General features: G+C 45.3%; 56 protein-coding genes and 1 tRNA gene. 24 read left to right on the top strand and 33 right to left on the bottom strand.

Annotated features, from left to right (window positions below; translation table 11 throughout):
• Positions 1-1,098 (bottom strand): DNA-processing protein DprA (gene dprA / locus Q7V21_RS09165; RefSeq protein WP_304917005.1); only part of this gene is annotated, 1,098 nt, incomplete at its 3' end.
• 10 nt (positions 1,099-1,108) lie between these two features.
• A complete protein-coding gene (locus Q7V21_RS09160) occupies positions 1,109-2,143 on the bottom strand; it encodes a LysM peptidoglycan-binding domain-containing protein (protein WP_304917004.1) in 1,035 nt (344 codons plus the stop codon).
• 183 nt (positions 2,144-2,326) lie between these two features.
• On the opposite strand from Q7V21_RS09160, the gene Q7V21_RS09155 reads away from it, so the two are divergent.
• The 17 genes from Q7V21_RS09155 to Q7V21_RS09075 all read left to right on the top strand — a co-directional run bounded on the left by Q7V21_RS09155 (position 2,327) and on the right by Q7V21_RS09075 (position 19,797).
• A complete protein-coding gene (locus Q7V21_RS09155) occupies positions 2,327-2,644 on the top strand; it encodes a cytochrome c (RefSeq protein WP_304917003.1) in 318 nt (105 codons plus the stop codon).
• Between the two features lie 39 nt (positions 2,645-2,683).
• Entirely contained in the window at positions 2,684-3,187 is a 504-nt protein-coding gene (gene def / locus Q7V21_RS09150; RefSeq protein ID WP_304917002.1) for a peptide deformylase, read from the top strand.
• An 8-nt stretch (positions 3,188-3,195) separates the two neighbouring features.
• Entirely contained in the window at positions 3,196-4,128 is a 933-nt protein-coding gene (gene fmt / locus Q7V21_RS09145) for a methionyl-tRNA formyltransferase (RefSeq protein ID WP_304917001.1), read from the top strand.
• Entirely contained in the window at positions 4,121-5,428 is a 1,308-nt protein-coding gene (gene rsmB, locus Q7V21_RS09140) for a 16S rRNA (cytosine(967)-C(5))-methyltransferase RsmB (RefSeq protein ID WP_304917000.1), read from the top strand. The genes fmt and rsmB overlap by 8 nt, the downstream gene beginning before the upstream one ends.
• A complete protein-coding gene (locus Q7V21_RS09135; RefSeq protein ID WP_304916999.1) occupies positions 5,406-5,987 on the top strand; it encodes a DUF4390 domain-containing protein in 582 nt (193 codons plus the stop codon). The genes rsmB and Q7V21_RS09135 overlap by 23 nt, the downstream gene beginning before the upstream one ends.
• The gene (locus tag Q7V21_RS09130; protein WP_304916998.1) at positions 5,972-8,131 is read left to right on the top strand and encodes an ATP-binding protein; all 2,160 of its coding nucleotides are present in this window, start codon (positions 5,972-5,974) and stop codon (positions 8,129-8,131) included. The genes Q7V21_RS09135 and Q7V21_RS09130 overlap by 16 nt, the downstream gene beginning before the upstream one ends.
• A gap of 2 nt (positions 8,132-8,133) precedes the next feature.
• On the top strand, positions 8,134-9,408 hold the full coding sequence (locus Q7V21_RS09125) for a sigma-54 dependent transcriptional regulator (RefSeq protein WP_304916997.1): 1,275 nt from the start codon (positions 8,134-8,136) through the stop codon (positions 9,406-9,408).
• Positions 9,409-9,417: 9 nt separating this feature from the next.
• The gene (gene trkA / locus Q7V21_RS09120; RefSeq protein ID WP_304916996.1) at positions 9,418-10,791 is read left to right on the top strand and encodes a Trk system potassium transporter TrkA; all 1,374 of its coding nucleotides are present in this window, start codon (positions 9,418-9,420) and stop codon (positions 10,789-10,791) included.
• A gap of 5 nt (positions 10,792-10,796) precedes the next feature.
• Positions 10,797-11,351, top strand: a complete 555-nt coding sequence (locus Q7V21_RS09115) for a YqgE/AlgH family protein (protein WP_304916995.1) — start codon at positions 10,797-10,799, stop codon at positions 11,349-11,351.
• Positions 11,348-11,767 (top strand): Holliday junction resolvase RuvX, encoded by a 420-nt coding sequence (gene ruvX, locus Q7V21_RS09110; protein WP_304916994.1) that lies wholly within the window; start codon positions 11,348-11,350, stop codon positions 11,765-11,767. The genes Q7V21_RS09115 and ruvX overlap by 4 nt, the downstream gene beginning before the upstream one ends.
• Positions 11,764-12,294, top strand: a complete 531-nt coding sequence (pyrR, locus tag Q7V21_RS09105) for a bifunctional pyr operon transcriptional regulator/uracil phosphoribosyltransferase PyrR (RefSeq protein WP_304916993.1) — start codon at positions 11,764-11,766, stop codon at positions 12,292-12,294. The genes ruvX and pyrR overlap by 4 nt, the downstream gene beginning before the upstream one ends.
• On the top strand, positions 12,284-13,255 hold the full coding sequence (locus tag Q7V21_RS09100; RefSeq protein ID WP_304916992.1) for an aspartate carbamoyltransferase catalytic subunit: 972 nt from the start codon (positions 12,284-12,286) through the stop codon (positions 13,253-13,255). Before pyrR ends, Q7V21_RS09100 begins: the two co-directional genes overlap by 11 nt.
• Entirely contained in the window at positions 13,255-14,538 is a 1,284-nt protein-coding gene (locus Q7V21_RS09095) for a dihydroorotase (protein ID WP_304916991.1), read from the top strand. Before Q7V21_RS09100 ends, Q7V21_RS09095 begins: the two co-directional genes overlap by 1 nt.
• Before the next feature lie 17 nt (positions 14,539-14,555).
• Positions 14,556-14,720, top strand: coding sequence for a DUF3012 domain-containing protein (locus Q7V21_RS09090; RefSeq protein WP_304916990.1), 165 nt, complete (start codon positions 14,556-14,558; stop codon positions 14,718-14,720).
• Positions 14,721-14,725: 5 nt separating this feature from the next.
• Entirely contained in the window at positions 14,726-15,481 is a 756-nt protein-coding gene (locus Q7V21_RS09085; RefSeq protein WP_304916989.1) for an HAD family hydrolase, read from the top strand.
• A gap of 105 nt (positions 15,482-15,586) precedes the next feature.
• Positions 15,587-16,684 (top strand): efflux RND transporter periplasmic adaptor subunit, encoded by a 1,098-nt coding sequence (locus Q7V21_RS09080; protein ID WP_304916988.1) that lies wholly within the window; start codon positions 15,587-15,589, stop codon positions 16,682-16,684.
• Positions 16,681-19,797, top strand: coding sequence for an efflux RND transporter permease subunit (locus tag Q7V21_RS09075; protein ID WP_304916987.1), 3,117 nt, complete (start codon positions 16,681-16,683; stop codon positions 19,795-19,797). The genes Q7V21_RS09080 and Q7V21_RS09075 overlap by 4 nt, the downstream gene beginning before the upstream one ends.
• 22 nt (positions 19,798-19,819) lie before the next feature.
• Here the strand turns inward: Q7V21_RS09075 and Q7V21_RS09070 are convergent.
• Together Q7V21_RS09070 and Q7V21_RS09065 are read right to left on the bottom strand one after the other, a co-directional pair.
• Positions 19,820-19,896, bottom strand: a tRNA-Asp gene (locus tag Q7V21_RS09070).
• Between the two features lie 211 nt (positions 19,897-20,107).
• Positions 20,108-20,941 carry a plastocyanin/azurin family copper-binding protein gene (locus tag Q7V21_RS09065; RefSeq protein WP_304916986.1) on the bottom strand — a complete coding sequence of 278 codons (834 nt, stop codon included), beginning with the start codon at positions 20,939-20,941 and terminating at the stop codon, positions 20,108-20,110.
• A 580-nt stretch (positions 20,942-21,521) separates the two neighbouring features.
• On the opposite strand from Q7V21_RS09065, the gene Q7V21_RS09060 reads away from it, so the two are divergent.
• Positions 21,522-23,678, top strand: a complete 2,157-nt coding sequence (locus Q7V21_RS09060; RefSeq protein WP_304916985.1) for a TonB-dependent receptor domain-containing protein — start codon at positions 21,522-21,524, stop codon at positions 23,676-23,678.
• Positions 23,679-23,936: 258 nt separating this feature from the next.
• Here Q7V21_RS09060 and Q7V21_RS09055 read toward each other — a convergent pair whose 3' ends face one another.
• The 4 genes from Q7V21_RS09055 to Q7V21_RS09040 all read right to left on the bottom strand — a co-directional run bounded on the left by Q7V21_RS09055 (position 23,937) and on the right by Q7V21_RS09040 (position 26,702).
• Positions 23,937-24,320 (bottom strand): DUF6746 family protein, encoded by a 384-nt coding sequence (locus tag Q7V21_RS09055; RefSeq protein ID WP_304916984.1) that lies wholly within the window; start codon positions 24,318-24,320, stop codon positions 23,937-23,939.
• A 153-nt stretch (positions 24,321-24,473) separates the two neighbouring features.
• The gene (locus Q7V21_RS09050; RefSeq protein ID WP_304916983.1) at positions 24,474-24,896 is read right to left on the bottom strand and encodes a plastocyanin/azurin family copper-binding protein; all 423 of its coding nucleotides are present in this window, start codon (positions 24,894-24,896) and stop codon (positions 24,474-24,476) included.
• Positions 24,897-25,143: 247 nt separating this feature from the next.
• A complete protein-coding gene (locus tag Q7V21_RS09045; RefSeq protein WP_304916982.1) occupies positions 25,144-25,569 on the bottom strand; it encodes an MgtC/SapB family protein in 426 nt (141 codons plus the stop codon).
• 56 nt (positions 25,570-25,625) lie between these two features.
• Positions 25,626-26,702: an AI-2E family transporter gene (locus tag Q7V21_RS09040; protein ID WP_304916981.1), complete on the bottom strand. Its 1,077-nt coding sequence runs from the start codon at positions 26,700-26,702 to the stop codon at positions 25,626-25,628.
• Positions 26,703-26,851: 149 nt separating this feature from the next.
• Here Q7V21_RS09040 and Q7V21_RS09035 point away from each other — a divergent pair, with 149 nt between their 5' ends.
• Together Q7V21_RS09035 and Q7V21_RS09030 are read left to right on the top strand one after the other, a co-directional pair.
• Complete coding sequence (locus Q7V21_RS09035) at positions 26,852-27,925, top strand: efflux RND transporter periplasmic adaptor subunit (RefSeq protein ID WP_304916980.1); 1,074 nt, start codon at positions 26,852-26,854, stop codon at positions 27,923-27,925.
• Between the two features lie 15 nt (positions 27,926-27,940).
• The gene (locus tag Q7V21_RS09030) at positions 27,941-31,099 is read left to right on the top strand and encodes an efflux RND transporter permease subunit (protein ID WP_304916979.1); all 3,159 of its coding nucleotides are present in this window, start codon (positions 27,941-27,943) and stop codon (positions 31,097-31,099) included.
• On the opposite strand, the gene Q7V21_RS09025 is transcribed toward Q7V21_RS09030, so the two are convergent.
• A complete protein-coding gene (locus tag Q7V21_RS09025; RefSeq protein ID WP_304916978.1) occupies positions 31,081-31,611 on the bottom strand; it encodes a lipocalin family protein in 531 nt (176 codons plus the stop codon). The genes Q7V21_RS09030 and Q7V21_RS09025 overlap by 19 nt on opposite strands.
• Positions 31,612-31,660: 49 nt before the next feature.
• Here Q7V21_RS09025 and Q7V21_RS09020 point away from each other — a divergent pair, with 49 nt between their 5' ends.
• Positions 31,661-31,918, top strand: coding sequence for a TIGR03643 family protein (locus Q7V21_RS09020; RefSeq protein WP_304916977.1), 258 nt, complete (start codon positions 31,661-31,663; stop codon positions 31,916-31,918).
• A 19-nt stretch (positions 31,919-31,937) separates the two neighbouring features.
• Here the strand turns inward: Q7V21_RS09020 and Q7V21_RS09015 are convergent, their stop codons facing one another.
• The 12 genes from Q7V21_RS09015 to Q7V21_RS08960 form a co-directional block, all read right to left on the bottom strand.
• A complete protein-coding gene (locus Q7V21_RS09015) occupies positions 31,938-32,333 on the bottom strand; it encodes an MAPEG family protein (RefSeq protein ID WP_304916976.1) in 396 nt (131 codons plus the stop codon).
• A gap of 183 nt (positions 32,334-32,516) precedes the next feature.
• Positions 32,517-33,257 (bottom strand): dienelactone hydrolase family protein, encoded by a 741-nt coding sequence (locus Q7V21_RS09010; RefSeq protein WP_304916975.1) that lies wholly within the window; start codon positions 33,255-33,257, stop codon positions 32,517-32,519.
• Between the two features lie 89 nt (positions 33,258-33,346).
• On the bottom strand, positions 33,347-33,646 hold the full coding sequence (locus Q7V21_RS09005) for a hypothetical protein (RefSeq protein WP_304916974.1): 300 nt from the start codon (positions 33,644-33,646) through the stop codon (positions 33,347-33,349).
• A gap of 30 nt (positions 33,647-33,676) precedes the next feature.
• The gene (locus Q7V21_RS09000; protein ID WP_304916973.1) at positions 33,677-34,687 is read right to left on the bottom strand and encodes a class 1 fructose-bisphosphatase; all 1,011 of its coding nucleotides are present in this window, start codon (positions 34,685-34,687) and stop codon (positions 33,677-33,679) included.
• A 153-nt stretch (positions 34,688-34,840) separates the two neighbouring features.
• A complete protein-coding gene (locus Q7V21_RS08995) occupies positions 34,841-35,656 on the bottom strand; it encodes a formylmethanofuran dehydrogenase subunit C (protein ID WP_304916972.1) in 816 nt (271 codons plus the stop codon).
• Positions 35,653-36,555, bottom strand: coding sequence for a formylmethanofuran--tetrahydromethanopterin N-formyltransferase (fhcD, locus tag Q7V21_RS08990; protein WP_226075807.1), 903 nt, complete (start codon positions 36,553-36,555; stop codon positions 35,653-35,655). Before fhcD ends, Q7V21_RS08995 begins: the two co-directional genes overlap by 4 nt.
• Positions 36,552-38,219 carry a formylmethanofuran dehydrogenase subunit A gene (locus tag Q7V21_RS08985; protein ID WP_304916971.1) on the bottom strand — a complete coding sequence of 556 codons (1,668 nt, stop codon included), beginning with the start codon at positions 38,217-38,219 and terminating at the stop codon, positions 36,552-36,554. Before Q7V21_RS08985 ends, fhcD begins: the two co-directional genes overlap by 4 nt.
• A 12-nt stretch (positions 38,220-38,231) precedes the next feature.
• Positions 38,232-39,506, bottom strand: a complete 1,275-nt coding sequence (locus Q7V21_RS08980) for a formylmethanofuran dehydrogenase subunit B (RefSeq protein ID WP_304916970.1) — start codon at positions 39,504-39,506, stop codon at positions 38,232-38,234.
• A 91-nt stretch (positions 39,507-39,597) separates the two neighbouring features.
• Positions 39,598-40,215 carry an SPOR domain-containing protein gene (locus Q7V21_RS08975; protein ID WP_304916969.1) on the bottom strand — a complete coding sequence of 206 codons (618 nt, stop codon included), beginning with the start codon at positions 40,213-40,215 and terminating at the stop codon, positions 39,598-39,600.
• A gap of 9 nt (positions 40,216-40,224) precedes the next feature.
• Positions 40,225-41,988 (bottom strand): arginine--tRNA ligase, encoded by a 1,764-nt coding sequence (gene argS / locus Q7V21_RS08970; RefSeq protein WP_304916968.1) that lies wholly within the window; start codon positions 41,986-41,988, stop codon positions 40,225-40,227.
• A 77-nt stretch (positions 41,989-42,065) separates the two neighbouring features.
• Complete coding sequence (locus Q7V21_RS08965) at positions 42,066-44,240, bottom strand: primosomal protein N' (protein WP_304916967.1); 2,175 nt, start codon at positions 44,238-44,240, stop codon at positions 42,066-42,068.
• Between the two features lie 235 nt (positions 44,241-44,475).
• Positions 44,476-46,101, bottom strand: coding sequence for a Na/Pi cotransporter family protein (locus Q7V21_RS08960; protein ID WP_304916966.1), 1,626 nt, complete (start codon positions 46,099-46,101; stop codon positions 44,476-44,478).
• A 95-nt stretch (positions 46,102-46,196) separates the two neighbouring features.
• Here Q7V21_RS08960 and folA point away from each other — a divergent pair, with 95 nt between their 5' ends.
• Positions 46,197-46,682: a type 3 dihydrofolate reductase gene (folA, locus tag Q7V21_RS08955; RefSeq protein WP_304916965.1), complete on the top strand. Its 486-nt coding sequence runs from the start codon at positions 46,197-46,199 to the stop codon at positions 46,680-46,682.
• Here folA and Q7V21_RS08950 read toward each other — a convergent pair.
• From Q7V21_RS08950 to Q7V21_RS08940, 3 genes are read right to left on the bottom strand one after another with little or no spacing between them, the layout of a single operon-like run.
• Entirely contained in the window at positions 46,679-46,915 is a 237-nt protein-coding gene (locus Q7V21_RS08950) for a TIGR02647 family protein (protein WP_304916964.1), read from the bottom strand. The two genes, folA and Q7V21_RS08950, sit on opposite strands and share 4 nt — an antisense overlap.
• 25 nt (positions 46,916-46,940) lie before the next feature.
• Positions 46,941-50,915 (bottom strand): PAS domain S-box protein, encoded by a 3,975-nt coding sequence (locus Q7V21_RS08945; protein WP_304916963.1) that lies wholly within the window; start codon positions 50,913-50,915, stop codon positions 46,941-46,943.
• Positions 50,916-50,918: 3 nt separating this feature from the next.
• Positions 50,919-51,857 (bottom strand): ABC transporter substrate-binding protein, encoded by a 939-nt coding sequence (locus Q7V21_RS08940; RefSeq protein WP_304916962.1) that lies wholly within the window; start codon positions 51,855-51,857, stop codon positions 50,919-50,921.
• Positions 51,858-52,037: 180 nt separating this feature from the next.
• Here Q7V21_RS08940 and Q7V21_RS08935 point away from each other — a divergent pair, with 180 nt between their 5' ends.
• Both Q7V21_RS08935 and Q7V21_RS08930 read left to right on the top strand, forming a co-directional pair.
• Positions 52,038-52,286 (top strand): hypothetical protein, encoded by a 249-nt coding sequence (locus Q7V21_RS08935; protein ID WP_304916961.1) that lies wholly within the window; start codon positions 52,038-52,040, stop codon positions 52,284-52,286.
• An 8-nt stretch (positions 52,287-52,294) separates the two neighbouring features.
• Complete coding sequence (locus tag Q7V21_RS08930) at positions 52,295-52,639, top strand: pentapeptide repeat-containing protein (protein WP_304916960.1); 345 nt, start codon at positions 52,295-52,297, stop codon at positions 52,637-52,639.
• Here the strand turns inward: Q7V21_RS08930 and tatC are convergent.
• From tatC to hisH, 9 genes are all read right to left on the bottom strand, one after another.
• The gene (tatC, locus tag Q7V21_RS08925; RefSeq protein WP_304917006.1) at positions 52,636-53,379 is read right to left on the bottom strand and encodes a twin-arginine translocase subunit TatC; all 744 of its coding nucleotides are present in this window, start codon (positions 53,377-53,379) and stop codon (positions 52,636-52,638) included. The two genes, Q7V21_RS08930 and tatC, sit on opposite strands and share 4 nt — an antisense overlap.
• Positions 53,369-53,686, bottom strand: coding sequence for a Sec-independent protein translocase protein TatB (tatB, locus tag Q7V21_RS08920; protein WP_304916959.1), 318 nt, complete (start codon positions 53,684-53,686; stop codon positions 53,369-53,371). Before tatB ends, tatC begins: the two co-directional genes overlap by 11 nt.
• Before the next feature lie 5 nt (positions 53,687-53,691).
• Complete coding sequence (gene tatA, locus Q7V21_RS08915; RefSeq protein ID WP_304916958.1) at positions 53,692-53,934, bottom strand: twin-arginine translocase TatA/TatE family subunit; 243 nt, start codon at positions 53,932-53,934, stop codon at positions 53,692-53,694.
• A gap of 9 nt (positions 53,935-53,943) precedes the next feature.
• The gene (locus tag Q7V21_RS08910) at positions 53,944-54,282 is read right to left on the bottom strand and encodes a histidine triad nucleotide-binding protein (RefSeq protein WP_304916957.1); all 339 of its coding nucleotides are present in this window, start codon (positions 54,280-54,282) and stop codon (positions 53,944-53,946) included.
• Positions 54,279-54,599, bottom strand: a complete 321-nt coding sequence (locus Q7V21_RS08905) for a phosphoribosyl-ATP diphosphatase (protein WP_304916956.1) — start codon at positions 54,597-54,599, stop codon at positions 54,279-54,281. The genes Q7V21_RS08910 and Q7V21_RS08905 overlap by 4 nt, the downstream gene beginning before the upstream one ends.
• The gene (hisI, locus tag Q7V21_RS08900) at positions 54,596-54,979 is read right to left on the bottom strand and encodes a phosphoribosyl-AMP cyclohydrolase (protein WP_304916955.1); all 384 of its coding nucleotides are present in this window, start codon (positions 54,977-54,979) and stop codon (positions 54,596-54,598) included. The genes Q7V21_RS08905 and hisI overlap by 4 nt, the downstream gene beginning before the upstream one ends.
• The gene (gene hisF, locus Q7V21_RS08895; protein ID WP_304916954.1) at positions 54,976-55,749 is read right to left on the bottom strand and encodes an imidazole glycerol phosphate synthase subunit HisF; all 774 of its coding nucleotides are present in this window, start codon (positions 55,747-55,749) and stop codon (positions 54,976-54,978) included. The genes hisI and hisF overlap by 4 nt, the downstream gene beginning before the upstream one ends.
• 1 nt (position 55,750) lies before the next feature.
• On the bottom strand, positions 55,751-56,500 hold the full coding sequence (gene hisA / locus Q7V21_RS08890) for a 1-(5-phosphoribosyl)-5-[(5-phosphoribosylamino)methylideneamino]imidazole-4-carboxamide isomerase (RefSeq protein WP_304916953.1): 750 nt from the start codon (positions 56,498-56,500) through the stop codon (positions 55,751-55,753).
• Positions 56,501-56,525: 25 nt separating this feature from the next.
• A partial coding sequence (hisH, locus tag Q7V21_RS08885) for an imidazole glycerol phosphate synthase subunit HisH (protein WP_304916952.1) occupies positions 56,526-56,921 on the bottom strand: 396 nt, incomplete at its 5' end.

Raw genomic sequence — 56,921 nt, 5'->3', positions numbered from 1 at the left:
TCCTCCGGGCAATGATGCAACCTGACCTTGCAGCTCCAGTAATAACAGCATGGATGAAACGGCATCAACCGTCAATCCGCTTTTGTCAATAAGTATATCGATGTGGATAGGGTCATAACCCAAAAACTCAAACAGTTGCTGGTAATCTTTATCTAATTCCGCTGCACCATTATCCTCTTCTGTTTGATCAAACTTTTGATCAGATTGCGGCACCACGCCAGCCATGGCTCCAAGCTCTTCAATAATGTCATTAGCCGTTTCAACCAGCTTGGCTCCTTCTCGGATCAACTGATGACAACCTCTAGATAACGGGTTATGGATAGACCCAGGGATAGCAAACACTTCTCTGCCCTGCTCCATCGCCATTCTTGCCGTTATCAAAGAACCGCTTTTTACGGCGGCCTCCACCACCAGCGTACCTAGACTCAGGCCACTGATAATACGATTACGGCGGGGAAAGTTCTCCGCTTTGGGAGAAGTGCCTAAAGGAAACTCTGAAACAATGGCGCCGTTCTCAGCAATATGATGTGCCAAGTCACGATGAGCTGCCGGATACACTCGATCCAATCCAGTCCCAATCACTGCAATGGTTTTGCCGGCTGCCGCTAAAGCACCTTTATGCGCTGCGGCATCAATTCCTGTCGCTAACCCACTGGTGATCACGATATCGCCCTGCACCAAATAACGGGCGAATTCAAAAGCACTATCACGTCCTGAAGCCGAGGGATTTCGACTGCCGACAATCGCCAGCTGCCATTTACTCAGTAACGTGACATCACCTTGCACAAACAATAATGCTGGAGGATCGGTTATTTGTTTTAACAGCTCTGGATAAAACTGATGTTGCTGATCAATGACGTGGCGACTATCTGCCGATAACCATTCCAGATCGCGCTCTACCTGATCCCAGTCAGGCGACTGCAATAACTGCAAAACTGTCGGATCTATGCCCTTTAATAGTCGGGTTTCGCGGAAAATATCTGCTGGCTGATGAACCTGGTTTACCAGCTTATTAAAGGTAACCGGCCCGACACCGGGGATTCGCTGTAAGGCCAGCAGACATGCTAAGGACAGTTGCGAACTGGAGAATCTATGCAATCTGTTTCCTTTATTCTGCGGAACGCACCTTATCAAACAGATGCATGGAAGTGGTTGCTTTCATTACGATGGCGTAGCTCACTTTTTCATAGAGCTTAAATACCATTGCTTCACCAGCATGCTCATCCGGCAAGGTTACCGTTGCTTTTCGATCGGCACTGACCGTGTCTCGAATAGTTTTTCCGGCTTTATAAACAGACAAGACATGACCGCTCTCCAGTCCATCACGAGTGCCAAGGTTTAACACCACGATTTGATATTGTCCGACCTGTGAGACACCATCAAAAACCGAAATAATCATGCCATCCATCGGCTGGGAGGGAGCTCTTGGAAAGAAGTTGAGTTCAAAATCCTCATCTTCTACAGCTAACAATCGATCTCCGACCATAACCTCGCGTTCGGTATAGGTAAGATTCAACGTGGATATTTCGCCTGGCTGTTTTATTACCCCATCGCCGGAATAGATGGCTTCCACACCCAGCTCTTCTCCAGTATTGGGATCAAAATAAATCTTCCCGCCACGAAACACACTGAATTCAGTATCATCTGGATCGATGATACCGCGTACATAAACGTGATCTCCGGCTCCAGATAACAATCTTTCATCTGCTGTGGAGACCACGTAAGGGGCCGCATCCAGTACTTCGGTTCCCACCACCCGTGGTTTGGTTAAAAATGGACGGATAATTGATAACGGAATAGTGTGGATTGCTTCATCCATTCTGATTTCGCGCATTTCAGGTGAAAGCTTGAAAGTCTGCTGGCCACGATTTAACTCAAGTACGGGCCGTCCATCACGATAAACTAACGTTAATTCATCGCCGGGAAAGATTAAGTGGGGATTTTCGACCTGTGGATTGACCTGCCATATCTCAGGCCAATGCCAAGGGTATTGAAGAAACTTTGCTGATATATCCCAAAGCGTATCGCCTTTGACCACCACATAACGTTCGGGATGGTTTGGGTTAAGGGCTACCTGGTTTGCCAACAACGTAGAACTCATCAACAGGGCCATTAAACCCAAACAGATGTGACGCATCATCATAAAATCCTCATGGACGCTACAGGGCAGCCATATCCCTGGACAGACAGCAACGGCTCATAGTGTCTAATAAGCGTTTACACTAATCAAGTAATCCGGCAACAAACTTGGTTTATAATGTGTCGATATCTCGACTGGTTAAACTTTTTATGCCATACCCGGCAGCCTTATTTGACGGAGTACACGATGAAATTAACAGCCTGTTTTATTGTTGGCATTGCAGTGAGCAGTATGAGTTCACTGGTGAATGCTGCAGGTGATGTCGCTGCCGGCAAAGCAAAATCAGCCGTATGTGCAACCTGTCATGGCGCAGATGGTATCGCGATTATGCCGGTTTATCCCAACCTTGCCGGACAGAATGCTGAATATTTAGAGTCAGCACTCAAAGCCTATCGTGATAAACAACGTCAGGGTGGCATGGCGGCTATTATGCAAATGCAGGCGACGAATTTATCCGACGAGGATATCGCCAATCTCGCCGCTTATTACGCAAGTTTGAACTAACTGAAGCTGCTGAGTAATTGATTCATTGCAGGTATTAACATGGCTTTATTAAACATATTGCATTTCCCCGATCCGCGGTTGCGCCTGAAAGCCCTTCCAATCAAGAAGGTCAATGACGACATTCGCCAGTTGGCTCACGACATGCTGGAAACCATGTACGATGCACCAGGTATCGGTCTGGCGGCAACTCAAGTAAACGAACAAAAACGTTTAATCGTCATTGATGTTTCAGAAGAAAAAGACAGCCCGTTGTTTCTAATCAACCCGGAATTGCTGGTCACAGAAGGTGAACGTGATTTCGAAGAAGGCTGCCTGTCTGTTCCAGAAGCTTATGAGATGGTTACCCGTGCCGACAGAATTCGCGTTCGTGCCTTAAATCTGCAAGGCGAAACGTTTGAAATGGAGGCCGATGGAATTCTGGCTACCTGCATTCAGCATGAAATCGATCATCTGGAAGGCAAACTATTTGTTGATTATCTAAGCAACCTTAAACGTCAACGCATCAAAAAACGGCTGGAGAAACACCAGAAACAAAAACTATAAGGATATCCATGCGCATCATTTTTGCCGGCACCCCTGACTTCGCTGCAACCACGCTGGCCGCTTTACTGACGACAGATCATGAAATCTGCGCAGTTTACTCACAACCGGATCGACCAGCAGGCCGAGGCCGTAAACTGACTGCCAGCCCGGTAAAACAACTCGCTTTACAACATCAAATACCTGTTGAACAACCTCTCAATTTCAAAGCAGAAACAGATCGGGCAACGCTTGCCAGTTATCAGGCCGATTTGATGATTGTCGTGGCCTATGGCTTGTTACTGCCACAAAGTGTTTTAGATACTCCTCGATTAGGCTGTATCAATGTTCACGCCTCATTATTACCTCGCTGGCGCGGTGCCGCACCGATCCAACGTGCCATTCTGGCCGGCGATGTTAAAACTGGTGTTTGTATTATGCAAATGGATGCCGGGCTGGATACTGGACCCGTTCTGCAGCGTGCAGAAATCCCCATTGAAGCCTCAGATACCGGCGAGCAATTACACGATAAACTCGCCACACTGGGTGCTGATACATTACTGAAAACGCTGGAAAACTTTGAGCATTTACAGGCCCTGGCTAGTCCGCAAAATGATGCCGAAAGCTGTTATGCGGCAAAATTACACAAAGCGGAAGCCAACATCGACTGGTCACAACCCGCTGAGCAAATTGATCGGCAAATCCGCGCGTTCAACTCCTGGCCGGTGGCTCAGACGCCCTGGCAAGACAAGATGCTAAGGATCTGGAATGCTGCCGTCATAGCCCCCCCCCATCAGAATGCTGCACCGGGTACCATTATTCAGGTAGATCGACACGGAATTGATATTGCCACTGGAAACGGTGCTATCCGCGTATTGACGCTCCAGGCTCCCGGAAAAAAAGCCATGCCAGTTACGGATTTCCTCAATGCTCACCCGTTAAAAGCCGGTGATCATTTTGGCTAAAAACAAAACCTTATGCGCGCGCAGTGCAGCCGCCTTGGTCATTCAGCGGGTAACTCAGGGACAATCGTTAAACACGGCTTTTGTAGATATCGCCAAACGACTGGATGAAACGCAACGCAGCTTGTTTCAGCAGCTTAGTTATGGTGTGATTCGCTGGTATCCCACACTTGAATTCATTGGCCGGCAATTACTTTCCAAACCTTTAAAATCCAAAGACGGTGATGTATTTGCCTTATTACTGATGGGTATCTACCAGCTGCGTTCATTGCGAATTCCGGATCATGCTGCACTCTCGGAGACCGTCAACGCCTGCAAACTACTCAACAAACAATGGGCCAGCGGCTTAATCAATGCCTGTCTGCGCAATTATCAGCGCCAACAGGATGCCCTGGAAAAATCCTTAACTGAACACCTCGTCAGCAACTTTGCTCATCCAGCATGGTTGATTGAAAAATACCAAACCGATTGGCCCGATCACTGGCAGCAGATACTGACTGCCAATAATCAACAACCACCGATGATGCTGCGAGTCAATCGACGCGAATATTCTCAGGCAGAATATCTGCAATTATTATCAAAAGCCAATATTGCTGCGACGGCTATCGAAAATTGTCCTGAAGGCATTCTGCTGGAGCAGGCCTGTGATGTTTTTGCTTTGCCCGGCTTTATTGATGGCACCGTTTCAGTACAAGATGGCGCTGCACAACAAGTTGTTGATTTACTTGATTTACAGCCAGGGCAGCGCATTCTTGATGCCTGTGCTGCACCCGGCGGTAAAACCTGTCATATTCTGGAAAGATTCCCGAGCAACCAGATGACCGCGCTGGACATCAGTGATGAAAGGCTTAAGCAGGTAGATGAAAACCTTTCTCGACTACATTTGAGTGCAAATTGCCTGGCAGCAGATGCCAGTGATATACAAAACTGGTGGAATGGTGAGCAATTTGACCGTATATTGATTGATGCGCCGTGCAGTGGCAGCGGAGTCATTCGTCGGCATCCGGATATCAAGCTGCTCAGAAAACCTGAGGATATCCCGCAATTAGCACGACAACAACAAGATTTACTGGATAAATTGTGGCCATTACTGAAACCCGATGGCTTGCTAGTTTATACCACCTGCTCTGCATTTAAGCAGGAAAATGAATTACAGATAGAAGCATTTTTGTTACGTCAGCCTGATGCGATGGAGCACATCCCAGCAATGGCTCCAGCACGAAGAGCAGGCTTCGGCTATCAATTGCTACCGGGAGATAACGATCTGGATGGTTTCTATTATGCCTGCTTACGTCACCGTTAAACGTCTACTGACGTCTATTGTTTTTGTGTTTGTATCGGTCCAAACCGTTCAGGCAGAGCAATTTTACATTGCTGACGCCAATACTTCTCCCGCCGGTAATGGCTATTTACTCAATGCCAATATTCATTACCCGCTGAATCCTCGGGTGAAAGAGGCGCTTTATAACGGCGTACCCATTACCTTTGTTCAGGAAATTCAACTCATTCGGGTTTATCCCATTCTGGGTGAATGGTGGCAGTGGCGCAACACTATCTGGTCCACCGAATTACGTTATGTTTTGCGTTACCACGATCTGTCACAACAATATTTATTACATTCGATGGAAACCAAAACCCATCGTAATTACCCAACGATGGAAGGTGCTTTAACGGGTATGGGGGTGATAAAAGATTTAAGTTTGCCGCCACAGCACACGCTTGAAACAAATAATCTTATTCTCAGATTACGCAGTCAAATTGATTTGAACGCCTTACCGTCACCCATGCGTCCGGGGGCATTTTTATCCAGTAAGTGGGATTTAGCCAGTGATTGGTTCGAGGTGGCATGGCCTTCCAATTGATCAGGGGACTTAGTACCGGAACCGCACCGTATTTTTCACTGGCCTTCTTATTATTAGTTCTGGCCTATTTACTCAGTGCGGCGACTCAGGATACTTCCCGACTCAGTGATTTATTTCTCTACATTTTTGGCTTAGGGCTGGTATGTCTATTACTGCTGGCCATTATTCTCGGCCGGGGTTTATATCGGCTTTATCGTGATTTTAAACGTAAAGCGCCAGGTTCCCGCCTCACATTGAAGCTGGTCAGCTTATTTGTTTTGTTGATTGTCGGCTCCACCAGCATTGTTTATGGGTTCTCTGTGCATTTCCTGCAACGAGGCATCAATAGTTGGTTTGATGTAAAAGTGGAGCAGGCTTTAGAGGATTCGCTGGAATTGAGCCGCAGTGCCTTTGGAATCCGTATGCGCACATTGTTAAGGCAGACACGGATGATGGCTGGTGTATTGTCAGAGTTACCGGATGCCCGACTTAGCCATAGTCTGCGGGAACTGATGCAGTTAAGTGGTGCGCTGGAAATCACGATTTGGAATATCAGTGGGCAGCTGGTGGTTTCCAGTATTGAAAATCCGGCTATTTTTATTCCCGAAGCCCCCGATGACTCTATTGTTCGCCGCCTGCAAAAAGGTGAAGATTATATCGGCCTGGATCCGGCAGCAAATGACGAACTGGAATTAAGTGCAGCAGTCATGTTGCCGCGTAAATCCGTGCTGGCAGAAGAGCGGTATTTACATGTGTCTTTTCCGGTCAATGATCATTTGAGTTCATTAGGGAAAAATGTGCAGGATGCCTATACCGACTATAAAGAACTTAGCTATTTACGCAAACCATTGGTCACCATTTTTACCTTAACCTTAAGTCTTATTGTTTTCCTGACCATGTTGGCTTCTATCTGGTTTGCCGTTTGGATCTCCAGACGCATGGTTCAGCCGTTACAAGAATTGGCTGCCGGTACACAGGCGGTTGCTTCCGGTAATTACAATATGCAACTTACCGCTTCGGGACACGATGAGATCGGTTTTCTGGTGCGATCATTCAATCAGATGACACAACGGCTGACCCAGGCCCGAAATGCCTCGGACAGAAGCCATCGCTTACTTGAACAACAAACCAGTTATCTGACGACTGTTCTGGGCAGTTTATCCAGTGGCGTTATTACCATTGATAACGATCTGTATCTTCGTACAGCGAATGTTGCCAGTAGTAAAATTCTTGGTGTTAATCTGCAGCAACGCCTGGAAAGCTCTCTGGATTCTCTGGGGAAACTCAACGACAACTTGCATAGTTTTTCCTTATTGATCCAAAACTACACCTTCAAAGCGGTCGCCTGGCAACAGCAGATTGAACTGCAACAGACCAAAGGGCGACAAACATTGATGTGTCACGGCACCCCTTTGCCAGCAGATACCGGCTGGGTTATTGTGTTTGATGACATCACCGCCTTACTTCAGGCTCAACGAAACGCTGCCTGGGGTGAAGTGGCTCGGCGCCTGGCCCATGAAATTAAAAATCCATTAACGCCAATCCAATTATCTGCCGAACGTTTACAACACAAATATGCCTCACTGGTACCACCGGATCAGACCGAAACATTACAAAAACTCACCGATACCATTGTGCAACAAGTTGAAGCCATGAAAGATATGGTCAATGAGTTTTCAGACTATGCCCGCAGTCCGGGCTTACAATTGGAAAAGGTTTCGATAGGCCAGTTACTTCGTGAAGTTTTAACCTTGTATCAAAGTCATGCCAATCATCAGTTTGCCTTGCTGAACAGCCCATCTGAAATTCATGTCAATGTTGATAAAAACCGGATGCGTCAGGTATTCCACAATTTGTTGAAAAACGCCATCGAAGCCAGTGAAGAAGCGCATAAAGCTGTAGATATCGTCATCAGTTACCATTTGATAATGCAGCAACATTTACCCTGGCTGGAAATCATCATTAACGATCACGGGCCGGGTTTTCCAAAAGATATGGTAGACAAACTGTTTGAACCCTATGCCACCACTAAAATCAAAGGCACCGGGCTGGGTCTTGCTATAGTGAAAAAAATTATCGAAGAACATGGCGGGGATGTTTGGGCAGAAAACCTTAACCCCGAAGGAGCAGGTATAATAATCCGGCTACCACTGGAGGAAGATTAGGCGTGAGTACTGAAAAACCACTTATTTTAGTTGTAGATGATGAACCGGATATCCGTGAGCTCATTAAAGACATTCTCGAAGATGAAGCCTACAGGGTTACTACCGCGAGCAATGGCGAAGAAGCCCGTCTGGTTTTTGCCCAACAACAGCCACAGCTAGTGTTGCTCGACATCTGGATGCCAGATGTTGACGGTATCAGCCTGCTCAAGGAATTCAAGCAACAAAATCCTGGTGTCACCATTGTCATGATGTCCGGACATGGCACCATCGAAACCGCCGTTGAAGCGACACGTTCAGGGGCCAGTGATTTTATTGAAAAACCGCTATCGATGGCCAAATTACTCCGCGCAGTAGAATTAGCCATAGAAAACCGTGCCAAACAAGCGGCACAGCGCCATGAATTTGCCTTGGAACCGGTTGGTAAAAGCCCAAAAATCGCACAACTTCGCGAACAAGCCGAACGGGTTGCCGGTCATGAAATGCCGATTTTGCTGATTGGTGAGGGTGGTACCGGCAAACACTGTTTTGCTTATTATCTGCATCGACTGGGCTTATACAGCAGTGGCAAGTTTATTGAAGTCAGCCCGGAAAGCTTTCCGCTAGATAGCCATAAATTAATTTCTCTGGCACAAAACAACACTATCTACATTAATGACGTTGCCTTGCTCAGTGATGAAGCTCAAGCCTTGCTGCAACATCTGTTGGAAAGTGGCCGGCTGAGAGAATGTCAGTTGATTTGCGCTACCCAACTTGGATTAGACAAAGTTATTGCCCGCGGTGATTTCAGTGAAGGTTTGTTTTATCAGCTGAACACCATCACACTGCAATTACCGGCTCTGCGTGATCATGTTGAAGATATCCCTGAACTGGTACATTTCTTTGTTGATCAGCAAACCACGCAAGCGGATCTGCCCTATCGTCGATTTACTGTGGCAGCACAGAATCGGCTACGTAATTATGCTTGGCCGGGCAATGTACTGGAGCTGAAAAATGTTATTCAGCGACTATTGGTGCTCGGCGATTCAGATGATATTGATGTCGAGGATGTTGAATCCGCTCTGCAAGCCGAGCAGCCACCACAAGCAGATGACGTAACCGGTATCAATTTTGATCAGCCATTACGTGAAGCACGCGAGCAATTTGAACGGATTTATTTACTGCAAAAACTGCAGGAAACGGATGGCAATGTGGGAAAGGCCGCTAAATTAGCAGGCATGGAGCGCACCCATCTCTACCGCAAGCTGCGAGCCCTGGGCATTGATAGTAAACAAGTTTAAGGATTTGTAATGAAGATTCTCATCCTCGGTGCCGGTCAAGTAGGCGCCTCTGTTGCTGCCACCCTGGCTCGTGAAGATGATGACATTACTTTGGTTGATACCGACGCCAATAGTCTGCATAAACTTCAGGATCACTACGATATCCGCACTATCCAGGGCCTGGCTTCGCATCCAGATGTCTTGGCACGTGCCGGTGCCGCAGATGCCGATTTGGTACTGGCAGTAACCAATAGTGACGAAACCAATATGGTAGCTTGTCAGATATGCCATACGCTGTATAACACGCCGACCAAAATTGCCCGTATCCGCGCTCAGGAATATCTCACCAAACCTGAGTTATTCAATAATGATGCCATTGCTATTGATGTCATCATCAGCCCCGAACAATTGGTCACCGATTATATTGAAAGACTGATCAGTCATCCTAACGCCTTGCAGGTACTGGATTTTGCTGACGGCCTGGTGCAACTGGTTGCGGTCAGAGCGTTTCATGGTGGCCCATTGGTAGGAAATCCACTTCGCGATTTACGTAAACACATTCCTAAAACCGAAACCCGGGTTGCCGCCATATTCCGTAATGGCAAAGCCATTCTGCCTGAGGCTGAAACGGTCATCGAAGCTGATGATGAAGTGTTTTTTATCGCTGCCAGCAAAGATATCCGCTCGGTGATGGCCGAACTACGCCGCCTGGAAAAACCCTATAAACGTATTATGTTGGCCGGTGGTGGCAATATTGGGATTCGTCTGGCACGAGCACTGGAAAACGACTATCAAATCAAGATCATCGAAGCCAATAGCGCCCGGGCTGATTATCTATCAGAAGAATTATCCAAGAGTATCGTCTTGCTTGGCGATGTTGCTAACGAAGAATTATTACTTGAAGAAGAAATCGACAATGTCGATATGTTCTGTGCACTGACCAATGACGACGAAGCAAATATTCTGTCGGCGATGCTGGCCAAACGGCTTGGTGCTCGCAAAGTATTATCGTTGATCAATCGTGCTGCTTATGTAGATTTAGTAGAAAGCGGCACCATTGATATTGCTCTTTCACCCCAACAAGCAACTATTGGCAGCCTGCTCGCTCATATCCGCCGTGGCGACATTGTCGCGGTGCATTCCCTGCGTCGCGGTGCTGCTGAGGCTTTGGAAGCCATCGCGCATGGTGATAAAGGTTCATCCATGGTGGTGGGTCGGCGGATTGAGGAAATTGATTTACCACCGGGCACCTCGATTGGTGCAATTGTCCGGCGTGACGAAGTTATCATCGCGCATCGAAACACCATGGTCGAAGCCGAAGACCATGTCATTTTGTTTTTAACCAATAAGCGCTATATCAAAGAAGTAGAACGGCTGTTCCAAGTCGGGTTCAGTTTCTTCTAACGCTTATGACCTCATTTAAACATCATTTCCTGATCGCCATGCCCACGCTGATAGACAGTTTTTTCTATCACTCGGTGGTGTATCTGTGTGAACACGATGAAGACGGTGCAATGGGGCTAATCATTAACCGCCCCACCAGGATCATGATGAGTGAGCTGCTCAATCATCTGCAAATTACCAATAATTCAGCATGGGCCAATAACACAGCCGTATTATTTGGTGGGCCAGTGCAAAAAGATCAGGGCATGGTGGTACATGATGGCGGCGACCATTGGAAAAACACCATGAAGATCACCGATGAAACTTTTTTGACCACCTCCAGCGATATTCTACAATCGCTAGGTACTGAAGATGGACCGCCGAACTCCATTGTGACACTGGGCTATGCCGCATGGGAAGCAGGTCAATTGGAACAGGAAATAGCTGAAAACAGTTGGCTGACGGTAGCAGCCACCTCTGAACTGCTCTATCAAACTCGAGCGGAAGACCGCTGGCATGCCGCTGCAAAATTACTGGGCATCGACATCAATCTGATGTCTAATACCACAGGCCATGCATGAGTTCTGACAAGAACATTATCGGCTTTGATTTTGGCATGAAATCAATCGGTGTGGCGGTTGGCCATCAGTTAACCAACTCCGCCAAAGGCATTGCCGCCTTACCTGCCCGGGATGGTATACCAGACTGGGATAGCATCGCTAAGCTAATCGCTGAATGGCAGCCCGGCTTAATCGTCGTAGGCTTGCCGCTGAATATGGATGGCACTGAACAATTAATGACCGCTGCCGCCCGTAAATTTGGCAACCGTATGAACAATCGTTTTAATATTCCAGTGGTCTGGCAGGATGAGCGTTTAACGACCTTTGAAGCACTCGATCAAATGGGAATACGCAGTAAAATGCAGACTGATAAACGCAGTGATGTCGATAAACTTTCGGCTCAAATTATTCTTCAATCATGGTTGGACCAACAATGACAATGCCCAAAACATCAGCGGAAATTCAAAACCTGCTCGAAGAGATGGCTGAAACCATACGCGAGGAACTCGCCGATAAAGATCCTCTGTTGGTGGGGATTCATACCGGTGGAGTATGGGTAGCAAAAGCCTTGCAGAATATTCTTGGAGAAGACTTTTTTGATGCGCCACTGGGCACATTGAATATTGCCTATTATCGCGATGACTTCACCCGCATCGGCATGCACCCGCAGGTTTCCCCTTCCGACCTGCCTTTTGAAGTCGATAATCGTCATCTGCTGTTGGTGGACGATATTTTTTACAGTGGCCGCACCACCAGAGCAGCTTTGAATGAGATTTTTGATTATGGCCGTCCGGCCAGCGTGACCTTGGCAGTACTGATTGAGCGGGATGGTCGTGAATTACCCATCCGTCCAGATATTGTCGGAGCCTCCGTGATTTTGCCGCGGAATCAACATTTGAAGTTACGCAATAAAGATGGTTTGCAACTGGAAGTACGCGCTGCAGGAGCGGCATATGCAGAGTAATCAACTGACAGAGAGTGGCCAGCTCCGGCATTTTCTGACAATTGAAGGTCTGAAACGCCCGCTGTTAACGGAAATCATGGATCGAGCTGAGCAGTTTTCCAGCATCAGTCACCGCCAGGTAAAAAAAGTCCCGCTGTTACGCGGTAAAACCATCATCAATCTGTTTTTTGAGAACAGCACACGCACCCGCTCTACTTTTGAACTTGCCGCTAAACGGCTGTCAGCTGATGTGATGAACTTTAATATCAGCACCTCTGCCACCTCCAAAGGCGAAAGCCTGCTCGACACATTGCATAATCTCGAAGCCATGCACACTGATATGTTTGTGGTTCGCCATAATCAAAGTGGTGCGGCTGAGTTTATCGCTCAACATGTTGCACCACATGTCAGTGTTATCAACGCCGGCGATGGCTGTCATGCACATCCCACCCAGGCAATGCTCGACATGTTTACTATCCGCCGTCATAAACAGGATTTTGCCAACTTACGGGTGGCTATCATCGGTGATCTTTTGCATTCGCGGGTAGCGCGCTCCCAAATACAGGCATTAGCGACTCTGGGCGTAGGTGAGATCCGGGTTATTGGGCCACAGACATTATTACCCCGAGATAGCCATACACTGGGCGTACACGTTTATCACGATATGACTTCGGGTCTGAAGGACGTCGATGTGATCATCACGTTGCGTTTACAACTGGAACGGATGCAAGGCGCTTTGCTGCCGAGTGCCCGTGAATATTTCCGCTATTACGGACTGACCGAAGAAAAGCTGAAATATGCCAAACCGGATGCCATTGTTATGCACCCTGGTCCAATTAATCGCGGTGTAGAAATTGCCTCTTCAGTGGCTGATGGACCTCAATCGGTTATCCTCGAACAGGTCACTCACGGAATTGCTATTCGTATGGCCGTCATGTCCATGGCACTAGCCAGTCAATCAGAACAGGCAGAGATCGAATAATGAAGATTTGTATTCAAAATGGTCGAGTCATTGATCCTGCCAGCCAGCTGGATATTGATCACAATGTCTATATTGATAACGGGCTTATTGTTGCTATCGCAGAAGATTTTCCCGGTTTTGATGCCGATATTGAGATTGATGCCTACAATAAAATCGTCTGTCCCGGCCTGGTTGATCTAAGTGCCAGATTACGTGAACCCGGTCAGGAACACACTGCAACGATTGAAAGTGAAACCCGTGCTGCCGTTGCTGGCGGCATTACTACTTTGACTGTTCCGCCCGATACCGATCCCGTTATTGATAATCCCGCTGTAGTGGAATTAATTGAAGATCGGGCCAAAAAAGCCGGTCGGACAATGGTGCTTACCGTTGGAGCTTTGACACAAAAACTGAATGGCGAATTGCTGGCTGAAATGGCCGCACTTAAAGCAGCTGGCTGTGTCGGTGTCAGCAATGGCGTGTCCGAAATCAAAAACACTGTCGTCTGGCGACGCGCCCTCGAATATGCCGCCACATTGGATTTGACCGTATTTATCAACGCTGCTGATCCCTGGCTGCAAAAACAAGGCTGTGTACATGAAGGTACGGTCAGTGCTCGCCTTGGCTTATCTGGAATTCCTGAAAGCGCCGAAACCATCGCCGTCAGCCGTGATTTGATTCTTATCGAACAAACCGGAGTACGCGCTCACTTTCATAGTCTATCCACTGGTAAAGCAGTCAAGTTGATCCGCGAAGCACAAGAACGTGGCTTACCCGTTACGGCAGATGTCAGTGCTCATCATCTGCATCTGTGCGAACATGATTTGGGTAATTACGACAGTTTCAGTCATGTTATGCCGCCGCTGCGTGGCGTTCGGGATCGCGAACAACTCAAACAAGGTTTACGCGATGGGGTTATCCAAGCCGTCTCTTCCCATCATCAACCCTTGGATGCCGATGCCAAATTAGGTCCATTTGCCGAAACCACGCCCGGCATGTCAGCCTTGGAAACACTACTACCATTAACTTTGAAGCTGGTTGAAGATGATGAAATTACCTTGCACCAAGCAATCGCCAGTTTGACCTGTCAACCCGCCGCGATTTTGGGTATTGATGCAGGGCAGCTCAAAGTCGGTGCCAGTGCAGATATCTGCATTATTGATGCGGATGTGCAATATGACTGTCAGCCTTCTTCATTTATCAGTGCCGGAAAAAATAGTCCGTTTGGCGGATGGCTGTTTCAGCATCAAGTCAGCCATACCCTATTTCAGGGCAAAGTCGTTTATCAACGCTCGGCCAAATAACTTCACGGAGTCATAAAATGAATATTCAGCGTTTGTTAGCTATTGGGTTATTCACCCTGCTGTTTTCAGCTTGTACCCCTGAAGTTGGCTCAGATGCCTGGTGTGTTCATATGAAAGAAAAACCCAAAGGCGACTGGACTGCGAATGAAGCAGGCTCCTATGCCGAGCATTGCTTGCTCTGACAGTGATGCAGCAAAGTTTATTTGCTCTCGATTTTGATGGTGTTATCTGCGATAGCGCTATTGAAACCGGACTCAGTGGCTGGCAAGTAGCAAGCCATATTTGGCCCGATATGCCCACTCAAATGCCTGAGCATATCATCAGCAACTTTCGCCTTGTCAGACCCGTTATGGAAACCGGCTTTGAGGCCATTTTAATTTGCCGGTTATTATTCGAAGGCAAACCCACAGCTCTGTTAATTGATGATTTTGCCAAGCAGATAGAGTTTATTCTGCTGCGAGATAACTTATCAGTCGCAAATTTAAAAAAACAGTTTGGTGAATACCGGGATAACTGGATTAAAACCGATCTTCCAGGCTGGATAAAGATGAATCCGCTTTATCCTGGGGTGACAGATTTTTTACAGAAAATCCCGTTGCAGCAACGCTTTGTCATTACCACCAAACAAGAGCGCTTTGTGACAGAGATCCTGTCAGCTAATCGGATAGAGATACTGCCGCAACAAATTTATGGTCTGGATCGCCAATTAAAAAAACCACAAATCCTGGAAGATCTGCAACGGTTACACCCCGCTACGACCATTTTTTTTGTTGAAGATCGACTGCCCACATTGCTGGATGTTAGCCAAACGCCATCATTATCAGCCGTTAAATTATTTTTCGCGAACTGGGGTTATAACACGGCTGCAGACAAACAACAGGCCATGCAGCATCCACGCATCACTACACTGGGAACCCCGTCTTTACATAATCTGACACATTGATCGGATAACATCGATCAGGAACTAAGGGATAGGAAAATTGCCCATAAAAAGACAAAAATACTCCTGTCCCTGGCTCTACTCCTTTATTCGAGATAACTCTTTCAGATGAAGCAACAACTATTATGGTCAGCTCTGCTGCTTACTGCTTTGAGCCTTACAGGGTGTGAGCGTGATAGACCAACGGCAACAACGCAAATTAAACCCCATCTGGTCGAAGTCATTCAGGCCGAAGTAAAAGATATTTCTGTTACCAGAGAACGCAATGGCAGTTTAAGAGCCCTTCAGGAAATTCAGATCTTTAATCAGGAAGAAGGTCAAATCGCAGAGTTACCGTTTTTTGAAGGAGATCGTGTTGAGAAAGGCCAGATTATCGCCAGACTGGATGATCGATTACTGCGCTCCCAACTTACTCGTGCTCAAGCCTTAACCCGAAAGTCTGCAACCGATCTGGCACAAATCAAGGATCTGGTTGCCCGCAAACTGACAACGCAAAACGAATTAACCCGTATCGAAACCGAGCTGGCTGTTGCTGAAGCAGAGCAGGAAGCGCTGCAGACTCGCCTCTCCTATTTCATTATCCGTTCACCAATATCTGGCGTAGTAACCCATCGTAATACTGAACCAGGCAATATTGCAGAGCGCTATTCTCATTTAATGACGATTGCCGATCAGCAAACATTGATTACTGAAGTCCAGCTTTCTGAACTGCTATTGAATAATTTACAGGTTGGCGATGAAGTCAGTATTCAGATCGATGCTCTGCGACTCGGTAAAAGTGATCACCAACCGCTGACGGGTAAAATCAGTCGAATCTATCCGGATATTAATCCATTAACACGCACAGGCACAGTTGAAATAGCCTTGTCTCCAGTTCCGGAGGGTGCCCGGGCAGGTCAATTTGTTCGGGTCACACTGACCAGTCAGCAGGCCAAAAGACTGTTAGTGCCGTTTATTGCTTTGCGTCGCTCCGTTGAAGATGAATATGTGTTTATTGTTGATGCAAACAATCAAGTGCGGGTCGCTCCTGTCACCACCGGTCTTGAAATTGGTGATCAAATAGAAATTTTAGATGGTTTGGAAGGTGGCGAGTTAGTCGTGATCCGGGGATTTACCAATCTTCGTGATAACAAAGAAGTCAAAATCGTTAACCCACCGCCAGCGAGAGAACAGCAACCATTGATGGATATTGAGAATACGCCATGAGAATTCAAGGTGGCGGCCTCGCGGCATGGTCGATAAAACACCCTATCGGCGTATCGATGATTGCCATGACCGTTATTGTGCTTGGTTTGGCTGTTCTAAGCCGCCTGGCGATAGATTTGCTGCCTCAAATCATCTATCCCGATATCCGCATTCGCATTCTGGATGAAGGGGTGCCGGCGACGGTTATGGAAGATCAGGTCACGCGGTTTGTCGAGGAACAGCTTGCGATAACCGAAGATGCGTTAAATGTTCAATCCTCCACCGATCTGGGCATTGTTGAAATCGATATTACCTTCGATTACGGCAAAGACATTGATGTAGCGCTTAGAGATGCCAGTACCCGACTGGATCGAGCCAAAACCCAGCTACCGGCCTCTATTCAACCACCAGAAATATTCAAACGTGACCCTTCGCAAATACCGGTCATTGAATTTGTCGTCAGCTCTGATTTGATGGCATTAGTCGATCTGCGAACCTGGACCGACGATGTGCTGAGTAAATGGTTTATTAATCTGCCTGGCGTTGCGGCGGCAGAGATTGGCGGTGGTGTTGAACGTGAAATTCAAATCATTCCCGACCAGCAACGTTTGGCTGCAATGGGATTAAGCTACCGGAATATCGTTGATAGCATTCAGAAAGCCAACGATGATATTGCAATTGGTCGATTGCAGATGCCGGGCAGCGAAATCACCGGGCGGATTGGAGGTCGATTAAATTCTGTCGAAGCGATCCGTCAACTGCCAATAGGCCGCTCTGAAAACAACATCATCAAATTACATGAAGTAGCCAAGGTTGTGGACAGCAGTGAGGATGAGAGACTACGGATCCGGGCCAATGGCATCAGCGGCATCAAATTAGCCATTCAAAAACAACCAAATGCTAATACCAATAATGTCGTTGATGTGGTGAAACGCCAACTTATCTGGCTTGAAGAACAGAATGTCATCCCCCCCGGTATTAATGTGACTGCAGTGACCGATCAATCGGTGTACATCAAGCAGTCGCTGAAAAATGCTGCAACGGCGGCGATTAGTGGCGGTGTCCTGGCCATGCTGGTGGTATATCTGTTCCTGGGTAACTTACGGCGTACTTTAATCATTGGCAGTGCCATCCCAATTGCCATTCTATTCACCTTTATATTAATGGGCCTGGGCGGGCTGACACTTAATATCATGACGCTTGGTGGTTTGGCATTAGGAGTGGGCATGCTGGTGGATAACACCATTGTTATGCTGGAAAACATCTATCGCCATCAATGCAAACATGAAAAGCCTTTAGAAGCCGGCACCCATGCTGCTGCAGAAGTGAATGGGCCCATTGTCGCTTCAACCTCTACCAATCTTGCAGCCATCCTGCCATTTCTGTTTATCGGTGGATTAACCGGACTGTTGTTCAGTGAATTAATCTTTACCATTTCTGCAGCTATTTTTGCCTCCATGGTGATTGCCCTCACCTTAGTGCCCGCCTATGCCGCCAAGGTCACTCAAATCAGCAACAACCCTGTTCGTAAAATGATGGATGGCTTGATCGGATTTTTACAGCTCGGCTATGGCAAAGTCATTCGCTTTTTCCTCAAAATCAAACTGCTTATCATTGCGTTATTTATTGGTGGATTTGCCGTTAGTCTGCCCATCTTTACCAGTGGTAATCAGATTTTGCTGCCGAATATCGATGATGGTCGTATTGAGGTGCGGATGGTTTCTGACCCCGGTATCTCTGTTGATGAAATGGATAGTAATGTCCAGCGTATCGAACAGATTATGGATGCCAAAGCTGAAACTAAAACTATTTTTACCCTGGTCGGAGGCAGTGTCTTTGGCCGTTCTCAACGTGAGGAACCAAGCCGCGCAGAAATGACCATCGAACTGGTTCCTGCCGATCAACGGGATATTTCCAGTCAGGAATGGATAAAAGATATTCGTAAACAAATTGATGAATTGCAGATTGCCGGTTTACGGGTCTTTCTCTTCCAGCGCGGTATTCGTGGATTACGCACTCATAGTGGTGATGAAGATATCAGTTTGCGGTTACAAGGCGAGGATTTCGCAGTAATGAAAACTGTTGCCGATGAAATCGCCGATAAAATGCGACAGATTCCACTACTGACAAATGTTGAGCATTCGGCAGAAGATGAGCGCTTTGAAATTTCCATTAAGCTGAACCGCGATAGAGCTCAGGAACTTGGCTTGGATATGCAGGATCTTGCTGATGCCGCTCAAACGGCTTTGCAGGGGCGGGTTATCAGTGATTTCCTCGAAGGTAATCGTTCTTACGATATTCGTCTGAGGCTTCCTCAGGAAGAAATGAATAACCCACAGGCATTACGTTCTATCATTCTCTTTCCTTCGGCAGATGGGAGCACACCGCTCTACCTCGGTGATGTCGCCGAAATTTCACTGCTTGATACACCTTCACGGATTCGTCGAGAAAATCAGATGCGAATTGTTGAGTTATCTGCGGCCCTGGCGGATGGTGCTACGTTGGGTGAAGCGCTCATCCAACTGGATCAAATGCGTCAGGAAATCGATTTACCAACCGGTTATACCATCTACGATGGTGGTCAAAGAGAAGCGCTTGAACAACAACAAAATCAAAACCTGATTTTGCTCGGGCTGGCGTTATTTCTGGTATTGGTAGTGATGGCCATCCAATATGAGTCGCTGCTAAACCCGGTCATTATTTTATTAAGTGTGCCATTTGCTGCTATCGGGGTGGCGATGGGAATTTATTGGATTGATCTGCCGTTATCGATGCCGATTTGGCTTGGCACTATCATGTTAATAGGCATAGTGGTGAATAATGCGATTCTGCTGGTGAATTATATTGAGTTAGAACGTCGCCATAATAATGACTTAACCGAAGCGGTTATTGAAGCAGTGAGATTACGTCTGCGACCTATTTTAATGACCACATTAAGTACCGTGATGGGTATGGTGCCACTGGCGATTGGGTTTGGTGAAGGTTCTGAAATGTTACAACCATTGGCAATAGCCGTGGTCTGGGGATTGAGTTTTTCGATGATGGTGAGTTTGTTACTGGTTCCTCTGGTGTATCACCTGTTTCATTCCATTAAAGATCGAAACAAATTTGATAACCAGACAGCACTTACTTAGATGGGAAGGTCTTCCATAAAAATGGCGGAGCGGACGGGACTCGAACCCGCGACCTCCGGCGTGACAGGCCAGCATTCTAACCAACTGAACTACCGCTCCGCGACCTGATGGTTAAAGCTTAACCGGTCAGGAAGCGTGCAAGAATACAGCAAAAATTCAAAAGGTGTTAGTGTTCCACAGAAAAAAGCTTAATGTGCTTTATAAGTCTTTGAAAATAAAAACATTACGCAAATTTAATGAATGCAAAAGCGCTAACCTGGCGATGAATTTCGGACAAAAAAATCCCCCGGCGAAAACCGGGGGAAAATTTTTACATGGCTTCAGCGGCTTGAATAGCTCGATTCACTAAGCGACGAGTTGCACCTTTAGCATCAAAGCTTTTGATTTGTTCAAGATTTACCGGGTTACCCACAATAATTGCACCGCCCATTCCAGCACCAAAATGTGGAGTGCATTTATAAATATAGATGCCTTCTTGAGTAAAAGTACGGCTGTAGTTTTCACTCATCGCCGAAATCCACATTTCAGTACCTTCCGGAATCAAACCTTCCAGTGATTCCGTATTATGTGTACTCATATTAGTCCATGAGACTGAATCACCCGGAGCAATAGTTACCACTAATGGTTCGTAAATCAGGCCTTGAGCAGTAACAGTATGATTTTTTGACTGTGCCGGTGCTGCAGCCGCAGCAGGTTCTTCAGAAATTCCTGCTTCTTTAGTAACTTCCTCCAGTCTTGCTTCGGCCTCAGCGCGACCTTCGGCAGCCGCATTTTCGGCTGCAGCAATCGCTTCATTTGCACGCTCAGTAACGCTTTGGCTGGTTTCCTGTGCGGCTTCAATGGCCGACTCTACCGCTTCGTTTGCATTATCTACGACTTCTTCCTGAGTGCGGCTTTCCAATGCTTCTGCTTCTTGCTGAGCCGCTGCAGAAAGCTGTTCGCTGGACTCTGCTGTGGCTTCAGACTCTGTTGAATCCATTGTCGACTCAACAGCTTCGGTCATTTTTTCAATCACCTCCGCTGGAGAGCTTGGACGATCATAATGATCACTGCTGCCAGATATAAAAGATGAAACAGCTGCCACAACAAAAACAGCAATGGCAATAATGATACTTGCAGTAATAATTGAACGGGAATGACGCATTTGACTCTCCATCAATGAAATTTTCACCGATCATACCATCACCCCGAAGCGATTTATAAGCAAATAGCTGCTTTTCTTGACTTAGGACAAATCACGGCTGACATTCCAAAAAAATTGGTTTTTTTACAACAGCCGCCTTTTATTGCTTATTTACTCACTAATAGTTAACTGGATTCACTAGCAAAAAAAGGGCATTACTCCTGAAAATCTGTGCGCAACTTCCCGAAAATCACTTACAAAAATTAACAATATGTTTTTTTCGTGGCATTTAAACAACAAAAAGTAGTGTTTTTTTTCATGTAAACAACAAGTTATAAAACTGACTGCCTACAACCAACAACATGGCTACTTACAACCACACCAAAATAGACCCGCCTAAACTGCCTTAGTTAACTGAATTTTGAAAAATCAACGATCAAAACAAAATGGTTGTTTACAACCACGCCAAAAATACCGCAACTAATCTCTCTAAAGTCCTCAAATTTCCTAGTGTAATTTCCCCTGTTTTAGGAATTTTTCCTATATGAAGCTTAATTAGCTAAAGCTAGATTTCATGGGCTTTTTACAACTGGAGAGAGAAATGAAGCTAAAACCAAAATTACTCAGCACAGCGATAATGTCATCGCTGATGTTGATGCCTTACGCCGTTCTGGCTGAGGAAGATACCCTCGATACTGGAAAAATGACTGTCACCGGGATTCTTCCTGATAATCTCGAAGCAGTTCCAGGTTCTTTTAGTATTATTGATGAAGAATACCTTGAGTCTCGTCGGCCGTTATCTATTAATGAACAATTAAGAACCGTGCCAGGTGTAATGGTAGTTCCTGATGGCAGCATGAGCTTTGACTTAAATATCGGTATCCGTGGTCAAAATCCTCGTCGCAGCGCTAAAACAATGGTGATGGAAGACGGTATGCCATTGGCATTAGCACCATATGTCGATCCCGTTAACCATTATGCAACACCGACTTCATTTTTGAATCGTGTTGAAGTCATTAAAGGTGCCGGACAAATTTTATACGGACCACAAACCTTAGGCGGCGCTGTTAACTTTGTTACCAAACCGGTTCCTCGTAATGATCGGATTGAGGGTAGCGTAACCTCAGCTTTTGGTAACCAAGGATATCGTTTACTGCATGGTAACGTTGGCTTTGGTAATGAAATTGGTGGTGTGATGTTTGACTACACCCAGAACAAAGGTGATGGCATCTTCAAGGGTGGTGAGTTTGATGTTAAAGAATATCGCTTTAAAGGCGAGCTGAACATTACCGAACGCCAGACTCTTGGTTTGAAACTGACCCATACTCGTGATCGCCGTAATCAAACCGAGAACTACCTGTCCATCGATGAATATGATCGTGATCCACACAGACACCCCACTGTAGATCTTGATGAGTGGGAACAAGATCGGGACTCGATTCAAGTAACACATGCTTTTGAAGTTAATGATCGACTGACTATCAGTTCGCAAGCTTATTACTCTGACGTATTCCGTAATGGACTCCGTGCATCTAACACTGGTCGCCTAGGCCCTGACGGCTTGTCTTATTCGAGACTTCGTTCTTGTCCTGCAGCAGGCGACGGAACAATTCGGGTAGACATGGTTGATGATCTGGGTATTTGTGGTGGTCGCCATGCTCCACGTCAATATTACACTTGGGGCGTTGAAACTCGTGCAGACTTTGCCCACAGCCTGTTTGGACTTGAAAATGATGCAATCATCGGCCTGCGTTATCATGAAGACACTGCGGTACGTAAACAAGTCTTTGCACAAAATGCGGCCGAACGTGAAAGTTATCGCTTAGCTCTGGCTAATAATTCCTATTCACACGAAACCCTTCAGGCGCGTGCTATCTCTTATTATGCTCAAAACACTACTCATGTTGGTGATTGGGCCTTTACTCCAGGCTTCCGGGTAGAAGATATTGATAGTAGTGATACCAACAATATCACTGGTGAACGTGGCCGTGATAGCGACTCTGAATTCTTGCCGAGCTTCGGTATTGTCTGGAATGGCTTAACAAATACAACCGTTTTTGCGAGTGTACATAAAGGCTTTTCACCAGCACGTGCCAATCGCGATGCTTCAATTCAATCAACAGCAAAACCTGAGAAAAGTACATCGTACGAACTGGGCTTCAGAAGTGCTTATTTGAATGGCGTTGTCGTTGAGTCAACCGTTTTCCATAATGATGTAAAAGACACCATTATCGATGATGGCGATGTTTTCTTTAACGCTGGGGAAAGTAAGCAAACCGGTATAGAGCTGGCTGGACGTATTAATTTTGGTGATATTTATAACACCACCAACAACTTCTATATTTCAAGCGCCTACACCCACTTGTGGCAAGCAGAATATAAAACAGCAAGTGAAGCAGAGAATAACGGTAACCGCATGATTTATGCCCCACGCAATATGTTGAACCTGGATGTGGGTTATGAACACGTCAGTGGCTGGGATGCTCGAATTGGTGTGCAACATGTCAGCAAACAATTTGTTGATGAAGCCAACTCCCGTCGTGAATCACTTGATGGCAACCGTACTGGTGTAGATGGCATTATTCCTAGCTATACCATCTGGAATGCTACCGCTAATTATCGAGTACCAAACTCTGGTGTGACGTTATTTGCCAGTGTTGAAAACTTGTTTGATAAAGAGTTTTTGGTTAGCCGTAACGAAGGTAAGTTAGCAGGTCGTGAACGTCTGTTCTTTGGCGGCATTACTTACGACTTTTAATCAGCTTCAACGTTGACGGAGAACAGTATGCAGAACATGTTTTAACAATGTAATAAAACAGCCATTTCTCCCAGATTTGCTGTTTCTGCATCACTATTGCCGACAAGCCCACCTTTTTCAGGTGGGCTTTTTTTTCACAAAAAACCCACCGAAAATGGTGGGTTTCATTGTCAGGTAACGTTAATAGTTAACTGGTTTGATTTATTGGGGCGATCCTCTAACAAGTCTCGCATCTAAAGATTAGGGCCTCACTCTACATTAAGACTCACCCATATTGCTTATGGTTTTGATAACTTCCATATACGCTTCGCCATGCTTCTGCACCGCATCGGCATCATACTTTTCAGAGGCTAAATGAACTTCTTCCAGTGTCGCGGCTAACTTATCTAATTCTTCATTAATTTTCGCCAAAGCATTTTCCAATGTGTAGGTCAGTTCATGCACTTTGGTCACATCATCCGCTGACATCGAATCTTTCTTCAGTAACGTTTCCAGCCGCTGGTTATAACGTTTGAAGTGGGTAACCGCTTCTTCTAAGGTTTCTGCTGATTCGCCTTTAAAATGCTCGACCGTTTCTGCCTTTGCCATTGTTGCCACACCAAAACTTAATGCGGCAGCAGCAAGATAATTAAATACTTTCATTTTGACCTCTAAGTGTAAATAAGAACTATTACCATATAATAGCGAACACCATTACCGCAACTATAATGTGGGCTGTAAATCTGAAAACAAGGGGCATAAAAGAACCTCCCGTCATTACAACGGAAGGTTTCGGGTAAAAATGTAGTTGTTAAATTACATGGATTCAGCTGCTGAAACTGCTTGTCGAACCACGCGACGCACCCCGCCGGTAACATCTGCAGCTTTAATAGCTTCCAGATTTGTCGGCTCGCCAACAATAACGGCTCCCCCCATACCTGCACCGATATGTGGTGTGCATTGGTAAATGTAAATACCCTCTTCCTCAAAAGTATGTTGGTAGTTTTCACCCATAGGTGAATTAATTTTTTCTGTTCCTTCAGGCACTAAACCATCAATCGTTTCTACATTATGGGTAGGCATATTCTCCCAACGGACGGTATCGCCGGGGGCAATTTTTATAACTACTGGCGCAAACTGCATGCCTTCAGCTGTGACCGTGTGTGTTTCGGCAAATACCGATTGGGTCATAAACAGTAATGCTGCAGGAATTGTAAAAGCAAGTTTAGTTTTTGGCATATAGCCTCCTGAGTCGATTTTAGATTATTTAAATTAATGCTGAGCAAAATAGATAATAAAGAAATTTTTACCTCGACGGGAAATATTCCCGGTATTAATTTGTGACCTAATCCGGGCCTTCACGTTCCATCATTGATTTAGAAAAGATTTCTGTAATTTTATAGTGGGAGTATTTCCTGGCCGGCGCATTAACCTAAGTTAATAAATTTTATGGCCTAAACACGGATTTTGCCTGAGCAAAAATTATTCAGCAGAGATCATCATGCTTGAAGAAACAGCTTATTTGAAATATCAGAAACCCCATTATGGAAAGAACAATGGCGATCTCATAGCGGGCATAAGCAACTGATAACCCGATAGCACCCGTTAACCAGATTCCGGCAGCGCTGGCCGTGCCGTTCACCCCTCCATGATTTTTCATAATGGCACCTCCACCAATAAATCCCATACCAGTGATAATCCCATACATAACTCTGGCTTCTGCTGCATCGCCCGAGTAAACCTCCCGAGCCACCAGCATAAAAGCACAACAGGCGATGCACACCAATGGGTAGGTCCGCATTCCTGCACCTCTGGCCTTGTATTCGCGATTAAGGGCTATTGGTAACGCCAATAGAAACGCTATGCCAAGCTGATAGGAGTGATACCAAATAAGGCTGATATTGATATTCATAAACAAATCCCGCTTTGCCAAAGCTTGATTTGTATCAGAAAATCAACTGGCCTTTCTTAATCTGAAGCAATTTGGGATTTTAAACTTCGCGGCCAGGCCGTCACCAACGCCTTAAGCAGCGTTGCCAGAGGAATAGCAAAGAAAATGCCCCAAAAACCCCAGATCCCACCAAAAAATAAAACAGCCAGAATGATAGATACCGGATGCAGGTTAACGGCTTCTGAAAACAGTATCGGTACCAGAACATTGCCGTCTAAAGCTTGAATAATGCCGTATGCAATCAATACATAGGCAAAGTCCTCGGTCAGCCCGAAATGAAAGCCAGCTACAGCAGCAACAGGTAATGTGGCTATAGCAGCGCCAATAAATGGAATTAACACTGAAAAACCGACGACAACCGCTAATAATGCAGAATAGGGCAAACCAAACCAGGCAAAGGTAATGAATGCCACCGTTCCCACAATAATGATCTCAACCACCTTGCCACGCACATAATTGGCGATCTGACCATCCATCTCATTCCAAATTCGGCTCATCAAGCCGCGTTTTTCCGGCATCATTGATAAAATAAAGCCCACCAGCTTTTCACGATCTTTAAGCATAAAAAAGACCAGGATCGGCACCAAAACCAAATAGACGATCAGCCCAATAACATTACCTAAAGAAGCCAAGGACAAAGTCAGTGCTCGCTGACCATAAATACTTAATTCTCTTGCCATCATTGAAATCCAGTTTTGAATTTCATCCGGCGTTATCAAGGTCGGATATTGTGCCTGAAGCTCATCCAGCCAATTTTGTCCGCTGGTCAGCATTCTTGGTGTTTCCAGTACCAGGTTGACCAGCTGATTCCATAACAGCGGCATCAGCAGAAAAGCCAACGCCAGCATCACACCAACAAAACCGAGAAAGACTATTGCCACCGCAATCATTTCCGGAACATGCCTTCTGGTCAGCATATTCACTACACCCTGTAACAAAAAGGCGATAATCAAGGCCGTAAAAAATGGTGCCAACATGCCGCCTAACCAAATAATGACGGCAAACCCTATAACCAGCACTATCAGTAAAATGACCGCTTCTTCGTCAGAAAAATATCTTTCTGCCCAATTTTTGAAAACTGCTCGCAACGTCATATCTGTTTTGGTCCTGTTCTTCGTCTTAGATAATGTCTGTTACTATTTTGGCATACCCGAATAACTCATGTGGCGTAATAAAATCCGCCTTATAAATAACTTTCAGGAACTATCCCTTAAGGTATCGTTCATTAATCATGCGAATCAACATGTTGAAATCATTATCGTCAAACCATCTTCTGGGTTGCAGTTTCGTTTTTCTGTTGCTGAGCCAAGCCAGCCTCGCAGCAACTCCCGTTAGCGTCAGTAAGCCGATAGTAGCAGAATCCACAGAAACCCTGACTCTATCCGGCTCATTAACGGCTGAACGCAGGGCTCTACTGTCTCCACGGGTTGATGGCTTAGTTAAGGAGGTATTAGTGGATGCTGGCTACCGGGTTAAACAGGGCCAGGTTCTGTTAAGACAAGATCCCGCTATTGCCAAACAACAGCTGGAGCAGGCTAAAGCCGCAACCAGCGAAGCACAAGCCAGCGCCAGTGAAGCTGAACGCCTGGTCAAGGAAGCAAAACGATTGCGTGGCGAAAATTATATCTCGGCGACAGAACTGGCCAATCGCGAATCAAATTTTGCATTAACCCAGGCTTCACTTGCAGCGGCTAAAGCTATGCAAAACACCACCGCAGAACAGCTTAGTCGACATGAACTGCCAGCCCCCTTCTCTGGCGTTATCAGCGCCAAAATGACGGAAGCCGGCGAATGGGTTAATCGAGGCGATCAAGTGCTTGAATTAGTCGCTCTGGAGCCTGTGAGACTTGATGTGAATGTGCCACAGGAACGCTTTTCAGAAATCACCACGGAAACTCGCGTGGAAATTCTGCCTGACTCACTGCCCTCACGAAAACTTTCCGGCAAAATTACTGCATTAGTTCCTGTCAGCAATGCTCAGGCCCGTTCGTTTTTAGTTCGTATCTTGGTTGATTCGGATGATGTGACACTGTTACCCGGCACTTCTGCCAGTGCAGTTATCTATATTGGTGGTGATAAGTCCAAGGGCTTTCTTGTTCCACGGGACGCGGTTTTACGTCATCCAGATGGTGGACGTAGTGTTTTTATTATTGATAACGATAACCGGGCACAACGTCGCAGTGTCAATGTTGGGAGTGATAGCTCCGACGGCATCATTATCACCGACGGTATATCAGGTGATGATTTGGTGGTGATCCGTGGCAATGAGGTACTTCGAGACAACGATGAAGTTGAAATCATCAGCGACGCAAGATAAGGGAATTCATCGCACATGTTAGAAGCACCTATTCGTAACGCAAAACTATTAACCGTCATGGTGCTGATTGTCTGTGTGCTCGGCATTACCGCGGCTCGTATGATCCCCATACAAATGATCCCGGATCTGGATGTTCGTACCATCAGCGTAGTTACACAGTGGCCGGGCGCAACACCTCAGGATATTGAAAAAGAAATCCTGATTGAGCAAGAACGTTATTTACGCAATATCCCCAATTTACGTCGTATGGAATCTTTTGCCGAAACGGGGGTTTCCTATGTTGAATTGGATTTCCCGTTTGGCGTTGAGATCAATGAAACCTTGATCGAAGTTGCCAATGCGTTGAGCCAGGTTCCCAGCTATCCGGAAAATGTCGATCAACCCAGCATTCGCAGCAACTCATTTTCAGAAAATGCCTTTATGTATTTTGCAGTTTCGCCTTTGCCCGGTAATCCGTTAAATCTGAATATCGATATGATCACTGATTTTATCGATGACAATATCCGTACCCAGATGGAACGCGTGCCAGGCGTTTCCGAGGTACAGCTGCGGGGCGGTGCTGAAAGGCAAATGCAGATCTTTATTGATCCCGCCAAACTGGCTCAACGAGGATTGAGCCTGACTCAGGTCCGCGACGCCATCCGTGCCCGCAATAGTGACACTTCTGCCGGCGATTTGGATGATGGCAAAAAACGTTATCTGATAAGAACTGTTGGCCGTTTTGATAATCAGCAAGAGTTGGAAAACCTGATTCTGGCGCACCGAAACGGTACCGATATTCTGCTGAAAGATGTGGCAACGATTAATCTGGGTCACTATGAAGTGCGGGAAGTCGCCGTGGTCAATGATGAGCGCGGATTAACAATGGCGGTTAAACGCGAACCCGGCTCAAACGTCATTAATATTAAATACGCGATGATGCAGGTTATTGAGGAAATGCGCCGCGATTTGCTGCACCCTAACGGCTTGGAATTAGTATTGATCGGCGATGACGTCCGCTATGTTGAATCCTCAATACAGAATGTCTCTCAAAATCTGCTACTCGGTGCATTGTTGGCCACCGTCATTCTGTTTTTATTCCTTCGGAGTATGCAAGGCACACTTATCGGATTGATGGGCATGCCGGTTTGTATTATTGCCGCATTTCTAGGCTTATTGCTGTTTGATCGCACCATTAATGTCATTTCACTGGCCGGTATTGCTTTTGCAATAGGCATGACGGTGGATAACACCATTGTCGTATTAGAAAGCATTGAACAGGCCCGGCGACGTGGTCTCGATAGAATTGAAGCAGCTATTACCGGTGTTCGTGAAGTATGGACCGCTGTCTTGGCTTCCAGCATGACTACCATATTGGTTTTTGCCCCTGTGTTATTTGTGCAGGAAGAAGCCGGTCAATTGTATTCCGATATCGCTATTGCAATTTCGGTCGCGATCCTGGCCTCCATGATATTTGCTGTGACAGTGGTACCGGCTGCCTGCGCCCATTTTGGACTTGGAAAAAGCCGCGGTTCGCAGGAAGATTTACATCGCCGCGGTATTATTTTACATACCGTTAACTGGATGACTGGTGGTTTTTTCAGACGCCTGAGCACCATGATTGTTACTGTATCGGTAACTTTGGTCGCCGCATGGTATTTGATGCCACCCGCTGAATATCTGCCCGAAGGTGAGGAACCCAAAGCCTTTTCCAGCATGATCCCTCCTCCCGGCTACAACCTCTCGGAAATGTTACGGATCAGTGAGGAAGTCATTCAGGTGCTCAGTGATGCCAATGGGGCTGATCCAACGTTGTTTGATCGCGGAGAAGCGCTCCTTCCATCACTCGCATATTATTTTATTCGCACCACTCCAACCGGTTTGAGACTGCTCAGTGAGCCCACCAGACCGCAAGATATTGAATTGATGATGAATGCCATAACGGATTTATTTGAAAGCTATCCGGGAATGCGGGCATTTTCTGGACGTGGTTCCATCATCTCCAGCGATCAGGGCGGTACGCGCGCCGTAAGTCTGGATATTGCAGGTCCGGATATGGATAACCTCTACAGCACGGCAGAGTTTGCCCTCAAACGGGCTGAACAGTTATTTGAAAATCCACAGATAGATTCCATTCCTGGCTCGTTATCATTGAACCAACCATTAATCGAAGTTCGTCCTCGCTGGTCTCGGTTAACCGAAGTTGGTTTTACCGCCCATGATTTTGGCTATTCGGTCGCCGCATTAAGTGATGGTGCCTATGTTGATGAGTTTTTTATCGATGATGACAAAGTGGATATGTTTCTGTTTAGTACCTCAGGCCAACAGCAGAATCTATCTGGATTAGCCGGTCTGCCCGTACTTACTCCTAATGGCGATATTCTGCCATTAAATGCACTGGCTGATTTGGTCGAAACCGTTGATAGTGCAACGCTTAGACGCGTGGATGGACGTCGAACTGTCACCTTGTTGATTATTCCACCGCGTGATGTAGCGCTGGAAACGGCCGTCAAAAAAGTGCGTAACGAAATGATTCCGGCGATGCAGGCAGAAGGTGAAGTAGCCAAAGGTATCAATCTTTCCATTTCCGGCGCTTCGGATCAGCTGGATGCCACGCGGGAATCGTTATCTGAAAACCTCGTGGTCGCAGTGATTTTAATTTATCTGGTATTAGTCGCGATCTTCTCGCACTGGGGCTACCCATTGATTATTCTGACCACCGTGCCATTAGGTATCGCCGGCGGTATTGTGGGCTTGGTCGCAGTGAATGCTTCCGGCAGTTTATTAAACGCCATCGGATTACCCGCGGTGATTCAACCGTTTGACATGATTACCATGCTGGGATTTGTCATTTTATTAGGTACGGTAGTCAATAATCCGATTCTGATCGTAGAACAAGCAAGACGCAATCTGACTGACAAAGCCATCTCTGTGCATACAGCAGTTAATCAGGCCGTGGCAACAAGGTTGCGACCCATATTAATGTCGACATTGACCACCATTTTCGGTCTGGCTCCTTTAGTGTTTATTCCTGGCGCCGGTACCGAGCTTTATCGTGGTGTGGGTATCGTCGTGTTGGTAGGTATCGCGGTTTCCACCTTGATCACGCTGACCTTTCTGCCAAGTTTATTGGTCACGATTTTATCCTGGACAGAACGCAAACGGGATCGACCAGTTCAATCGTCACTCGCCTGATCTTGATCCACAAAGATAAGCTCGTCAGTATTAAAACCGCGTTGTGATGCTTCGTTAATAAAGCGCTCAATTATTGCCTCATCAACTTGTGGAGTACGGGCCAATAACCATAAATAGCCGTGGTTAGGGCCCGCCACAAAAGCATATTGGTAATCCTGTTTGTCCAGACCAAACACAATATAACTGCCGTAAAACGGTCCGAAAAACGATACTTTGAGTTGAGCGGTGTCAGGATCATTGACGAATTTGGCTTTTCCTTCAGCCTCTTTCCACTGATTTTTTTCCTGATTGTAACCACGGTTAATCACTTTAACGTGACCATCATCCCGCAAGCTGTAATCAGCCGTTACAGAAGTTAAGCCGCGCTCAAAGGAATGATCCAGGCGCGCAATTTCGTACCACTTTCCCAGATAGCGATCCAGCTCAAACCCACTGACCGGCTCGACCCCTCTGGGTGTTCCAGTACAGGCAGTTAATACGAGTGCGAGCAGGATAATAGTAAATAGACGCATATTTCACACACCTTTGGTTAAGTTAGGATTTTATATCTGAGAAGCATGTATGACTGAAACGCTAAGTTTGGCGGATATTTCCCGAATCATTGAAATGGCGTGGGAGGATCGAACGCCGTTCGAGGCGATCTTCCAGCTATATGGTCTGGCGGAAAATCAGGTGATTAAATTAATGCAACGCGAAATGAAACCGGGATCATTTCGTTTATGGCGAGAACGGGTAGCGGGACGAAAAACCAAACATCAAGCTTTGCGTGATCCACGTATTTCGCGAGCCTACTGCCCGACCCAATACAAACCACGCTAGCTTGTTACTGAGCTCTTTATTAAACGGCGGTAAAGGCTCTTATCGCAATATAAACACAACTTAACCAGCCGACCATAAAAATCAGTGTACGGAACACCGCCATATCCAATGCGTAAAAGATGGGGTGTAACACTCGACAAGCTAAAAACAGGATAGCGGCACCGCTCAGTTCGCGTAAATTCACACTGGAATAAAATGCCAGCAAAGTGACTGCCGAATAAAAAATCAACGCTTCCCAGGCATTTTTCTGTGCTGCTAAAACTCGGGCAGCCACTCCGGTTAACTCTGCTTGTTGATCCCTTGGGTGGCGGTTATCAAAAACATCAACGTGTTTATAGCGTAAATAACCGCCGATAAATGCCAATATCATCGGAAAAAACGTGACGATAAATAACACAATAAACAACGCAGGCATGTACCACTCCAGTGAACGTAAAATTAATTGATCGGATGAAAGTTGTTATTACAACCCTTAGCTGCGGATCATGCCACAAATCTGTTTTAAACGTTGGGATCAATTCATTAAGCCGGCTTTTATATCAGAGAGTTAGACGGTTATCACGGGTTCAGCATGTACTGTATTTTCTGCCTGTACTTTTTACTCTTTCTCCAACTTATCATTTAGGAAAGCTAAAAAACGCTGCCAGGATTTCGCATCGGCCTCTGGGTGATAACGATCAATTCCAAACACGGTAAAAGCGTGATCTGCACCGCCATAGGCAATCATTTCATTGGCAACGTTATGTGTTTCAAGTTCCACGCTCAGCTGGGCAAACTCCTGCATGCTGATGGCTTTATCAGCGGCACCATGCAACACCAAGATCTCTGCTGAAGTATTGGCATAATCCTGACCTTCCGGTGTTGTTAAACCACCATGAAAACTGACAAAACCTTGTAAATCCTTGCCCGAGCGTGCCATTTCAAGCGCTGCAGCACCTCCGAAACAATACCCCATCACCACAACTTGCTGTGGATTAGCACCCAACTCAACTGCCTTATCCATAGCAGCATTAATCAGTTGTCGCATTTTCTGCCGGTCCTGATATAACTCACCGGTATGTTGTTTTTTATCTTTGTCCTCAGTGGGACGGATACCTTTCCCAAACAAATCAGCAGCAAAAACTGCATAGCCTTCTTCAACCAGCATATTGGCTCGCTTTATTTCATAATCAGTCAGACCATCCCAATCATGAATCAGTAAAACCAGCGGTGAATTTTGTGCAGGACTGGCGTAGTAACCTTCATATTTTTCACCATTAACCTGGTAATCAATATTTCCAGCTGTCGCCGAAAGCGAAAACCATGTGAGCCCCAGCAATAAGCCTTTTTTCAGCAACATGCTATCTCCTTGAAAATCATGAATGGATTATTACGACCAAAAGATCGGCGCAGAGTTGAAAATCATTACAAATCAATCGCTATAAGGCTTTATGGCCAAGAACCATAAATTTGGAACCCAAAACCAATAATAAAAAAAAGGGATGCGCACAATGTGAAGTTTCTAGCTTTTATGCGTTCTTCCGCTCTTTTTTTCGATAAAAAATTATTACGTTGTTCATTTTCAGGACTACCCAAATCATCCATTAGCATTGGTAAAGCTATTTTTTCTAAGGCGTTAGCTTTATTAATGGTTATCCAAATTCCCATAGCAATGAGTACTACGCCAAACACATCTAAAAATAAGCCAATGATTACGGCATAAGGTTTTATAAAAACCAAACATTCCATTGGTGTTCTTCCTTACAAAAAAACTAAAAATCATTTTTCTTGATGGTAGCGAACAACTTTATCGACTTCATTTTTCGACCCCATAATGACCGGGACCCGCTGATGAATATTTTCCGGTTGGATATCCAGAATACGCTCTGTTCCTGTTGAGCTCACACCGCCTGCCTGCTCGACAATAAAACTCATTGGGTTAGCCTCGTACATTAAACGTAATTTGCCACCCTGCTTGGCAATTTTGGAATCCATTGGATACATGAAAATGCCACCACGAGTCAGTACCCGATATACCTCAGCAACCATTGAGGCCACCCAACGCATATTGAAATTTTTCTCCCGCTCGCCTTCCAGACCTTTGATACATTCATCGACATATTTCTGTACCGGGGCCTCCCAAAAGCGCTGATTGGACATATTAATGGCAAATTCAGCGGTATCTTTTGGAATACGCATATTAGGATGCGTCAGAATAAATTCACCTATATCACTGTCCAGCGTGAAGCCGTTAACACCATTACCTGTAGTCAGAATCAACATGGTGGCCGGACCATATACGGTAAAGCCTGCACAAACCTGCTCTGTGCCCTTTTGCATAAAGTCTTTCAAGGTTGGGTTTTTGCAATCATTAGGGCAACGCAGAATAGAGAAAATAGTCCCTACCGACAGATTGATATCAATATTTGATGATCCATCCAGCGGGTCAAAACAGATCAAATATTTTCCTTTGGGAAACTTGCTGGGGATCTGAATGATATCTTCAATTTCTTCGGAAGCCATTGCAGCCAGATGACCGGTCCACTTCAAGTGGTCGACCATCACTTCATTGGTGATGATATCCAGTTTTTTCTGGGTTTCACCCTGCACATTTTCACTGTCGGCATAGCCGCCCAGACCAATGATATTGCTACGACTGACCAAGTGTGAGATTTTTTTGCAGGCGCTGACGATATCGTTCAATAAGCCTGTCAGATCACCTGTTGAAGCGGGGTGAGACCTTTGTTCTTCAACAATAAACTGATTAACAGATTTGCCGATATCAGACATATAGTTCTCTCTTTACAGGGGGTTTGACGATAAGGCTGATTGCTGAACAGCGGATAGTGAGAGAGTAAACCAGTAGGCGGAAAAATGCCAAGACAGAGTTATAAAATAGGGAGTATTCAGGGAATTAGAAGGCTAATTCCCTGTTTGAAGCCTTTAAATTTTAACCAGAATCTCACCCATACCGATGCCACCGACATCGCCGGCATAACGTCGCACGCGAGAAAAACCCTCAACCTTGGCAAACTGGCTATCCAGTTTTTTAAACGATGCAAACATCAATGGTAAAAATGCCAAGGTATGTGAACCACAATCATTAAAATTAGCCGTGATGCCATGCTGCGGCATTTTAGTGAGTAACAAAGTGCCGCGTTTCATTGCATACCCCAGATGTTTGCCAACATCACCCAATACGGCGATCGTGCCGGAAATCATCCGTGAGCCACAGTATTCACCAGCATTGCCTTCGATCAAAATCATGCCTCGACGCATATGATCGCCAGTACGTGCGCCGGTATTGCCAGTCACTATAATGGTTCCGCCGGTCATGCCATTTTTATAACCGCTGCGTGCCGCACCGACAAAATCACCGGCATTACCGTTAATTTTGATTTGACCGCCTTTCATTTCACAGCCGGTATAAATAAACGTGTTTCCGGTGATTTCAATGTTTCCGCCGGTCATAAATTGGCCAAGGTAGGCACCAGCATCACCTTCAATGGTAATACGCCCCTGACTCATGGCATGACCAATATGGTCCAGCTTGGCAGAACTATTTTCAAAGTGAATATCATTGACATCATCACCGCTGATCTCAAACAGCTCATCAACCCGCAATGTTAAACGACCACTGACCAGTTCCATCGCTGCAATATCTGCAACATCGTTACCGGCCAGTTTATCCGGTGTTAATGGTGAGCAATCGACACGCTGCGCCAAATCGTTTTTAAGTTTAAGAGTCAGTGCTTTCATGCCATGATCTCCTGCAAATGAAAGTGGAATGGGCCCAGTTTGCCACCATAATTACCGGCACTGATTCGGCGAATACCATTTTCAGCGCCCAGTTCACAGGCGGCCTGAATACCGACTCGCATGGCCTTATCAATATCTTCCTTACTCAAGCCATCAATAACAATTTCCATTACCGATTCTACTTCCGGAGAAAGCTCGGATTTAGTCTGGCCTTTTAAGGTCGGACAAAACGCATCATTGGTTGACGCATTCAGTGCTTTATATTTTGAACCCACTTTTGAACCACTGCGCACCACCCCGCCCGGGAACGGCATAATGATATTCGGCAGCTGTTTCATCGCTTTAACAGCCGCTTCACACGCCGCCAATGCCTGCGGTTGAGATTCAGCCAGAATCAGGAAGTTACCACCACCTACAGATGAAACAACCCCGGTATTTTCCTGGGTAAGAAATTCACCATCCATTACCGGAATACGCCAGTAACGCTTGCCATCAATCATCTTGGATATCTGATAGCCATCACCAAAGAAACGCAGGTTTTTACCTAAAGCGATTTCATTTCCATCATCGCCTTCGATACCTGAAAATAATGCTGATGTCGGAGAAGTAAGTACGCACTGACCGGCGCGGGTTTCCACTTGTTTTGCCAAACCTTTGCCACCCATGGCAAAAATCAGGCAGGCAACTCCAGGACGACCATCCGGTGTTTCTGAGGGATCCAATGTTCGTTCAATCGCCGCTTCACATCCGCAGGCAATAACCGAAGTTGCAAACCCGGTAAATGCTGTTGCTGAATGCATTGCCCATTCCAGATTCTGGGCTGTAATAATAATTCGCGTGCCTTTCATTGGAAAAGCTTCGGCAAAGGTTTTATCAATGCTGACGCCATTGATGATCATAGTCTGCCTCCCTTATGCAGCGGCTGAATCGTTAAGCTACCACGACCATCATCGATAATTTCATCGTTACTGATTTTGAAGTTGCTCATTTTCAAGGTATGGAATTTATCGAAATATTCCTGCAGCGGTTTTTCAATACTGACGTCATATTCCGGTTTAACCACATGGGTGGTACCCCAGGTGATTTTGATCACCTGACCATAACGCACTACCATCTGGCCATCTTTAAACACATAATCCGGTTTTTCGAACATTTTCTCGCGATCGCTGTTATCGGTGTAAACGGTAATATCCGCTGCTGCACCAATTCCCAGATGTCCACGATCTGCCAGGCCAACCAGTTTGGCAGCACCAGCGCGGGTCATAATGGCAATTTCATATAACGAATATTCGCGATCCAATGAGGCCAGATGTGTTGCTTTCTGAGCTTCCGGGTGCAAAGTCGACAGCATATCGTTACGGAAAGACTTATCCATCAATAATTTAATCAGATGTGGATAACTGGTAAACGGCGCACCGTTTGGATGATCGGTGGTCAGGAATATACGCCAGGGATCATCGACCATCAGAAAGGTTTCCAGACCTATCATCCATTGCAGCGCATTTACATAACTTTGATCTTTGTATTTGAATGGCACCACACCACAACCGGCTTCACATTCAATATCCATACACACCCATTTGTTTGGATGCGCATGTGGGGCTCCGGCAAACTGACGCATATTATCGCCAGAGGCGGTGACCGTCTGACCGAACAAAATCTGCCCGACATCCACAGTTATATTTTTGTGTTTGTTAATAGCTTCAGCAATTTCCGCTGCGCCGGAGGAGAATTTGAAATCACCTTCAGTGCCGTAACTGTGAAACTGGATATGTGTCAGATGCATCGGAATGCCTTCAGCACCCTGAATGGTATCCAATGTGGTTTGCATATTTCCTGGCACACCAAGGTTACAGCCATGCACATGCAATGGATGTGGTACACCGATTTCCTGCACAGCACGAGATAATCTATGCAGAATATCGCGCGGTGTTACGCCATAAAAATCGTTCTTCTCATCTAAATCCAGCTTACGCTGATTAAATTTGAAGGCGCTGATACCACCCGGGTTAACCACTTTCAGACCTACAGCCTGAGCATGATTAATGGTCCAGGCAACATAGTTGTTAATGGCTTCCTGATCAGAATTGGCCGCCATCATCCGCAGCAGAAAATCATCACTGCCAAGCATTACATAACCACCTTTATCAATAATCGGTGTGTCATGCATTTCCATATGGGCCTGGCGCGCATTAACCGGTAATACCGCAGGTTCAAACCCGGCGGTATACCCCATCTCGGCATAACGGTAACCGGTGGTTAATGTGCTGGGTGCTGCATGGCCAGTACCGGAACGTAACAGCTCGGTACGTTCGTAAACGGCTTGGGCATGATCTTCCGGCAACATGGTGCGGGCAATATTAACTTTGCCGCCGCCGATATGGGTATGCATATCAATGGCACCGGCCATAATCACTTTGCCACGGACATCAATTTCTTCATCAACACGACCATCTGCCGGTTTTTCGACAATGCGTCCGTCGCGAATATAAATATCCCTCACCACATCGTTTTGATCGTGTGCCGGGTCAAAAATACGTCCGCCTGTTAGTTTTAAAAGCATCTTTATCTCCGTTTACAGGGCCTGTTCGACCGCACTGAGTACTTCAAACACGCTAGGTAAGCCGCTGTCACGTAATTTTCTTAAAGGTACTGACACAACACTATCAGTCCTGAATGTTCGCCCTTCATGATCAATTCCCGGAACGCCTACTGGAATATACACTTCCGGTTCCGTTGCAAACTGCATCCCACTGCGTCCCAGCACAATGGTTGTCGCTGATGATTCTGGTGGTGTAACAGTGGTATTGAAACTGGAAACCCAGATAACCACATCACTCTCACCGTCAGCAAGAATACGTCGGCTGTCATTTAAAAACGGATCGTAATCGGGAAAACGTCGATTAAATGTAGTACGCATTGGATAACCACTTTGCCAGGATGCCACTGCATTTACGGTGGTATCACCCTCTTTGCCACCTAGTGGCAAACCATTACTGCGCGTTGTGGCATTGATCTCTTTAATCATTTCACAAACGTTTTGAATGGTGGCTTCCGCATGATCAAAGTCCAATTGTCCAGCAGACCAGGTCACCACTGAATATTTCGCTGCTTTTAATTTTTCGGCCAGTGCCTGTAATTCACTGACGGCTACACCGGCAACCGTTTCAGCTTGAATATGTTTACCTTTGAGTAATGCTCGTAAAACCGAAACGACTTCTGGTAAATCAGCATTGTCACAGGCGATAAGCTGTGCTTTTTTACCGTTTGGTGAAGTGGACGCATCGCCGCTAGGTGGTTTGCCCAGATAAATGACTTCGCGAGATTCAATCTCCTGGCCAAACATGCTTTCTTTATTCCACACCATACGTTCAAAAAAGCGTGGGAAAGTTAATTCAATATCAGTACCGACCACCAGCAAAACATCGACCCTGTTTCTGACTTCGGTCAAAGTGGTTGTCATATAACCAGTGTCTTGCAACACCAGAATATTGCGAAAGGCAGCAGGAGAATAAAAACTGTCGACAGTGGCACCACTTTTATCGGCTAATGCCATGGCGGCACGAGCACCATTCAGATCGGTACCTAAACCAGCAATCAGCGGTTGTTTACTGTTTATCAATAAATTCGCAATGTGTGATACCGCCTGATCCAATGTCACTTCTTTGCCATTGATGCGAGGCTGGGTATCGCCGATAGGGGTTTCAAATCCCGGTCGAGTGACAGCATCACCATTTTCCAGCACTTTAACGTGATGACCAGTAACCTCAATGGTCAGATCATCGGACGCTATCCCACAAAAAGGGCTGGCAACTTCATGCCAAACGGTTGCCGTGCTGTTTTCTGTCATATCGCTGTCCTCGATAGTTCTTAAAATAAACTGGGGCCTTTATGACCTGCTTCAAGCCCAAGCTGGCTTTTAGCAGCAATACTGATAACCGCTAACCGTGTTTTGCTCGTAATAAAAGCGAATCAATATTGTTGTCACGTAACTGTTTCTGCAAAGCGTCAGCTTTTTCACGTCCTGCTACCGGCCCAACCTGTACACGATGCCATGTATCAGTATTATCAATTGTGACGGTTTGTACTTTTGATTCAATACCTAAAAAGGCTAACCGTGCACGAAAACCATCAGCATCTTCAAGTTTTTTAAACGAACCAACCTGAATCATATACGTCACGGTATCAACCGGTTGTTCAACTGCAGCCTGTTGAGTCTGCTGTGGAGTTTCATTTAATGGCTGAGCTGGTTCAGCTACTTCTTCTGGTGGTGAAGATACTATCGGTTTTTGCGGTTGGTTGGCGATAGGTTTGGGTTTTTCCACCACTACTTCCGTTTCCGGCAGCAAGGTATAAAAATCAAAAGTCGGTTCTACGCCAGATTTTTTCTGTTGTTGCTGTGTGGTTTTTGCCTGTTGTTGATCAGCAGGAACATTGTCTTTCAGATGTAATAAAAACATTACAAAAGCACCGACCGCAAAACTGATGAGCATAGGCCCCCAAGGCATACTTCCGCCTTGTTTTGGTGTCGGTTTACGGGTATTTCTTCTCGCTGCCACAAAAACCTCTTACATCGATTGTGGCGCTGAAACGCCCATTAAGCCCAGACCATTAGCAATAACCTGTCTGACCGCGGTGATTAACGTTAAACGTGCCTGACTGACATTGATATCGTCGGTCATAAACTGATGCGCGTTGTAATAGGTGTGAAAATCACGCGCTAAATCCATCAGAAAATGTGCTAACAAATGTGGTGTATAGGTAATTGCTGCCAGTTCTACCACTTCCGGATAACGCGACAACATGGTCAATAAAGCCTGTTCGTGATCTTCAGTCAGTAAAGACAGATTCTGTAATCCAGCTTGTTGGTCCCAGTTCAATTGTCGTTCTGCCAATTGACGGAATACACTGCAAATCCGGGCATGCGCATATTGCACGTAATATACCGGATTATCATTACTCTGTGATTTAGCCAGTTCCAGATCAAAGTCCATATGCTGGTCAGCACCACGCAGCACATAAAAGAAACGGGCAGCATCTTTACCAACTTCTTCACGCAGTTCACGTAAGGTGACAAATTCACCACTACGGGTCGACATTCCGACTTTTTCTTTACCGCGATATAACACGGCAAACTGCACCAGTAACACTTTCAGTTTGCTGATATCCTGACGTAAACCTGCCATGGCTGCTTTAACACGTGGAATATAACCGTGATGATCGGCACCCCAGATATCAATTATTTCTGCAAAACCACGCTGAAATTTATTCAGATGATAAGCAACATCCGAAGCAAAATAAGTTGCCTGGCCATTATCACGTACCACAACACGGTCTTTTTCATCGCCAAATTCTGTTGATTTAAACCACCATGCGCCATCTTGCTGATAAAGCATATCGGCAGCTTTCAGCTGTTCAATTGCTTCATCCACAACGCCAGATTCAACCAGTGAACGCTCAGAAAACCATTCATCATATTCAGCGCCAAATTCCGCCAAATCGTTACGGATATCACCCAGAATGGCATTCAATCCCAAATCAAATAATTCACGGTACAACTCGGCACCGAGTAATTTTTTAGCTTGATTTGTTAGGCCATCAATGTGTAATTCTTTGTCGCCACCTTGTGGTTCGTCTGTTGGTACACCGTCAAACACCACTGCAGCAGAATGTAATAATGCTTCGCCATGCTGATTTTTCAGAGTTTCAGCAATATCAAACACATATTCGCCGCGATAACCGTTGCTTGGGAAAGTAAACTGTTCACCACATTTTTCCAGATATCTTAACCAGACACTGGTAGCAAGGATATCCATCTGCCGGCCGGCATCATTAACGTAATATTCGCGATGTACATCAAAACCAACAGCTTTAAGTAAACTGCTGACCACTGACCCATACGCGGCACCACGACCATGACCGACATGTAATGGCCCAGTTGGATTGGCAGAAACAAATTCCACCTGAATTTTCTGGCCTTTACCATATTCACTCAGACCAAATTGACCGGCGTTTTTCAATACTTCAGCTACCACCTGCTGACGGGCAGCAGCGGATAAAGTGAAGTTAATAAATCCCGGACCGGCAATCTCAACCTTCTCGATGAGATCTTGCTGTGGCAACGCATCAACAATCAATCCTGCTATCTGACGAGGATTCATTTTGGTTGGTTTAGCCAATACCATAGCGATATTACTGGCGAAATCACCATGACTGCGATCTTTGGTTCGTTCCAGCTTCACCTCTATCGATGAAATATCTTCAGGAAGGCTTTGTTGTGAAATCAGCGAAGCTAATGTGCTTTCGATAATTTTTTTCAATTGGTCTTTCAAGGCAATGAAGTCCAGGTAACAGAAATGTGATGGCGAATTTTAACCGATCAGGCTGATGGATGACACTATCCTGGGGATTAGATTAGTTCAGTAGGATCGATGTCTAACGACCAACGAGCTTTTCGCGCCAGTTTAAGCTTGGTTACCGAATTGATGTGCTGATCGATTAATTGATGCAGTGCACCGCGATCTGCGGATCGCATCAGTAATTGTGCCCGATATCGACCTGCACGTTTTTCCATTAACGCTGGTACCGGTCCCAGAATTAATACAGATGAGTTTGACTGATGTAACAGTTCGGCGATCTGCTGCAATAACTGCATCGCTAACTCTTTCTCTTTTGCTTCTGCCCGCCATACTGCCCAAAAACCATGCGGAGGTAATTCCATCTGAATGCGTTCTGATAATAAATTATCGGCAACGGTTTCATACCCTTGTTGCAACAGATTTTGCCAGAAAGGATGTTCTGGCTGTTCAGTCTGAATTAACACCTCTCCGGCTTTTTGACCACGTCCTGCTCTACCGGTCACTTGGGTGATTAATTGGGCAAGACTTTCTGTAGCCCGAAAATCAGCACTGAACAAAGCCTGATCAGCATCCACAACCCCAACTAAAGTGACATCATGAAAATCATGGCCTTTGGCTAACATCTGAGTACCAACCAAAATAGCTGGCTGGCCTTGATTAATTTGCTTGACCATATTGGCAAATGAGTTCACCCGTTGGGTACTGTCACGATCTATTCGTAACACAGGTACATCTTTAAAAATTGTTGTAAGTGCCTGTTCAACTTTTTCAGTGCCAACGCCATAACTTTTCAGTTCCGTGTTGCCACATTCTGGACAGCTTTTTGGCAATATTTGTATTAATCCACAGTGATGACAAAACAAACGGTTTTGATGTTGGTGTACCACCATTTTGGCATCGCAGCTTCTGCAGTTTGCCTGCCAATGACATTGATGACACATCAATACCGGAGCAAAGCCACGTCGATTGATAAACAGTAAAACCTGATGGTTTTTATTGATATGTTTTTCTATTGCTTTGATTAAATTTGAACTTAAGCCATTATTTTCACTGGCATTTTGTGCTGCTAGCAGCGAAACCTTGGGTAAACTTGCGCCACCAGCCCGTTCCGTTAACTCAAGCTTTTGATAACGTTGCTGTTTTACTTGATACAAGGTTTCCAAGGACGGTGTCGCACTACCCAGCACAATAGGGATATTTAAACTTTTAGCCCGCATTAAGGCTACATTTCTGGCGTGATAACGCAGACCATCCTGTTGTTTATATGAGCTGTCATGCTCTTCATCGATAATAATCAGGCCCGGTTTAAGCATTGGGGTAAAAACCGCAGAACGGGTGCCGATAATAATATCTGCTTTACCGGCTCTGGCGAGTAACCAGGCTTGCTTGCGATCAGCGTCTGAAACCGATGAATTGATGACCACAATACTGGCATTCAACGATTGCCTGAAACGTTCAACAAACTGTGTGGTTAAACCTATTTCTGGAATTAACACTAAAACTTGCTGTTGGTTTTCCACAAATTCACGGCAAGCTTCAATATAAACCTCTGTTTTACCGCTACCGGTAATACCTTGTAACAAAAAGCTTGAAAACTGCCCTTTTGTATTGCAAATAGTTTCAACTGAATGTTTTTGTTGGTTATTTAGTGAAACCTGCTGCTGTAATTCTAAACAAGGTACCGGTAAGGCAATGTGCTCTCTGGCAATAATTGCATTCTGTTGTTCCAGTGCTGACAAGCTGCTTTTTACATTACCCAGTTGAACTCTTAGTGCTTTTTCACTTAAACCATCAGGATAGTCTTCAAGCAAATCCAGGATCTGTTGCTGTTTCTTGCCCGGTTTACTAGTTGGTTGTTGTAATAAAGACCAATAAGTTTCAGTTTGCATTTCATCAGCATCGCCAAGCCGTAATCGTTTAGGTAAAGCAGCTTGAAAGCATTCGCCGATAGGATGATGGTAATAACGGCTCACCCATTGCACCAGCTGCATTATCTCTAGGGGTAGAAATGGCTGTTTATCAATTTGCTGATCAATTTTTTTTAATTTATCGACGGCTTTTTCGGCTATTGGTTTTATAGCAATAACAATTCCGATCAACTGTCTGCTGCCAAATGATACCGATGCGCGCATGCCTATTTGCCAATTCTCAGCTGGATCATCACTCAGATAATCAAAACTTTGGCGTAATGGACAGGATAAGGCGATTTCGACGATGCAGCTCATTAAACAATACTAAATTAAATAAAAGAGATCTTTTTAATGATGTTAATGCTTTAGTCCTGTGTATAGCTGTACTAATCCTGAAAAGTCTTTTTATTCAGCTAGTTAATTAATGGTTTAATTGTGCATAACTTTACCCTTGCGGGATCGATCTCTTGTGGATAACTAGGTGACTTATCCACAGGTAATTTTATCCACAGCTTATGATCTGTTTTATAAGCAAAGCATACCGTAGTTATTAAGCTTGTTTTACCAGGTTATCAATAGGGGGATCGGCTTGGCTGGTTTTAAAAAATGATGTGGCTTTTACAGCCTGCTGACAGAGTCGTCTGAGTTGAGATATGGCCTGTAATTCTTTTTCCATGCGAGCAATAGAAAGTCTCCCTTCAGCACCACGCCGCAACAATAATGATTTTAATGAAATATAGGATTTTTCCAGAGTTTCCAGCTGATTGGATAAGTCATAACTGGCTTTATCGAGTGTGGCGGTATCAATCAGCATTAAACAGTCGACATTAAAATGTGCCAGCTGTTGTTGTAATTCAGCTTCAATAGGCTGATTAGATAATGCCCGATTTTCAGCAATACCAACGGTAAGAGAGGAAATAGCGTCACAGTATTGCGATACCCGTATCAAATCAGCGGTTTTTTCTGCTATCTGTTCATTAATGTGTTGCTGGTAGAGTAGACGACTGAACTCACCTATTTTTAAAACATTTTGTTCAGTGAAACTGTGCTGCTGTTTTAACCAACTCACAGGCCGGTTTTTATGAATACAGTGGGTCGCCATTTTTAATACATGTTGATTTAATCGAATTAATTCAAGACGGATTGAGGTAAGGGCTAAATTCGGAATTTTTAACGTGGTTTTATCCAGATATTTCGTCTCGGCAATGCTTTCATCTACACTGGAGAATTTGGTTTTCAGCCAGTTTTCCAAGGGATCAGCCAGCTTCCAGATAAGGGCAACACCTAATACGTTAAAGACTGTGTGAAACAGTACTAATGTGGTGGTGAACTGCACATCGTCAACAATTAACTGCTGAAACCAGTGGATCAGCCAGATTAACGGCACCAGCAGAAGAAGGCTGACTATGGCGGTTAAAAGATTAAAAATTACATGGCTGGCAACAATACGCTTGGCTACTGGCTGACTGCCGATAACTGAAAAAATGGACGTTGTAGTGGAGCCCAGATTACTGCCAATTACAATTGCAGCTGCAGGTAATAAACCAATTATTCCACCAGCCAGAGAGGTTAACGCCAAGGTTAAGGTGAGACTGGATGATTGTAGTAACGTCGTCAGGATTAAACCTGCAAAAGCAAACAACACAATATCAATGGCTAATAAACCACTGGAGAAATGCAAATCAAACAAGCTGTCGGCACCACTGAAAGTGGTTTTTAGGGCTGCTATTCCCATAAAAAGCAGACCAAAACCGGTTAATGCCAGACCGATATTGGCATAACCACGATTACTGCCTAATAAACGCATAGCCATGCCGATACCAATTAATGGTAAAGCAAATTTTTCAATATTCAGATTGAAACCGACTAGTACCACCAACCAACCAGTAACCGTGGTTCCGACATTACTGCCAAACACAATCCACATAGCTCTTCGCAGACTGATAATGCCTGCATTGGCAAAACCAATAGTGGCAAGAGTAACGGCGCCGGAGTGTTGAATAATAGCAGTGAGCAGAAAACCAGCACTGAGACCGCGTAGACGGGTGTTAGTCCAGCTTTGCAGGATTTGATTGAGCTTATCCCCGGCAATTTGTTTAAGGCCGTCAGTCATCAACCACATCCCCAACATAAACAAACCTAAGCCGCCTAACAGCGACCCCAGCATATTCACCATACTTCACCTGCCTGATTGATTTATCGTTTAATGGATAATACCGGATAAAAATTAAGCGATGCTATGCTATGACCAGTAAATCAATGAGGTGTGTAATGAAAACGGCGTTTGTAGTGGCGATGGATGAACAGGGATTAATTGGACGGGACAATGATCTGCCATGGCGACTGTCTGCTGATCTGCAATATTTTCGCCGGATTACGATGGGGAAACCTATTTTGATGGGCCGCAAAACCCATGAATCGATTGGCAGAGCATTACCTGGACGACAGAATATTGTGGTCAGTTCTCTGCCGGATTATCAGGCAGCGGGTTGTGATGTAGTTGATTCGATAGATAAAGCGTTAGCGGTTGCTAAAGATGCCGATGAAATCATGGTCATTGGCGGATCATCGTTATTTGAACAAATGTTTGATATCGCCGATAAGTTTTATCTCACCAGAGTCCATGCTGAATTGGAAGGTGATACCTGGTTCCCTGAATGGGATAAAACACAGTGGCAGTTAATCAGCCAGGAATCGCACCCGGCCGATGAAAAAAACGACTATGCCTATAGTTTTGAGGTTTACCAGCGCGTCTAATTTGCCGGAGACATCAGTTGTATTGCCGTATGTAGATGTTCAGCAGTTTCATGGCCCAGATCGGTCAGATAACCGCCATCAGGTTGGGTAATCAAACCGTTGTTAAATAATTGCTGTGCCGCTTCAACCAGACCATCACGCGCAGTTGAATGATGAATTTTTATACCTTGCAGCGTATTGCTGGGATCAAATTGTAATAAGACTTCGATCTGATCAATTTTTTGCTGTTGCATATCCGGCTCCATTACCAATGTATGTTCAGTCTACGCCTAAATTACCCAACGGTGGATGATTTAATAAACGCATAAACTGTTCTGCAGGAACCGGGCGACTGAACAAAAATCCCTGCATATAATCACAACCTTTATTTCTTAATGCGTGCAAATGTTCCATTGTTTCCACGCCCTCAGCCAGAGTTTTAAGCCCTAATGAACGGGCTAAGGTTATTACGGCATCGACAATCGCCTCGTCGTCTTCATCAACCAACATGTCAAATACAAAGCTTTGATCAATTTTGAGCTTATCAATGGGAAATTTTTTCAGATAGTTCAAAGAGGAATAACCGGTACCAAAATCATCCAGAGATAAACGGATCCCCGCTTCAGCCAGAGCTTTAAGTTGTTTGATAGTCAAATCAATATTAATCATGGCGACCGATTCGGTAATCTCCAGCTCAAGATTGTTTGCAGGAAATTGGTACTCATCCAGGATGGAAGTAATCATGCTGACTAATAACGGGTTATTGAACTGTACGGCGGAGAGATTTATCGCAATGACTAAATCATGATTAGCCTCAATCCATTGTTTACATTGTGCTATTGCCGTATGCAAAATCCATTGGCCTATTGGATTGATCATGCCGGTTTCTTCTGCAATGGGAATGAAATCGAAAGGCGAAATCATGCCTAAATCAGGATGTTTCCAGCGTAATAATGCTTCAGCGCCAGTAATTTTATTCAGTTTGATATCCAATAACGGTTGATAAACCAACGAAAGCTCGCCGCGACTCAATGCAAATCGTAAGGCATGTTCCAGTTCCAGTTTATAAACAATTTGTGAATGCATTTCTGCGGTAAAAAACTGATATTGATTGCGCCCTGCCTGTTTTGCCCGATACATAGCGGTATCTGCATGTTTGTTAAGACTTTCCGCATCCTCTCCATTATCAGGATAAATACTGATACCAATTGATAACGTGACAAATAACTGATTACCGTCAATTTCAAACAACGTCGTGATGTTTTCGATTAGTTTCTGTGCAACATGGCCGGCCCCATCTGCGTCGGTATCGGGCAGTAAGATAATGAACTCGTCACCACCAGTTCTGCATACCGTGTCTTCTTCACGTACCTGCTTGGATAATCTCTCGGCAACTTTAACCAGTAATTTATCGCCTATCGCATGGCCTAGACTGTCATTGATAAATTTAAACCGATCCAAATCCAGATACAGCAATGCCAGTTTTTGCTGATGACGCTCTGCGGAAATCAACGCCTGGCCAATACGATCTTTAAGTAAGGCACGGTTGGGCAAACTGGTCAGTACGTCGTGGTGGGCCAGGAAATTAATTTGCTCTTCCGCTTCGCGGTACTTGCTGATGTCCGACATGATGGCGACATAGTTATGTGTTTGCTGTTGGGTATTTTCCACGCGACTAATGGAAAGCCATTGCGGATAGGTTTCGCCGTTTTTGCGTCGGTTTTGTACCTCGCCAGACCAGAAGCCCTGTTGTTCCAGCTGAGCCCACATTTGTTCATAAAAAAATTGGTCATGAATTCCAGAGCTTAAGATGGAAGGATTTTTGCCCACCGCTTCTTCCAATGAAAAGCCGGTCATGGCGGTAAAAGCCGGATTGACGGTAATAATGACATTATCCTGATCAGTGATAATGATGCCTTCGTTACTATTGTTAAATACCAGACTGGCGAGTCGTAATTCTTTTTCTGTTTCATGTTGGCGGCTGATATCACGACTGATGCCGAGCACACCAATGGTTTCTCCAGACTCATTTTTAAACGGGGTTTTCAGTGTTTCAAAAAACACCTGTTGGCCATCGGCGGTGTATTTATGCTCTTCATAAAATTGACTGGATCCGTGCTGTAATGTGAGTTGATCGCTATGCCGAAATTTACGTGCTTCTTTTTCCGGATAAAAGTCAAAATCGGTTTTGCCAATAATCTCTTGTTCGTCCGCACCCAGAAAACTCATCACGGCCTGATTACATCGAATGTATCTTCCCTGACCATCTTTACAGAAAATTAAATCGGGCGACGAATCAATAATGCTTCTTAATAAGGATCGTTCCTGTTGCAGGTTTTTTTGGGCAAGTTTACGCTCACTGATATCTTCAATAATCGCAATAAATACCAATTTATCGCCATATTCTGCTGTCTGTAAATCCACATGGACATCATAGCGTGTGCCATCTTTACGGCTATGATTGGTCTCGAAAATCAGTCTTGCTGTTTCGCCATTTAACAGTGGTGAAATCAACGCTTTAAAAGAGGCCATGTTGTAGTCTTTTTTAAGATCAACCGGCGTCATTTCTTGTAACTCTTCGCTACTGTAGCCGAGGTTGGTTTTTGCTCCATGGTTTACTTGAATAAATTTAAAAGTCTGGGCATCAAACACATAGATTTCGTTTAATGAGCGCTCAAGAATTTCACCAAATAATGCATTTTGCTCGGCAGTCTGCTTCTGTTCAGTGATATCCAACGCTACGCCGACAATCTGCAGCATTGACGTTTGTTCATCTCTTACAACAGAGAGATGGTCTTGAACAGTGATGTAATGACCGTCACGGTGACGAAAGCGGAATTGATTGCTGATGGGTTTGTCGGTTTGTAAAACAGTGAATAAGGTTCTGCGGACTTTATTAATATCATTCGGGTGGATGCATTGCTGCCAAGCCTGTGGATTATTTAACCAATATTCAGCGTCATGCCCCGAATAATGGTTCACCGACTCACTGATATAGCTAAGCAGAAATTCTGGAGGCGTTCCCTGTTTCACGTCCAGAATGTAGGTGACACATGGACTTATCGTCAGTAGATTTTTCAAAAAATCTACCGATTGACGTAGCTCCTGACGTAACTGGTACTGGCGGGTGACATTGGTGAAAACCAGAATCACGCCGAGGATTTCAGTTTGCCGAAGATGATCTACCCGAATCGGTGCCGCACTATCCGATATGTGATAACGCTCACCGTTACGAGCCAACAGAACGGTATGGTTGGATAATTCAACTACTACACCTTTCTGAAGCACGAGATCCACCGGGTTAGTCATTTTTTCACCGGTATCAGCCTGATAAATATCAAAAACTTTGGGCAAGGGTTGGCCGATAGCATCTTTTTCATGCCAGGCAGTTAATTCACTGGCTACTCGATTCATACGAGTGATATTGCCCGATGCATCGGTGACGATTACGGCATCACCAATCGATTCCAAGGTGATTCTCAGACGCTGTTCATTTTCAGTCAAAATACTGATATGCGATTGTAACTGGCGAGCGGCATCAACCAATGTTTTGCCTATATGGGCCTGCTCGGTGTTGCCAGTGAGCGGATTGGTCAAATCAAATTGCTGGTTTTGAATTTGTTGCGAGAGAGTTTGCAGTGCCTTTAACGGGGTGGTGACCAGTCTACGAATCAGAGCGATTAAAAAAAGATTACCCAGTACCATCAGCAAAAGAATTGGAATCAGCGCGGTAATGGTATCTATTCGAGCTTTTTGTAACTTAAGTTTAACGGAGCTCTGCAGAACCAGAATGTGGCCTTGATCTGATGTTAATAATGGAAAAACAACGGTCAATAAACCCTTTTTAGCATTCTCATCGTCAAAGATGCTTTCGGTCGAGCGTGCAAGCTCAATATATTGCAGAAGTCTTTCATCAAGTACTTTATCTGCTGGTTGGTTTTGCCAGATAAAATAGGAAGCAGATTCAATCACATTATTGCTGTTGATCAAGATGGCCAATTGAGAATCAGCACGCAAGGAAAAACGTGCCACACTGCTTCTGGCTTGCTGGTTATCATTATTAGCAATGGCATATTCAATACTATGGCCAAGTTGCAATCCCGCTTCATGAAGCTGGATTTTCGATGCTTGTTTTATATCATGGAGACGATGCCGGTATTCACTGACAGAAGAAAACACCAAAATACTGAGAAATAATAAGGTTACGGTGAGAGGTAACCATAAAGTGAGTTGATAGGTCTTGATTGGATGCATGCATTACTCCAAAGAGTCATGAACCAATAATGGTTGACTATCAATCGCATTTTTTAACAGGCCGGATTCAATCATTAACGCACTCATCTGTTCGATAATCTTTTCCAGCTGTTGATTAAAAATCGTCCGTTGCTGTTCGCGTTCCGGCAAAATCAGATTTTGATAAAAAAGACTGAGTTCTTCGGTTGACACACCTAAACGCGGCGCAATTCGGCTTAAAGCATCGTCTGGATTGTCCGCCAAGTATTTTCGAGCTTTCCAGTAACCATGAAGTAAATGTTGAAGATTTTGCTGTTGCTCCTTGAGCACGAGGTCTTTAGTGATAAGAACATCCACTATCTGACCTGGCAACATGCGACTATCCAGCAGATTTATATATCCCTGCTTTTGCAGTTGATAGGCAATGGGATCAAAGCTGATAACGGCATCGACTTCTCCGCTATTTAGCATCATCGAATGCTGATTGACGGTGGATGGAATGATAATAGTGTCACTTGGAGCTAAATTTGCTATTTGTAGCACTTGAGACAGCATATAAGCCCCGACACCGCTTTGCTCTACTGCGATACGTTTCCCTTTCAGTTCTGCAAGAGACGTTATGTCGGGATTCACGATCAGCTTATCGGCGCCATCGGAGATATTGAAAATAAGAATAAATTTCAGATCAGCTTGGCTTTCCGTTAATCGCAGTGCCTCATCAAGCGTTACAGCAATGGCATCTAATTGGCCTTGCCGAAATGCATTCAAGATGTCGGTGGTAGTGGTTAATTCTTTGAGCTGGATCTGAGAATCGTCGTAATAGGCAAGATCGCGCGCCAGATAAAGTATCTCGTAGCCGGCCCATGGAATAGTCCCTACCCTAAGCGGCTTTTCAATTTGCCAATCACAAGCAAATAAGCTGGTAATAACCAACAGAAAAACCACCTGTTTACCCAAGCGCATGACCTGCTCCCCCTCAGTTTGAGGTCAGCTTAACGATAGCATAAAAACAGACGAAGAATAGTATTTGCCTAGATTGCTTAAAAGTGAGAGAAAACACATGGTTTTTCAATAACCTGCGTTTACAATTGAGTAATGATCGGAGTAAGCTGTAATCCTAAATATCGTTTCAGGAGCAGCAAAATGGAAATTCCAGGTATTGCCCCTTTCAGCGGCCAGCCCACATTGACCAACCCTCTTTCTTCAGAAAATCAGTTGGTGGGGCGTCAGACCTCTGTGCAACAGAACAGTGAAACAGCATCAACAACGGTTGCTCAGGAGCAGGAGCCAACCAGCTTGCAAACCGTTGCTGTTGTTAATGAAACAACTCAGAGCGAAGCGGCTGGTTTTGATACAGAAAACCCGGGTGGCACAATTGATATTACTGTTTGAGGTTTAAGATGGCGGAACCAAAAATCACTCAAGATCCTCTCTATCAGTTATTGCGCGATGGAAAAATAGAAGAGTTTAATCATCGGATCGCCAAGGGAGAAACGGTTGATTTAACCAGCTGTGATTTTCGTCATCTTAATCTTCAGGGGTTGATTGCCAGCGGACTGGATTTCAGCAATAGTTATTTCCGTCAGGCTGATTTGCGTGGTATTGATTTCAGTCAGGCAATCAGTCTTCGCGGTGCCAGTATTCATGGTGCAAAAATATCGGGAGTTTATTTTCCGACGCCGTTAACTGCCGAAGAAATAACCCTTTCATTGCAGCATGGAACCAGATTGCGCTACAAAGATTAATCTGTTGTTTCTGACTTATCTCTGTTTCTGGGGATAAACCGCGAAACTAGTAACCCCAATTCAAATAATAACCAGATTGGTACGGCTAATAACGTCTGTGAGATGACGTCTGGCGGGGTTAGCAGCATTCCAATAACAAACGCACCGACAATCACGTATGGACGTTTCTGAGCCAGACTTTCTCGGGTAGAAATACCTGTCCAGATCAAAAGCAGTGTTGCGATGGGCACTTCAAACGCCAGGCCGAATGCAAAAAACAGTTTTAATACAAAATCAAGATAACTGCTGATATCGGTCATCACTGCTACACCTTCGGGGGCAGCCTGCGTCAGAAAGCCGAATACCAGTGGAAACACCACAAAATAAGCGAACAGGATCCCCAGGATAAACAAGACAGTGCTGGCAAACATCAGTGGAAAAACAATGCGTCTTTCATGCTGATAAAGGCCGGGCGCTATAAAAGCCCACAGCTGATAAAGCAAGACGGGCATTGCCAGCATAATGGCAACCGTCAAGGTCAATTTAAACGGGGTTAAAAATGGTGAAGCCACCTCAGTGGCAATCATGGAACTGGTTTCTGGCAGGTGCTCAAGCAATGGAGCAGACAAAATAAGATATAAATCATTAGCGAACGGCAACAGGCAAATCGCTACGATTAATATAGCCAGAATACCTCTCAGCAGGCGATCCCGCAGCTCGACCAGATGAGAAATCAGTGGTTGTTGTTCACTATTTTCCATCATCGGCCTGTTTTTTATCTAACGAGTCGTCTAAAGATTTCTCTGGATTTGATTTAGGTTTTACTGGTTCATCAAGATCAATGATTTCATTCAAATCGGGTAAATCATCGGGCTTCTTGAAAGCTTGTTTAATTTCTTCTGCTCGCAGTTCTTTGGCGATATCATTCTTGACCGCTTGCAGGGATGCATTGGCACGGCCAATCCATAAACCACATACACGAACCACTTTCGGCAATCTTTCAGGACCGACAACCACCAATGCCACAATGGCAATAAGCAACAGTTCCCAAAAACCTATATCAAACACAATAGTTAGCGTTTAGTAGAGTCGTGTTCTTCGTGTTGCTGTTTATGCTGCTCGGTTTCATTGTCATGTTTCAGATTACCGGCTTCATCTTTTTTCTCATCTTCGCCTTCACGTACAGAGGCTTTAAAGCTACGGATAGCACTGCCGAGATCACCGCCCAGAGAGCGAAGTTTTTTAGTGCCGAAAAGTAAGATGACAATGACCAGAACGATCAACAACTGCCATACACTGATTCCACCAAAACCCATGATGTGCTCCTAATGAAAGCCGGGCAGATTTTTACCGCCTAGCAAATGAATGTGTAAATGATCTACTTCCTGTCCGCCGCCGGGACCAGTATTAATAATGGTACGGAAACCGGTTTCCAGACCTTGCGACATTGCCAGAGCTGGAAGTTTGAGGAACATATGTGCAATCAGCGTCTGATGAGTCTGATCCAGATGATCCAGTCGTGCAATATGTTGTTTTGGAATGACTAACAAGTGCACATCGGCTTTTGGGTTAATATCCTTAAATACATAAATCAGCTCGTCCTCGTATACTTTTGAGGACGGGATCTCACTAGCAATAATTTTACAGAAAATACAGTCGGTCATTTTTTGCTCCTACTGGCCTTTTCATCATGCCCGGACAAGCCAAAGCGACGCTCCAGCTCCTTTAAAACGGCATCTAGCGGAATGTCATTATGCGCCAGTAAAACCATGGAGTGAAACCAAAGGTCGGCGGTTTCGTAGACAATTTGATCTTTGTCTCCGGCCTTTCCCGCGATAATCGTTTCGGTGGCTTCTTCGCCCAGTTTTTTGAGGATTTTATCAGTGCCTGCAGTATACAGGCTGGCGACATAAGAGCTGTCAGCATCGGCGTTTTTACGCTCATTCAGCACCTGCATCAGCTTCTGCAATGTATCACTCATCGGTAAATCTCGTCAGGATTTTTGAGGACTGGTTCTGTGGTTTGCCATTCTCCCTCTTTTAGTTCGAGAAAAAAACAATGATGGCGACCAGTATGACAAGCAATGCCACCGAGCTGTTCAACTTCAAGCAAAATGGCATCTTGATCACAGTCAATGCGTATCGACTTAATGAGTTGCTGATGTCCGGATTGTTCACCTTTATGCCAGATTTTTTGACGAGAGCGTGACCAGTACACAGCATGACCGGTTTCAGCGGTTAGTTGTAATGACTCTCGGTTCATCCAGGCTAAAGTAAGTACTTGCTTGGTCGAAAATTCTTGTGTGATAACGGGGGCTAACCCATCTCCACCCCAATTTACTTGATCCAGCCATGCACTCATAATCGAACCTCAATACCCTGCTCAGCCATTTGCTGTTTGGCTTCACCCACGGTATGTTCACCAAAATGGAAAATGCTAGCGGCCAACACGGCATCAGCATGTCCCAGCTTGATGCCATCAGTCAGATCCTGCAATTTACCGACACCGCCGGAAGCGATAACAGGAACAACAACAGCATCACTAACAGCACGGGTGAGTTCCAAATCAAAACCAGATTTAGTGCCATCTCTATCCATGCTGGTTAACAGGATCTCACCAGCACCCAGTTCAACCATTTTTTTGGCCCATTCAACCGCATCAATACCGGTTGCTTCTCGGCCTCCATGGGTAAAAATTTCCCATCTTGGTGTTTCCCCAACCGCAGAAACTCGTTTGGCATCAATTGCTACAACTATGCATTGCGAACCAAACTTTTCAGCTGCTTCACGAACAAAATCCGGATTTTTAACCGCAGCGGAATTAATGCCTACTTTATCGGCGCCAGCATTTAGCATGCGACGAATATCCGCGACGGTTCTAATGCCGCCCCCAACGGTGAGTGGAATAAATACCTGGCTGGCAACGGCTTTGACCACATCTTCCATCGTATCGCGGTTGTGATGTGTTGCGGTGATATCCAGAAAGGTCAGCTCATCGGCACCCTGTTCATCATAACGTTTGGCAATTTCTACCGGATCACCGGCATCACGTATATCGACAAACTGAACGCCTTTAACAACACGACCGGCATCAACATCCAGACAGGGAATTATGCGTTTTGCCAGAGCCATATCAGAATTGCAGAGGCGGATTTAAACGATCGGCTAATGATTGGCCTTCTGCCAAATCAATAGTGCCTTCATAGATGGCTCGACCAATAATAGCGCCCATCACACCTTCTGATTCGTAATGGCAAAGTGCTTTGATATCGTCATAGTTGGTTACGCCGCCAGAAGCGATGACCGGGATATTGATGGCGCGTGCCAGATCACGAGTGGACTGCAAATTGACCCCTTGCATCATGCCGTCACGGCTGATGTCAGTGTAAATAATGGCTTCTACCCCGTCCTGCTCAAATTGCTGGGCAATATCGATTACATCGTGGTTGGATAATTTAGACCAACCATCAATGGCAACTTTGCCATCTTTGGCATCCAGTCCAACAATAATATGGCCTGGAAACTCAGCACAGACATCACCGACAAAGTGCGGTGCGTTAATGGCTTTGGTGCCAATAATCACATAACGAACGCCGGCATCAAGATAGGTTTGAATGGTGTCTTCATCACGTATGCCGCCGCCCACCTGAACATCCAAGTCAGGAAAAGCTGCACAGATTCGATGAATAACATCAGCGTTAACAGGATTTCCCGCAAAAGCACCGTCCAGATCCACCATATGCAATCGTTTGGCACCAGCTTCAACCCAGCGGGTTGCTACGGCCAACGGATCCTCTGAAAATACAGTGTTATCTTCCATGCGTCCCTGACGCAATCGAACGCAGTGACCCTCTTTAAGATCAATGGCAGGGATTAATAACATAACGCTTTCTCCATCAAACAATTTGTCAGGACTGACCGTCCCAGTTAATAAAATTTTTCAATAACTGCAAGCCGGCATGCTGGCTCTTTTCAGGGTGAAACTGTACGGCAAACAGGTTTTCTTGTGCCAGTGCCGCTGCAAACGGTAATGCGTACTGACTACGGCCCGACACTTTCCCTTCATCTACAGGTTTAACATAAAAACTGTGAACAAAGTAAAAACGACTGTTTTGTTCAATATCCTGCCATAAAGGATGAGCATAAGTCTGTTCAACTTGATTCCAACCCATATGGGGCACTTTTAGTCCCTGTTCTACCGCTTTGTCAAAATACACCACATCACCACTGATGTTATTTAAACCATCAGAACCTTGGTTTTCCTGACTATGAGTTAATAAAGCTTGCATGCCAAGACAAATGCC

This window comes from Methylophaga sp. (assembly GCF_030651745.1).
The sequence above is the reverse complement of the archived record's forward strand: the minus strand, read 5'-3'. Positions and strand labels throughout refer to the sequence as shown.

Bases quoted from the DNA above. Each gene is read 5' to 3' on its own strand.
- hisF (WP_304916954.1), bottom strand. From the start codon at position 55,749: ATGGCTCTGGCAAAACGCATAATTCCCTGTCTGGATGTTGATGCCGGT.
- Q7V21_RS08960 (WP_304916966.1), bottom strand. From the start codon at position 46,101: ATGGTGAATATGCTGGGGTCGCTGTTAGGCGGCTTAGGTTTGTTTATG.
- Q7V21_RS09100 (WP_304916992.1), top strand. From the start codon at position 12,284: ATGCAGAGTAATCAACTGACAGAGAGTGGCCAGCTCCGGCATTTTCTG.
- Q7V21_RS08940 (WP_304916962.1), bottom strand. From the start codon at position 51,857: ATGCGCTTGGGTAAACAGGTGGTTTTTCTGTTGGTTATTACCAGCTTA.
- Q7V21_RS09085 (WP_304916989.1), top strand. From the start codon at position 14,726: ATGCAGCAAAGTTTATTTGCTCTCGATTTTGATGGTGTTATCTGCGAT.
- Q7V21_RS09005 (WP_304916974.1), bottom strand. From the start codon at position 33,646: ATGGAATGTTTGGTTTTTATAAAACCTTATGCCGTAATCATTGGCTTA.
- Q7V21_RS08930 (WP_304916960.1), top strand. From the start codon at position 52,295: ATGGCGGAACCAAAAATCACTCAAGATCCTCTCTATCAGTTATTGCGC.
- Q7V21_RS09135 (WP_304916999.1), top strand. From the start codon at position 5,406: ATGCCTGCTTACGTCACCGTTAAACGTCTACTGACGTCTATTGTTTTT.
- Q7V21_RS09080 (WP_304916988.1), top strand. From the start codon at position 15,587: ATGAAGCAACAACTATTATGGTCAGCTCTGCTGCTTACTGCTTTGAGC.
- trkA (WP_304916996.1), top strand. From the start codon at position 9,418: ATGAAGATTCTCATCCTCGGTGCCGGTCAAGTAGGCGCCTCTGTTGCT.
- fhcD (WP_226075807.1), bottom strand. From the start codon at position 36,555: ATGATCATCAATGGCGTCAGCATTGATAAAACCTTTGCCGAAGCTTTT.
- Q7V21_RS09130 (WP_304916998.1), top strand. From the start codon at position 5,972: ATGGCCTTCCAATTGATCAGGGGACTTAGTACCGGAACCGCACCGTAT.
- tatC (WP_304917006.1), bottom strand. From the start codon at position 53,379: ATGGAAAATAGTGAACAACAACCACTGATTTCTCATCTGGTCGAGCTG.
- Q7V21_RS08945 (WP_304916963.1), bottom strand. From the start codon at position 50,915: ATGCATCCAATCAAGACCTATCAACTCACTTTATGGTTACCTCTCACC.
- Q7V21_RS09025 (WP_304916978.1), bottom strand. From the start codon at position 31,611: ATGCGTCTATTTACTATTATCCTGCTCGCACTCGTATTAACTGCCTGT.
- Q7V21_RS08995 (WP_304916972.1), bottom strand. From the start codon at position 35,656: ATGAAAGCACTGACTCTTAAACTTAAAAACGATTTGGCGCAGCGTGTC.
- Q7V21_RS09030 (WP_304916979.1), top strand. From the start codon at position 27,941: ATGTTAGAAGCACCTATTCGTAACGCAAAACTATTAACCGTCATGGTG.
- Q7V21_RS08985 (WP_304916971.1), bottom strand. From the start codon at position 38,219: ATGCTTTTAAAACTAACAGGCGGACGTATTTTTGACCCGGCACACGAT.
- Q7V21_RS09090 (WP_304916990.1), top strand. From the start codon at position 14,556: ATGAATATTCAGCGTTTGTTAGCTATTGGGTTATTCACCCTGCTGTTT.
- Q7V21_RS09155 (WP_304917003.1), top strand. From the start codon at position 2,327: ATGAAATTAACAGCCTGTTTTATTGTTGGCATTGCAGTGAGCAGTATG.
- Q7V21_RS09010 (WP_304916975.1), bottom strand. From the start codon at position 33,257: ATGTTGCTGAAAAAAGGCTTATTGCTGGGGCTCACATGGTTTTCGCTT.
- Q7V21_RS09020 (WP_304916977.1), top strand. From the start codon at position 31,661: ATGACTGAAACGCTAAGTTTGGCGGATATTTCCCGAATCATTGAAATG.
- def (WP_304917002.1), top strand. From the start codon at position 2,684: ATGGCTTTATTAAACATATTGCATTTCCCCGATCCGCGGTTGCGCCTG.
- Q7V21_RS09050 (WP_304916983.1), bottom strand. From the start codon at position 24,896: ATGCCAAAAACTAAACTTGCTTTTACAATTCCTGCAGCATTACTGTTT.
- Q7V21_RS08950 (WP_304916964.1), bottom strand. From the start codon at position 46,915: ATGCAACAGCAAAAAATTGATCAGATCGAAGTCTTATTACAATTTGAT.
- hisA (WP_304916953.1), bottom strand. From the start codon at position 56,500: ATGTTATTAATCCCTGCCATTGATCTTAAAGAGGGTCACTGCGTTCGA.
- Q7V21_RS09000 (WP_304916973.1), bottom strand. From the start codon at position 34,687: ATGTCTGATATCGGCAAATCTGTTAATCAGTTTATTGTTGAAGAACAA.
- Q7V21_RS09160 (WP_304917004.1), bottom strand. From the start codon at position 2,143: ATGATGATGCGTCACATCTGTTTGGGTTTAATGGCCCTGTTGATGAGT.
- Q7V21_RS08905 (WP_304916956.1), bottom strand. From the start codon at position 54,599: ATGAGTGATACATTGCAGAAGCTGATGCAGGTGCTGAATGAGCGTAAA.
- fmt (WP_304917001.1), top strand. From the start codon at position 3,196: ATGCGCATCATTTTTGCCGGCACCCCTGACTTCGCTGCAACCACGCTG.
- Q7V21_RS08910 (WP_304916957.1), bottom strand. From the start codon at position 54,282: ATGACCGACTGTATTTTCTGTAAAATTATTGCTAGTGAGATCCCGTCC.
- Q7V21_RS09045 (WP_304916982.1), bottom strand. From the start codon at position 25,569: ATGAATATCAATATCAGCCTTATTTGGTATCACTCCTATCAGCTTGGC.
- Q7V21_RS09040 (WP_304916981.1), bottom strand. From the start codon at position 26,702: ATGACGTTGCGAGCAGTTTTCAAAAATTGGGCAGAAAGATATTTTTCT.
- Q7V21_RS09060 (WP_304916985.1), top strand. From the start codon at position 21,522: ATGAAGCTAAAACCAAAATTACTCAGCACAGCGATAATGTCATCGCTG.
- folA (WP_304916965.1), top strand. From the start codon at position 46,197: ATGAAAACGGCGTTTGTAGTGGCGATGGATGAACAGGGATTAATTGGA.
- hisI (WP_304916955.1), bottom strand. From the start codon at position 54,979: ATGAGTGCATGGCTGGATCAAGTAAATTGGGGTGGAGATGGGTTAGCC.
- Q7V21_RS09015 (WP_304916976.1), bottom strand. From the start codon at position 32,333: ATGCCTGCGTTGTTTATTGTGTTATTTATCGTCACGTTTTTTCCGATG.
- Q7V21_RS09075 (WP_304916987.1), top strand. From the start codon at position 16,681: ATGAGAATTCAAGGTGGCGGCCTCGCGGCATGGTCGATAAAACACCCT.
- tatA (WP_304916958.1), bottom strand. From the start codon at position 53,934: ATGGGTTTTGGTGGAATCAGTGTATGGCAGTTGTTGATCGTTCTGGTC.
- Q7V21_RS08980 (WP_304916970.1), bottom strand. From the start codon at position 39,506: ATGACAGAAAACAGCACGGCAACCGTTTGGCATGAAGTTGCCAGCCCT.
- Q7V21_RS08935 (WP_304916961.1), top strand. From the start codon at position 52,038: ATGGAAATTCCAGGTATTGCCCCTTTCAGCGGCCAGCCCACATTGACC.
- pyrR (WP_304916993.1), top strand. From the start codon at position 11,764: ATGACAATGCCCAAAACATCAGCGGAAATTCAAAACCTGCTCGAAGAG.
- Q7V21_RS09095 (WP_304916991.1), top strand. From the start codon at position 13,255: ATGAAGATTTGTATTCAAAATGGTCGAGTCATTGATCCTGCCAGCCAG.
- ruvX (WP_304916994.1), top strand. From the start codon at position 11,348: ATGAGTTCTGACAAGAACATTATCGGCTTTGATTTTGGCATGAAATCA.
- Q7V21_RS09055 (WP_304916984.1), bottom strand. From the start codon at position 24,320: ATGAAAGTATTTAATTATCTTGCTGCTGCCGCATTAAGTTTTGGTGTG.
- Q7V21_RS08965 (WP_304916967.1), bottom strand. From the start codon at position 44,240: ATGAGCTGCATCGTCGAAATCGCCTTATCCTGTCCATTACGCCAAAGT.
- Q7V21_RS09035 (WP_304916980.1), top strand. From the start codon at position 26,852: ATGTTGAAATCATTATCGTCAAACCATCTTCTGGGTTGCAGTTTCGTT.
- Q7V21_RS09065 (WP_304916986.1), bottom strand. From the start codon at position 20,941: ATGCGTCATTCCCGTTCAATTATTACTGCAAGTATCATTATTGCCATT.
- Q7V21_RS09115 (WP_304916995.1), top strand. From the start codon at position 10,797: ATGACCTCATTTAAACATCATTTCCTGATCGCCATGCCCACGCTGATA.